The following is a 56261-nucleotide window of genomic DNA, read 5'->3' on the forward strand; positions in this document are numbered from 1 at the left end:
GATCGACGCCAGCATCAGGCTCATCCCGTGTGGTGCGACCCGGCCGAAGGCCGCCCAGAACGGCATGCGTTCGCCACGCACCACGGGCGCGGCAGGCGTATCGTGGATCATCCACAGCGCCAGCGCGCTCAATAGCATCAGGGCGATGCCCAAGGTCCAGAAGCCGGCGAACCCCACCATCAGCACGCCCAGGGGCGCGCCGATGGCGATTGCGCCATAGGAGGCGATGCCATTCCAGGAAATCACCTTGGCCATGTGCTCGGCGCCGACGCGGCTGATGCCCCAGCTGCTGGTGCCCACGCCGATCGCTCCCTGGGACAGGCCGAGGACCACACGCCCGGCGATCAACACCCCCAGGCTCCACTGCGGCGCGCTGTGCAGGAACACGGATACGAAGGTCAGCGCACCGCTGATACCGATACCGATCAAGCCGTAGACGATGGTGCGTTTGGTGCCCAGGGCATCGGCCATACGCCCGGCACTCGGGCGGCTGAGCAGGGTGGCCAGGTACTGCGCGCCGATCACCACGCCAGCCGCTACGGCGCTGAAGCCCAGCTCATCGTGAACGTAACCCGGCAACACGGCAATCGGCAGCCCGATGGAGATGAAGGCAATGAAGGTGTAGAAGACGATGGAGATGATTTGCAGGTTGATGGACGACGAAGGGGTAGGGTGGGCAGACTCGGTCATGGGCTCGTTCGCAGGCGTGCGCTTGAGGTCCCCTCGGACAGGGAACGTTGGTTAAAGCAAAGCAGGCTATCGATTATTTGCAACTCTTCGACACGACGCGACGCTGCTACAACCACAACGCAAGCCGCGTCATCGCAGATGGCGCGGCCTGCACAAATCCCTGTAGCAGCGGCGCAAGCCGCGTCCGGTTCGCCGCGCTGCGTCAGGCACACCACAGTGGCCATGACGCGGCTCGCGCCGCTGCTACAGGGGCTGTTCCAGCAGCGCAACGGTTTTCTCGTCGGGCTCACCATTGAAGAACCGGTCGAGCACTTGCTGGAAGCACGCCTGCTCAGGTGCGACGCTGGCAAACAAGGTCATGCATGAACGCAGTTTCATATCATCGGGACTGCCGAACATGGCTGTCACGCTCTTGCCCGAATGCTCGAGCACGGTCCGTGTGCACTCCAGAAGCCGAGCGCCCAGTAACGGATCGTGCAGATAGGCCACTGCTTCGGCAGCGCCGCTGATCGCATAGAAACGCGCCGTCTCGCTCCGCCCCAGGCCCGCCAGTTGGGGAAAGACGAACCACATCCAGTGAGTGCGCTTGCGGCCGCTGCGCAATTCTTCGAGGACATCGGAGTACACCGCGCGTTGGGCGTCGATGAAGCGGTTCAGATCGAAGGTGTCGTTCATGGCAGGTACTTCCCGCAGGAATTGTGTGCAATTGTGGCCGCTGTCAGGCAGTGGAGTTCCATCTACCCGTATCGTCACTCTTGGGCCAACAGTACTTCCACGCCCAGCTTGCGGATCGCCTCGGCTGCCACGTCAGTCAACTCGCTGTCGCTGATGACCACATCGAACTGCTCGAGCCCGGCGATCTTGTACATCCCGAACGTACCGTATTTGGAACTGCTGGTGATGAGCACCCGCTGAGACGCCGACTGCATCGCCACCTGCTTGACCTCGACCTTGAGCGCCGAAGGCGTGGTGATGCCCCGTTGCAGGTCCCAGGAACTGGTGGACATGAATGCAATATCGGTCGCCAGCTGGCGCAATGTGGCCACTGCCAAACCACCCACGCACGAGCGGTTGGGATGGTCGAGCAGCCCGCCGGTGTGAATCACGTCCACATGCAGCGCTTCGGCCAGAGCATGAACGATGCCGAAGTCGTTGGTCACCACGGTCATGCCCGAGAGGGCCGCGATATGCGGAACAACCTCCAGTGTGCTGGTGCCAGCATCCAGATACACCGTCATGTCATCGTGTAACAAACCTGCGGCGAGCCTTGCCATCGCCTGTTTCTGCGGCTGCTCGGCGACCGCCTTGGACTGATGGCTGGGTTCGCTGTGCAACTGGCTGGCAATGCGCACGCCACCGGGCACCGAGTAGGCGCGGCCTTCCTGCTCCAACACACTGATATCGCGGCGCACGGTCATGTGCGAGCAATCGAACATTTCCGTCAGTTGGTGCACGCTGAGCACCTGGTGCTTGCGCAACTGGCGCAGGATCTGTTCCCGGCGCTGGTCGGGAATCATTGGTGCGGCGCCAGTGATGGCGAGGTCCTCGTCGGTGGGCATTCAGGCTCCGGGGCGTGCAGGCAGATGGTCAGGCGGCCATCTTAGCGAATCACCGCCTCGATCAATAGAACGCCGATCAAACCGATCACCGATTGCAGGCACAGCATCAGGGTCCAGGTGCGGAAGGTCTGAGCCACACTGAGTTGGAAGTACTCCTTGAACAGCCAGAAACCCGAGTCATTGACGTGGGAGAGCATCACGGCACCCGAGGCGGTGGCCAGTACCAACAGCTCCGGTGACAGGCCCGGATAGGCTAGTGCTAGGGGCGCGACGATCCCGGTGGCAGCGACGGTGGCGACTGTCGCAGAACCGACGCAGATGCGCAGCAGTGCCGCGATACCCCAGCTTAGAATCAGCGGATTGACCGCCCAGCCAGAAGCATGGTGAGTGATCAGTGCATCCAGTTGAATGGTAGTGAGCATTTCCTTGAAGCCACCGCCAGCGCCCAGAATCATCACGATCGCGCCCAGCGGTGCCAGGCCCTGGCTGGCCATCTTCTGCACCTGGCCCAGGTTGAACCCGGCACGCAGGCCCAAGGCGAAGAAGGCAAAGATGACCGCGATCAACAACGACAGGATCGGGTTGTTCAGGGCGTTGAATACCCCGTAGGCCATCGAGCCCTTGACGCTGAAGGCCAAGCCCAGGGTGCCGACCAGCATCAGGCCGGGCGGCAGCAGCACGGCGATGATCGATGACAGCAGCGACACCTGGTTTTGATCCGGGCTGACTTCCCGCGCGCCCACTGGGCCTGCGCTGAGGTCGGGCGCCGGGCCGAACCAGGGGCTGATCAGGCGGGTGAAGATCGGGCCGCAGATGATCGCCGTGGGCACGGCGATCAGCAGGCCATAAAAGATGGTCAGTCCGGTATTGGCATGGAACGCTGCGACCGCCAGCGTCGGGGCCGGGTGCGGCGGCAGCAGACCGTGAGACACGTACAGGCCGGCGGCCAGGGGCAGACCTATGTAAAGCAGATGGCTATTGGTGCGCTTTGCCACCGTATAGACCAGCGGGGCCAGCATGATGAAGCTGACGTCGAACAGGTGCGGCATGCCGATCAGCAAGGCGGCGGCGCAGATCGCCCAGGGCGCGTACTGCACCGGACGCTGGCCGATAAAGGCATTGGCGATGCGGTCGGCGCCACCCGAGCCCAGCAGGATACCGCCCAGCAGCGTACCCAGGCCGATCACCGGGCCGGTCTTGGCCAGCGCCGAGCCGAAGCCCTTGGCGAAGCTGTCGATGGTCTCGCCGGCGCCCGCACCACTGAGCAGGCCAAGGCCGATCGCGGTAAGGGTCAGGGCCAGGAACGGGTTGAGCTTGAGCTTGGTGATGAGCAGGATCAACACCACGATGGCGCCGGCGGCCATCGCGAAAATCAGCAGTTCGCTATTCATGTTTTTATGGAACCTGTGAAGTGGACGTCGGTGCCCGTGTCGGGCACCGGTATCGGCTGAAAGCCGCTGTGCGATCAGGCCGATTGCAGGCCGGTCTGCCAGGCGCGGTGCAGTTCATCGTTGTACTGCCCGATGTCACTCATCAGCAGCAACTCGCCGGCTTTGATGTCCCGCGCGGCGGTGGCGTGGGCTGCCAGGTACAACGGAGCGATATCGTCGGGGGCATCCGAACGCCCGATCAGCACGGCCTGCACACCGGTGACGTCGTGGTGGTGGCCACCCATTTTCAGCACGGTGCCTGCGGCGATATCGATCGTGGCGCGTCCGGCCAGAATGGTCGACTGGCTCGGTTTGTCGGTGCCCGACGCACGTTTGTGCAGCACAGCGTTGAGCAGGGTGATCGGCGTTTCCACACCCATGAAGTGGTAGGGCAGGTACAGGCAGGCGTAGCGTCCGTTGCGGCTGACCACGTGGCCTTTCTGCGCGAGCAATTCCCAGGTCGGTTTGTCGTGGGTGCGGATGATCACGAACACACCCCCGGCAAAGCTCGCCTCGTCGGGTAGACGCAGCACGTTGAACACCTCGATCACGCCGCTGCGACCCAGCACACCACCGTCTTCGCGCAAGGCGTAGATGTCGGCCAGTTCGCTGGTACGAGCAATCGGGTAGTGCAGCAGTTCCACGTCCGGCACCAGGCCGGTGTTGGTAGCCACCACCGACATTTCGCAATAGTCGGCGGTGGCGGACGTCTTCAGGCCATTCAAGGCGGCGCGGCGTGCTGCAAGGGTGGCTGGAATGTCATCGCCCAGGCGCAGCAATTCGCCCATGGCTGGCGTGGAAATGGTGGTATCAAGCTGGGTGATGCTGCCGTCCTCGGGGTTGAACACCAGATCGTATTCACTGGACTTGCCCGCTGCGACGATGTCCAGCTTGAGCACACGCGCCCAGCTGACCCAGCCGATCAGGTTGGCCGGCTGATCGCCGTCGGCGGTGGTGTAGACCACATCGTGTTGTGCGGCAAGGCGGGACAGGGCGATACCCGCAACCGAGTCCACTTCCTTGCTGACCATGGCGACGTGACGACCGTCCTCGATGGCGCGCCGGGCGACCTGGTAGCCAATCGCGGGGTTGCCGGTGGCTTCCACCAGGATGTCGTAGCGGGCAGCCTGCAGCAGGGCGACGTCGGCGACCAGCACAATGGCATCGGACGGTGCGCTGGCAACCGCCGCCGCATCCTTGCAGATGTACAGCTGTTCTGCGGCAAAGCCTAGTTCGACGCACAACCCATGCAGGCCGGGCACGTCCAGGTCGCACAGAACGGCGGGGACCAGGTTGGGCATCAGTTGCGTCTGGGCCAGCAAGGTGCGCGAGAAACCACCCTTGGCGCCGGTGAGTGCGTAACGTACGGCCTGGCCGGCTTGTGCAGCGAACAGCAATTCGAAATTCATGGTTCGTCCTCGGTGAAGGGAAAATCGGCAGCGACCACCGGATGAACAATATTTGTTATGGATTCGTAGCTCCCGAGTGACAGCACGATAGTGCGGTTTTCACATTAAGGTCAATTTATTTAACATGGATTAACACTAAGCTTGCTTTCGCTTGTAGTATTGGGTCATTGAATCGCTCAGATGAACCAATAATTAACATGCGCCGTGCCCGCCACGGTGACCTGTGCAGGAGATGCCACTCATGACCGCTGTCCATCGCCCGCTGCTCGGCTGCATTGCCGACGACTTCACCGGTGCTACCGATCTCGCCAACATCCTGGTGCGCGGCGGCATGCGCACGGTGCAATCGATTGGCGTTCCAGACAGTGATCTGGCCGAGTTCGCCGAGGCGGATGCCATCGTCATTGCTCTAAAATCCCGTACCACGTCGGCGGCCAGCGCCGTAGCCGAATCGTTGCGGGCGCTGGCGTGGCTGCGCGAGCGTGGCTGCCAACAGTTCTTCTTCAAATACTGCTCGACGTTCGATTCGACCGCAGCGGGCAACATTGGCCCGGTCACCGAGGCACTCCTGGAAGCCCTCGGCAGCGATTTCACCATCGCCTGTCCGGCGTTCCCGGAGACCGGCCGCACCCTGTTCCGCGGTCATCTGTTCGTTCAGGACAGCCTGCTCAATGAATGCGGCATGCAGCACCACCCGCTCACACCGATGAAAGATGCCAACCTGGTCCGCGTGCTGGACGAGCAGACCACCGGCGCGGTGGGTCTGCTGCGCTACGACGTGGTTGGGCAGGGCGCCTCTGCGGTGGCCATGCGTATGGACGAACTGCGAGCCGAAGGCGTGCGCGTGGCCATTGCCGATGCCGTGAGTGACGACGATCTACAGACGCTGGGGCGTGCCTGCGCCGGGCTGGCGTTGATCACCGGCGGCTCGGGCGTCGCTCAGGGCCTGCCGGAGAACTTCCGCCGCCAGGGCCTGTTGCGCACAGGCGACGCATCCGCCATGCCGGTCATCGAAGGCCGTGCCGTGGTGTTGGCAGGCAGTACCTCCAAGGCTACCAACGGGCAGGTCGCTGCCTGGCTGGAAGCAGGTCGCCCGGCCTTTCGCATCGACCCACTTGCAATCGCACGAGGCGAACCGGTCGTAGCCCAGGCTGTAGCGTTCGCCGACCGTGACCAAGCGGTGCTGATCTACGCCACCAGCAGCCCCGAGCGAGTGGCTGCCGTGCAACGGGAGTTGGGTGCCGAACACGCAGGCGCCATGATCGAAGCGGCGCTGGGCGAGGTCGCGACACAACTGCAAGGCAAGGGCTGGCGCCGGTTCGTCATCGCGGGCGGGGAAACTTCCGGTTCGGTGGTGCAGGCGTTGCGCGTCAAAGGCTTGCGTATCGGCCGGCAGATCGATCCTGGCGTGCCGGCTACCGTAGCCTTTGGCGGCTCCAATGCGCTTGCGCTGACGCTCAAGTCAGGCAACTTTGGCAGCGTGGACTTTTTTGCCAAGGCGCTGGCTTGCCTGGCGGGAGATTTTTCGTGAGAAATGAAAACGACCTGCGCGAAGAAATCTGTGAAGTCGGCCTGAGCCTGTTCGGGCGTGGGTATACCGTCGGCAGCGCCGGCAACATCAGTGCACGCCTTGACGACGGTTGGCTGATCACTCCTACCGATGCTTGTCTCGGAAGGCTGCAGCCCCACGCCATTGCCAAGGTCACCACGGCGGGTGAATGGGTCAGCGGTGACAAACCTTCCAAGACCCTGGCCCTGCACCGGCAAGTTTACGACCGAAACCCAGGAGTCAACGGCGTGGTCCACACCCACTCCACTCATCTGGTGGCCCTCACTTTGGCTGGGGTGTGGAGCGCGCAGGACATCTTACCGCCGCTCACGCCTTATCAGGTCATGAAGGTGGGCCGCATCCCGTTGATCCAGTACCAGCGTCCAGGCTCGCCCGACGTGGCGACGCAAGTTGCCGCACTGGCTGATCAGGTAAGGGGGGTCATGCTGGAACGGCTGGGCCCGGTTGTCTGGGAAAGCTCGGTGTCAAAGGCCAGCCATGCATTGGAAGAGCTGGAGGAAACCGCCCGGCTGTGGCTGATGACCGAGCCACGACCTGCGCCCTTGAGCCAGGCAGCCGTCGAAGAACTCAGGAGGGTGTTCGGTTGCGCCTGGTGAGGCATTGACCCTACTTGTGAAAAGGCCATCATTGGGCTTTACTGGAACCAGCGTCCTACAAAAATCACAAGAGACGAAGCTGATGAGCAATTCCGTGAAGATTCGCAAAAGCGACAGCCATGTCGATGCCTGGGCCATAGGCTTCATGATCGTTGTGATCGTGGCGACGGCGGTGTACTGGTTCAGTCGCGGCTGAACCCGTACCCGCCACGGAATCTGCGTTAGTTGTCATAACCCAGGTTCGGCGCCAGCCAGCGTTCGCTGACTGCCAGCTCCTGTTTCTTGCGTTCGGTGTAGGCCTGCACCTGATCGCGATCGACCTTGCCCACGGCAAAGTACTGCGCCTGTGGGTGGGCGAAGTACCAGCCACTGACCGCAGCCGCGGGGAACATCGCGTAGTGCTCGGTCAGGGTCACGCCGCTTTGCCCGTTGTCATCGAGCAGGTCGAACAGCGTGCCTTTCTCGGTATGGTCCGGGCACGCGGGGTAGCCAGGGGCAGGGCGGATGCCTTTGTACTGCTCCTTGATCAACGCCTCGTTGTCCAGTGTCTCTTCGGGGTCGTAGCCCCAATGCTCCTTGCGCACCTGCTGGTGCAACCACTCGGCGCAGGCCTCGGCCAGGCGGTCGGCCAAGGCCTTGACCATGATCGAGTTGTAGTCGTCGCCGTTGTCCTGATAGGCCTTGGCGACTTCTTCGGCGCCGATGCCAGCGGTGGTGATGAAGCCGCCCACGTAGTCGGTCACGCCACTGTCCCTGGGTGCGACGAAGTCGGCCAGGGAAAAGTTCGGCTTGCCATCGGTCTTGATGGTCTGTTGGCGCAGGTGATGCAGGCGCGCCAGCGGCTGGCCATCGTCGCCATACACTTCGATATCGTCGTGTTCCACCTGGTTGGCGGGCCAGAAACCGAACACCGCGCGGGCGCGGATGAGTTTCTCGTCGATCAGCTTGCGCAGCATCACCTTCGCGTCCTCGAACAACGCGGTGGCCGCTTCACCCACCACCTCGTCGGTGAGAATGCGCGGGTACTTGCCGGCCAGGTCCCAGGATATGAAAAACGGTGTCCAGTCGATGTACTCGGCCAGTACGTTGAGGTCGATGTCATCCAGTACCCTGGCGCCGGTAAAGGTCGGCTGCACGGGGTGGTAGGTACTCCAGTCGAAGGTGGCCTTGGCCGCGATGGCGTTGGTATAGCTCAAGCGCTCGGTGCGCGCACTGCGGTTGGCCGTACGCTCGCGAACCTCGATGTATTCCAGGCGAGTCTTCTCGACGAACGCCGGCTTGAGTTCCTTGGACAGCAACTGGGTGGCAACCCCCACCGCCCGCGAGGCGTCGGTCACATAGATGACCGCGTCGTTGCTGTACTTGGGCTCGATCTTCACCGCCGTGTGCGCCTTGGAGGTGGTGGCCCCACCGATCATCAGCGGCAGGTGGAAGTCCTGGCGCTGCATTTCCCGCGCGACGTGAACCATCTCGTCGAGCGAAGGGGTGATCAGGCCGGACAGGCCGATGATGTCGCACTTCTGCTCGCGCGCGACCTGCAGGATCTTGTCGGCGGGCACCATGACGCCCAGGTCGACGATGTCGTAGCCATTGCAGCCCAGCACCACGCCAACGATGTTCTTGCCGATATCGTGGACGTCGCCTTTCACCGTGGCCATCAGGATCTTGCCCTTGGCTTCGGGCTTGTCGCCTTTCTCCAGCTCGATGAACGGAATCAGGTGGGCCACGGCCTGCTTCATCACGCGCGCCGACTTGACCACCTGGGGCAGGAACATCTTGCCCGAGCCGAACAGGTCGCCAACGATGTTCATGCCCGACATCAACGGGCCTTCGATGACCTCGATCGGGCGCTTGAACGACTGTCGCGACTCCTCGGTGTCTTCGACGATGTGCGTGGTGATGCCCTTGACCAACGCATGTTCCAGACGCTGGTTGACCGGCCAGCCGCGCCATTCTTCGGTCTCGGCTTCCTTGACGCTGCCGTCGCCCTTGAACTTGTCGGCGATGGCCAGCAGGGCGTCGGTGCCTTCCGGGGTGCGGTTGAGCACCACGTCCTCGACACGGTCACGCAGCTCGGCCGGGATCTGGTCATAGATCTCCAACTGGCCGGCGTTGACGATCCCCATGGTCAGGCCGTTACGGATGGCATGCAGCAAGAACACCGAATGGATCGCCTCGCGCACCGGATTGTTGCCACGGAACGAGAACGACACGTTGGACACGCCGCCGCTGGTCAATGCATGGGGTAACTCGTCGCGGATGTAGGCGCAGGCATTGATGAAGTCGACGGCATAGTTGTTGTGTTCTTCGATGCCGGTGGCCACGGCAAAGATGTTCGGGTCGAAGATGATGTCTTCCGGGGGGAAGCCGACCTGGTCGACCAGAATGTCGTAGGAGCGCTTGCAGATTTCCTTCTTGCGCGCCTCGGTGTCGGCCTGGCCAGCCTCGTCGAAGGCCATGACCACCACCGCCGCGCCGTAGCGCTTGCACAGCTTGGCGTGATGGATGAAGGCCTCCACGCCTTCCTTCATGCTGATCGAGTTGACGATGCCCTTGCCCTGGATGCACTTGAGCCCGGCTTCGATCACTTCCCACTTGGAGGAGTCGATCATGATCGGCACCCGCGAGATGTCCGGCTCGCCAGCGATCAGGTTGAGGAAGGTGACCATCGCCTTCTGCGAGTCGAGCATGCCCTCGTCCATGTTGATGTCGATCACCTGCGCGCCGGCTTCCACCTGCTGCAGGGCGACTTCCAGGGCCTCGGTGTAGTTGTCCTCGCGGATCAGCCGCGCGAAGCGCGCGGAGCCGGTGATGTTGGTGCGCTCGCCGACGTTGACGAACAACGACTGACGGTCGATGGTGAACGGCTCCAGACCCGACAACCGGCAGGCTTTGGGAATGTCCGGGATCGCCCGCGGCTCATAGCCGGCCACTGCCTTGGCGATGGCTTCGATATGCCCCGGGGTGGTGCCGCAGCAGCCACCGACGATGTTGAGAAAGCCGCTCTGGGCAAACTCTTCGATGATCTTCGCGGTTTCCGAAGGCAGCTCGTCGTATTCACCGAAGGCGTTCGGCAAGCCCGCGTTGGGGTGCGCCGAAACGTAGGTCCCGGCCTTGTTCGACAGCTCTTCCAGGTAGGGGCGCAGCTCGCTGGCACCCAGCGCGCAGTTCAGGCCTACCGAGATCGGCCTGGCATGGCTTACCGAGTTCCAGAAGGCCTCGGTGGTCTGCCCGGACAGGGTGCGACCGGACGCATCGGTGATGGTCCCGGAAATCATGATCGGCAATTCGAAGCCCAGTTCCTCGTACACCCCCTGCACGGCGAAGATCGCCGCCTTGGCGTTGAGGGTGTCGAAGATGGTCTCGATCAGGATCAGGTCGGCGCCGCCCTCGATCAGGCCTTTGGTGGCTTCGGTGTAGTTTTCCACCAGCTCGTCGAAGGTGACGTTGCGGTAGCCGGGGTTGTTGACATCGGGGGACAGCGAGCAGGTGCGACTGGTCGGGCCCAGCACGCCGGCGACGAAGCGCGGTTTGTCCGGGGTTTCCAGGGTCTTGGCGTCGGCGACGCGACGGGCCACCCGCGCACCTTCAACGTTGAGCTCGTACACCAGCGACTCCATGCCGTAGTCGGCCTGGGACACCTGGGTGGCATTGAAGGTATTGGTTTCCAGAATGTCGGCGCCCGCGTCCAGGTAGGCCTTCTCGATGGCGGCGATCACATCCGGGCGGCTGAGCAGCAACAGGTCGTTGTTGCCCTTGACGTCGCTTGGCCAATCGGCGAAGCGCTCACCCCGATAATCCTCTTCCTCGAGCTTGTAGCTCTGGATCATCGTGCCCATGCCGCCGTCGAGAATCAGGATGCGCTCTTTGAGGGCTTGCTGGAGGGCTTGAAGGCGAGCACTGCGGTCGGACATGGGAACCACTCTTTCAGAAAATTCGGACACTGTGACAGGTGGCGGATGATAGCAAACCTGTGCGCTATTTGATCATCACGAGGATTGCCATGAATTTCACTCATGTTCGGAACGCCGGGCTCGTGCCTTCCCAGTCCCTTGCACAAGGCCCCGGAAGAAACTTGCAGCCGGTCAGTCATTAACGCGTGTCGCGACCTTTTCGAGATTTTTGCAGTCCCACCCCTCGGAATGCCCTGAAAAGGGGCGCGAATTCTCGTTTCAAAAGGCGGTACGCATGCTGATTTCGCTTCAAGCTCTAAGGGCCCTGGCTGCCTGGATCGTAGTCTGCCATCACTTCATGCAGATTTTCTTCGACTTCCATGCCGCAGGCCCCATCGGTCAGTTCTTCACTGACCGGGGCGCGGTGGGCGTTGATATCTTTTTCGTCATCAGTGGGTTGGTCATCTACCTGTCGACCCAGGACAAGCAGATGCCCGCGGGGCGCTTCCTGCTCAACCGCGTCATTCGCATCGTCCCGGCCTATTGGCTGTACACCGCCCTGATGGGGCTGATGCTGGTCAGTCTGGGCCAATGGCTGCCCCATGCCGCGATAGACCTGCCGCATTTCATCCTCTCGCTGCTGTTCATTCCTTCGGAAAATCCCGGTGGCTACGGCCTGTACCCGACGCTGAACGTGGGCTGGACACTCAACTACGAGATGTTCTTCTACCTGCTGTTCTCGCTGGTGTTCACCGTGCCGCAGCGTTACCGCCCGCTGATCGTCGCCGCCGCCCTGGTCGCGGTCAGCGAAGTGCTCGGCCGCTATGGGGTGGTCAGCCGCTTCTATCAGAACAACATCATCTACGGGTTCCTGCTGGGCATCGGCATCGGCATGCTCTATCGCCGCGGCTGGATCGCCCAGGGGTTGTGGCTACCCCTGGCCGTGATCATCGTGTCGGCGGTGCTGATCTATCACCTGGATTCCAGCGACCGGCTGCTGCACTGGGGCTTGCCCAGCGCCTTGATCGTCCTGGCCTGCGTGGCCATGGAGCCGCACTTCCGTGGCAGCCGCCTGCTCAAGACCCTGGGCGACTGTTCGTATTCGGTGTACCTGGTGCACGTGCTGGTGCTCTACGCCGGTTGGCTGGCCAGCGTCCACTGGCATCTGAACCCCTACTGGGTGTTTGCGTTCTGCGTGCCCACCATCGCCCTGGTGTCGTGGGCCAGCTACGTGTGGATCGAAAAGCGTCTGTACCAACGGGTCAAGCACTGGACCGACGCTCGCCTGGATTCGACCTCGATGGCCCGTACGGGGTGATTCCCGACCAAAACAGTCAGGCTTTGTCAGCGTCGCCGGATTCGCGTAAACTGCTGGCAAGTCTGTGAGGAACCACTATGAGCGCTATAACGATTACCGACGCTGCGCACGATTACCTGGCCGATCTGCTGAGCAAGCAGAACACGCCCGGAATCGGCATTCGCGTGTTCATCACCCAGCCAGGCACCCAGTACGCAGAGACGTGCATTGCCTACTGCAAACCGGGTGAAGAAAAGCCGGAAGACACCGCCCTGGGCTTGAAAAGCTTCACCGCCTGGATCGACGCCGTCAGCGAAGCCTTCCTCGACGACGCCGTGGTCGACTACGCTACCGACCGCATGGGCGGGCAGCTCACCATCAAGGCGCCCAACGCCAAGGTGCCGATGGTCAACGCCGACAGCCCCGTCAACGAGCGCATCAACTACTATCTGCAAACCGAGATCAACCCCGGCCTGGCCAGCCACGGCGGGCAGGTCAGCCTGATCGACGTGGTCGAAGACGGCATTGCCGTGCTGCAGTTCGGCGGTGGTTGCCAGGGTTGTGGCCAGGCCGACGTCACCCTCAAGGACGGTATCGAGCGCACCCTGCTCGAGCGCATCCCGGAGCTCAAGGGCGTTCGCGATGTCACCGACCACACCCAGAAAGAAAACGCCTACTACTAGCTAGGCAGGCTGCCCCCGCGCCACGGCGCGAGGCCCGCACCCGGTTCGCTGCGCCCAAGCAGCCCGGTGCGGGCGGCTACTGGCCGAAGCGCTGGGCGTAACCTTGCGGACTCACTCCAAGCACCTTCTGAAAACTGCGCCGCAGGTTTTCCGCGTGGCCATAGCCGCACAGGCGCGCCACGCTCTGCAACGACAATTGCCCGCCCTGAATCATCGCCCGGGCCGCTTCCAGGCGGACCCGCTCGATATGCCGCGCCGGCGTGATATTCAGTTCGGCGAAGAAAACCCGGTACAACGTCCGCGGCGTCATGTTGGCCTTGTGTGCCAGCGCTTCCAGGGACAGATCGGCGCTCAGGTTCAGTGCGATCCATTCCAGCAACTCGGTCAGCCTCGACGTCGTTCCGTTGCAGCGCGCCAGGTGTGGACTGAATTGCGTCTGTCCACCCGAACGCTTGAGAAACAGCACCAGGCGGCGAGCGACGGCGAGGGCCAGGGGGCGGCCCAGGTCGGCCTCGATCAACGCCAGCGCCAGGTCGATCCCGGCGGTGACGCCTGCCGAGGTGAAAATGTGGCTGTGCCCGTCCTTGTCCGAGGGATCGTAGGTGTGCAGCCGATCGCCTTGCACCTGCACATTGGCAAAGGCCTGCAAGGCCTCGACATCGTCCCAGTGAGTGGTGGCGATCAAGCCGTCCAGCAAGCCCGCGCTGGCGAGCATCAGCGCTCCCGAGCATACCGAACCCAAGCGTCGGACCGTGGGCGCGGCCTCGCGCAACCAGGCGAGCAGGGCAGTGTTCGCGCACTGTTCGGCATCGCTGCTGCCGCCGGGCAGCAGCACCGTGTCCAGGGTGCTGCAGTCCACCGACAGCCAGCTGGCGTCGGCATGCAGTTTCAACCCGGCGGAGGTCGCCACGGCGCCCGCTGCCTCCCCCAACAGCTGCAATTGGTAGAGTGGCGCCAGGCCCTGGCGGGCCAGCTCGACGTTGGCCGAGGCGAACACCTGCATCGGGCCGGTCACATCCAGGCTCATCACCCCGGGATAGATCAGGCAAGCGATCACTTTGGTGGAATCAGCCATGCAGTCCATGTCGTTCAAGAACGGTACAGGTGGGCATGGCCCGCACGGTACAGCGCCGAGTCGGCGAAACTGTCCGTGTGCAGCACGTGCCCCACGAGAATCAGCGCACTACGCCGGAAGTCCTTGGCTGCGACCTTGAGCTGGATATCCGCCAAGGTGCCCAGCACGAAGTCCTGATCCGGCCAGCTGGCCTTGTGAATCACGGCAACCGGGCAATCCGCGCCATAGCTGGGCAGCAGTTCGGCGACGATTCGATCCAGATTCTTCACTCCCAGGTGAATGGCCAACGTCGCGCCGTGCCGGGCCAGGCTGCCCAGGCTTTCACCCGGCGGCATCGGCGACTTGTCGCCATAGCGGGTGAGAATCACCGTTTGCGCCACATCGGGCAGGGTCAGCTCCACGCCCAGCAGCGCTGCGCAAGCGGCCGTAGCGGTCACGCCAGGAATGATCTGGTAGTCGATACCGTGCTCGCGCAGGCAGCGAATCTGCTCACCGATCGCGCCATACAGGCCGGGATCGCCGCTGTGCACCCGCGCCACGTCTTCGCCCCGGTCATGGGCCTGGCGCATCAGCTCGATGATCTGTTGCAGGTGCAGCTCGGCGCTGTTGTGCACCTGGTGCGCGGTGTGCCCTTCGAGCACCGCGTCGGGCACCAGCGAGCCGGCATAGATGATCACCGGGCAACGACGGATCAGGCGCTGGCCCTTGACGGTGATCAGATCCGGATCGCCCGGTCCGGCGCCGATGAAATAAACGGTCATGGGGATTCCTGACAGGCGGAGGGGTGAATGATATTCAAGTTCGCGCCACAGTGCAGCCGGTCCGATCCCGCGTACCGGCTATGGCAAGGGTAGCCATAGTCGTTTGCCGCCGGTTGACACGCAGTATCGACGCAGACGCCGTGCAGTGCTCGGCCATGGCCAGGGCGGCGCTTTCAGCAACACCCTGGCAACCAGTCGCTGCGAATGAGCGCGCGGAACGATGGCTGAGTCGATCCTCAAAGGGCGCCAGCGCCTGCGCGCTGTAGGTGGAGAAGGGCAGGGCAAGACGCTCGGCCAGCAGGAGCAGCCCTGGCTCGTGTGCCTTGAGGTCGATGCTGGCCAGGCCCTGCACATCCGCCCAGTCAAGCCGGTGTTCAAGCAGGGTCTGTTGCAGCAGCTCGTGCAGCGCCTGCGCGCTGCAACCTCGGCGACACCCGAACCCTACCCACAGCGCCGTCATCGGATTCAGCTACGGGCTCGGCGAAACAACCAAGTACTGATCAGGCCCAGGGCCAGCCAGAACACCGCATTGGTTACCAGTGAAGCAATCACGAACTGCTGTTCCAGCGCTTCGGGCGCCAGGCTCGCATGCTGTTCGGGTTGGGGCGCGCCAATGAGGTGCGGTACCAGCACGATGGCCAGGCCCAGCGCCTTGAGCAGCATGCCGCGGCCGAACACCAGCAGCGCCAGGCCCGCAGCTGTCGACGCGGCTGTGCCGATCCACCAAGTTTGCCGCGATGCCAGGTCTGCCGCCTGCGTGCCGGGCAGTTCCGGCGGCAGGCCCAGGTTCGGCGCCAGGCAGAACACCGCGAATCCACCCAACCCCCACAACAGTCCCTGGGCATTGCGACCAGGTGCCCGCAGCGTATAGAGCGCGACCAGCATCAGGGCGAAGCCGACAGCCACTACCAGATTGCCCCCGGCCGTGGACAGCACGCGCTGCCAGCCGTTTTCAGGTTCCCAGGCCTCGTCGTGCTCGTGCTCGTGCTCGGCGCCTGCGGCATCGGCATGCTCATGCTGCGCGGCAGGGGTTTCATAGGTTTCACCCTCAAGGATCAGCGGGGCGACCCAGAGGGCTTGCAGAAGCGTCAACAACAAAGCGGCCAGCAGCCCGCTGAACCCGGCGGTACGTACGATGTGCCTGATCATCTCGGTATTCCTCAATGGCACGGAAAGGCGGCGCTGTGCCGGGTGTCGTGAGCGGCGTTGTGCACGGCTTCGATATGCGAGAAACCGGCGAAGCCGACCAGGCAGCAGCCCAGCAGGAACGTACCAGTCGCCAGCGCAATGCGCTGGGCGAGGGTGGCGGTATGCGTTTGGGCGTGTTCAGGGCTGGTTGAGACGGTGCTGGACATGGCGTTCCCTCTGGTGGTCCCGACGGTGGCGGCTCCACGGTATGTGGTTCCGACAATCGGGCACGCGCACGCAGAAAGCCTGGCGCAGGCGCGCCATGCTCGCAACAGCGCCCGCCCACCGCGGGTTTGTCGATCACAGACAGTCTGGGCCGGTCTCCGGGCTTGCGAGGGGCGGTATGAGCCAGCCTTGAAAGCGTCGCCTTCCCACACCCATGACAGGCGCAGTGGATCTGACACTTCTCTCGCTTACCGTTGCGGGGGCAGCACCGGACTTGCGCCAGCATCCAATCGAAGCTGGCACTCACCGGTTTCCCGTTTCACCCTGTGAAGGGCACCCAAACGAAGCGCCTAGCAAATCATGTCGACGCGGGGCCGTCAATCCGTGCCCATGCCAGCGAGCGCCGGCGCCTGTAGAATGCTGCCGCGGTCCGCACTTTCCCATCCGACAAGGAGTTCCCCATGCCCGAAGAAGGCAACATGCTACAAGCCGCCGTGGTGTTCCTGCTGGCCGCGGTGATTGCCGTGCCGTTGGCCAAACGCCTGCAATTGGGTGCGGTGCTGGGCTATCTGTTCGCCGGGGTGGTCATCGGCCCGCAAGTGCTGGGCTGGGTCGGCGACCCACAGAGCGTCAGCCACATCTCGGAACTGGGGGTAGTCCTGCTGCTGTTCATCATTGGCCTGGAGCTGTCGCCCAAGCGGCTGTGGGTCATGCGCAAGGCCGTGTTCGGGGTTGGCCTGGCACAGGTGCTGTTGACCGCAGTGGTGATCGGCGCGGTGGCATTGCTCGGCTTCGGCCAGCCGTTGAACAGTGCTGTGGTGCTGGGTCTGGGCCTGGCCTTGTCGTCCACTGCATTCGGCCTGCAAAGCCTGGCCGAACGCAAGGAGCTGAACGCTCCCCACGGTCGCCTGGCCTTTGCCATCCTGCTGTTCCAGGACATTGCCGCGATTCCACTGATCGCCATGGTGCCGCTGCTGGCTGGCAGTGGCGGCGATGCGGGCGAGGGCAGTACGCTGGATCACGGCTTGCGGGTGCTGGGCAGCATCGCCGTGGTGGTGGTCGGTGGGCGCTACCTGTTGCGTCCGGTGTTTCGCGTCGTCGCCCGCACTGGCCTGCAGGAGGTGTCCACCGCCACGGCCTTGCTGGTGGTGATCGGCACCGCCTGGCTGATGGAACTGGCCGGTGTCTCCATGGCCCTGGGCGCCTTTCTCGCTGGCTTGCTGCTGGCCGATTCGGAATACCGGCACGAGTTGGAATCGCAGATCGAGCCGTTCAAGGGGCTGCTGCTGGGGCTGTTTTTCATCAGTGTCGGCATGGGCGCCAATCTGGGCCTGCTGCTCGAAAGCCCGGCACTGGTGCTGGGGCTGACGCTGCTGTTGATCGGCATCAAGCTGCCATTGCTGGTGTTGATCGGGCGTCTGGCCGGCGGCTTGGGCCGGCTCAGCGCCGTGCGCCTGGGTATCGTGCTGGCCGCCGGCGGCGAGTTCGCCTTCGTGGTGTTCAAGATAGGCCGCGAGCAGGGCCTGTTCGACGCGCGCCTGTACGACACCTTGCTGCTGACCATCACCCTGTCGATGGCGCTCAAGCCATTGCTGTTGCTGCTGTGCGCACGCCTGCTGCGGGTCAAGACCCCGCCGGTGGAAGTGCCGGACGCCTACCGCGAGATCGAAAGCGACGCGCCGCGCGTGGTGATTGCCGGCATGGGCCGGATGGGGCAGATCGTTGCGCGGATCCTGCGGGCGCAGAAGATCAGCTTCGTAGCCTTGGACACCTCGGTGGAGTCCATCGAGTTCTCGCGCAGCTTCGGCCATTTGCCGGTGTTCTATGGCGACCCGCTGCGGCCGGAGATCCTGCGCGCAGCCAAGGTCGAGCAGGCCGAGTATTTCGTCATCGCCACCGACGATCCGGAAATCAACATCAAGACCGCCGAACTGGTCAACCGCCTGTACCCGCACGTGAAGATCATCGCCCGCGCGCGCAACCGCCAGCATGTGCACCGGCTGGTCGACCATGGCGCCCAGGCGGTTCGCGAAACCTACTACTCGAGCCTGGAAATCACCCGCCGAACCCTGGTCGGCCTGGGCCTGAGCCAGTCCCAGGCCGATGCGCGGATCAGCCGCTTCAAGCGCCATGACGAACAGGTGCTGCAGGCCCAGCATGCGATCTACGACGATGAAGCCAAGGTCATGCAGACCGCCCAGGAAGCACGCGCCGAGCTGGCCCGGCTGTTCGAATCCGATCGCCAGGACGAGAAGGCTGCCGCCAAGGGCGCGCCGCGGCGCTGAGAATCAAACCGGCGGCTGGCGGGCGACGTCGGCCGGCCCGTCTTCGTTGGCCGGATGCGGCGTGCGGGTCGACATTTCGGCGCGCAGCTGCGGCAGGCACTCGGGGTAGCGGTTGTTGACGAAAGTGATCAGCCGCTCGCGCACATGGCAGCGCGCATCCCAGTTGCGCGACGAATCCAGCGAGCTGAGCAGGATGCGCAACTGCATCGCCTTGTCGCTGGTATCGGTGACCTGCAGAACCACCACACGGCCGTCCCACAGGTGCGGAATTTCCTCGCACAGACGCTTGGTCTCGACGCGCAACGCTTCCAGCGGCACCGAGTAGTCGACCCAGAGAAACACCGAGCCGATGATGCTGGACGTACTGCGGGTCCAGTTCTGGAACGGCTTCTCGATGAAGTACTGCAGAGGCACGACCATGCGCCGCTCATCCCAGATCTTCACCACCACGTAGGTGCCGGTGATCTCTTCGATACGCCCCCATTCGCCCTCGACGATGACCACGTCGTCGATGCGGATCGGCTGTGAAATGGCGATCTGCAAACCGGCGATGAGGTTGCCCAGCACCGGTTTGGCAGCAAAGCCGGCAGCCAGTCCCGCCAGGCCCGCCGACGCCAGCAGGCTGGTGCCGATCTGGCGCACCGCTGGAAACGTCATCAGGATCAGGGCGATGCCGAAAATCAGCACCAGCACGTTGAGGCACTGCACCAGCACCCGCACCTGGGTCTGGATGCGCCGGGCGGCAAGGTTGTCCTCGATGTCCAGCGGGTGTTTGAGGGTCATGGTCGTAGCCACGGCCTTGACACAGCGCAGGCCGAGCCAGGTCAGGCAGGCGGTGACCAGCATGCCGTTGAGGTGGCGCACGGTATTGATCATCAGCAGGTCGTCGGGCGCCGAGGTCCACACCGCCTGCAGGGCCATCAACGGCATCAGCCACAGGGTCGGCTGCTCGGCACGGGCGACCAGTTGCTGCGCCAGTACGAAGGACTTGGAGACGCGTCGCAGGATGATCAGGCCGACCCAGCGGATCAGCAGAATGACGCATACGGCCAGCGCGGCAGCGATCAGCGTACTGAGCCAGGGCATCGACACGCGGGCCAGCAAGGAATCGGGAAGGGCGTATTCCATGGGTCGGGTGCTCGCTTGAGGCATGAACTGGAGTCGACCGGCAAAGCTCGACACGGTTCCCCGTCATCCGCAGCCGATCAGTCTGCCAAGCGGGTTTCACGCGAGGGCGAGTGGCCAAAATAGCCGCTGTAGCACTTGCTGAAATGGCTCACCGAGACAAAGCCGCAGGCAATCGCCACGTCCATGATCGACAGCGTCGAATGCTGCAACAGACGACGTGCTTCGGTGACCCGCAGTTCCATATAGTAACGGTGCGGCGAAGTGCCAAGCTGGTCCTGGAACAGCCGGTCGATCTGGCGCCGCGAGCGGCCGACGAACTCGGCCAGTTGGTCCAGCGACAGCGGTTCCTCCAGATTGCTCTCCATCAGGTCGATGATGTTGCGCAGCGGCTGGCTGAGCTTGCCGGTCGCCTGGCCACCGGTGCGCTTGAAGCGCAGCCCTTCGAAGGCAAGAATGTGTTCCACCCCATTGGCCAGGGTCTCGCCGCGCTGCTGGCGGATCATTTCCATCATCATGCCGAAACCGCCGTTGGGGCTCGCGGCGGTGGCGCGGTCGCGGTCGATAACCTGGCTGGCGGGGGTGACGGTGATCTGCGGGCTGAGTTCTGCCAGCGAAGCGCGGTTTTCCGGATGCACCGCGCAGCGATAGCCATCGAGCAGGCCTGCCTGGCCGAGAAACCAGGCGCCGTTCCACAGCCCACCCAGGGCAATGCCGCGACGGGCGCAGTCCGCCAGTATTCGACTGAGCAGCAGGGAAGGCCGCAGCGGCGTGCGAAAGCCGCCACAGATGATCAACAGGTCCACTTCGTCGTGCATGCCTGGCATCAGTGGCGCATCCGGCTGCAGCAGTATGCCCAGATCACTGATCACCTGGCCGGGCGCCAGCCCATAGGAGCGAATGGCGTAGGCCGCCGGACTGATCAGATTGGCAGTGACCAAGGTGTCGAGGCTGGCAGTGAAGGCGGCCAGGGAAAAATGCTCCAGCAGCACGAACCCCACGCGCAGGCTTGCCTGGTCGGTGTTGCGCAGGCGTCCGTTGGCCGAGGCAAGGTACAGCAGGTTCTTGCTTTGCCCGGCACCGCTGAAAACCCGTTGCGTCATTGCTGCCTGCTCCCTGGATTGCCACTGATCACAGCGGATATTAGCGTAGTGCTGCGGCCATGGGTCTGCGAGACTGACGGCCCTTTTGCCTTGGAGCAAGCCCCATGCCCTACCTGCGCCACGCCCACTGCCTGCTGCTGTGCTGTTTGATCGGCACACCGGTGTGGGCCGACGACAGCGTGATCGTCTGGCCCGCCGACTGGGACGTGCAGATCCTGCCCGACTCGGCCGATGCGCAGGGCCAGCCCAGCGGCAGCCGCCAGCGTGCCACCAAGACCGATGCCAATGGCGATCCGTTGATGATCGTCGAGATGACCCGTGGCGCACTGGCCCAGGACCATTCGGTCAACCTGGAAGCGGTGTTGCTGGAGATGCGCAAGGCCATCCAGATCAACTTTTCCCGCTCCGGCTACCAGAGCGTGTGCACCAAGGTCAAAGCGACCCGGCTGGGCAACCTGCCAGCTGCGCAGACCACCTGCAAGGTCACCCGCAACGGAACTCTCGCCATTACCCAGACCCTGGTCGCAGCGGTACAGCCCGGCATGGCCTACGGGTTCAGCTATGCAGGTTCTGCCGTGGGTTATCCGCAACTGGAGGCCGAGGTCATGGGCATACGCCAGGCACTGCGATTTGCCGAGCCCGAATAGCGAGGCGGGCCAGGTTGATGCTGCATATTCCCTGAAGGCATATAAAAAGCATTATTCATTCTTTTTAAATATCCGGTTGTAGGTGCAATCTCTACCTCACGCACTGCGGTGCGACCGAATGTCTAACGAGGATGACTGCATGACCATCAAAGCGATCAACGTACGCAACCAGTTCAAGGGCACCGTCAAGGAAATCATCGAAGGGCCGGTGGTGTCTGAAATCGACGTGCAGACTCCCGCCGGTATCGTCACCTCGGTGATCACCACGCGCTCGGTGCACGAGCTGGAATTGCAGATCGGCAGCGAAGTCATCGCTTTCGTGAAATCGACTGAAGTGTCCATCGCCAAACTGTAACAAACGCCTCGCATACTGATCACGCATTCACGTCTTATACCGTGGTGTCTTGTCAAGTTTGAAGCCGGAAAGATCTTGAGGGTCGTGCTCTTGCAGGGGAGCACGGCCCTTTTTTTGTCTGCGCCAGGGATGGCTCAAGTCAGCGGCGTAGGCGCCAGGGTGCCGAGCAAAGCCACTGCAGCCACGGCGCCCAGCCCGCACGCCCATTCAAGTGTAACGGTACGCTTGAGCCCATGGATGTCCAGCGGGCCCCGGGCCAATTGACGCCGGTGCCACAGGGCCAGGCCGAGCATGGCCAACACCAGCGCCAGCTTGATCGCCAGTACTGTGGCGAACCCGGACTGGCCAGGCAGCGGGAGGAACGTCCCGGTCAGCGCCCGGGTGTTGATGAGTCCGGTTATCAGCATCCCGGCCACCAGCACACACCCCACGCCACTGAAGCGACCGAGCACCACGCGCAAGTCCTGGTCGCCGGGTCGAGCCAGTACGAACATCAGCAACATCAGACCGCCCAGCCAGGCACCGACGCACAGCAGGTGGATCAACTGATTGATCACCAGCCAGGTGCCAGCGGCGCCTTCGAGCATGGCTGCGTGGCCTACCGGCGCGAGCGTTGCCAGCGCCAGTGCACTCAAGGGCCTAGCCACTACTTGCAGTTTCGGATGGGGAAGGCGCAGACACACCAGGACCGCCACGCAGGCAAACAGATGCAGCGTCCAGACCTTGCCGAAAAAGGTTTCCGCCAGCACCCGTCGAACCAGCGCCATGTCCAGCGAGCCGCCCAGCTCATAAGCCACGGCGAACAGCCAGGCCACGCCGCTGATCAGGGCCAGTGCAGCCAGCAGGCACACCAACGGATCGATCAGGTTACGCAACCGACCCATCTGGCTGGGGTGCACGAGCAGCAACGGGCGAAACATGCACGCACCGAACACCAGCATCAGGCTGGTGAAATGCAGGAAACGCAGAGCGATCAATACACTCATGGTCACGGACTCACGGTGAAGCTGTATTCACCCGCACTTTTGTGGGTATCCACCGACACGACCTGCCAGTGCACCGTGTACTGACCCGCTGCCAGGGGCGCCGCAGGTTTGATCACAAGGGTCTTGCGATCGTCCGTGGCACTGGCCAAGGGCTGCAAGGCTACCGCGTCGCCGTCCGCCGCAGTCACGCTCACCTGGCTGAAACCCAGTTCAATTGCTTCGGAAAAACCCAGGCTCAATTGCGCCGGGGCAACGACGGTGGTATCCGCAGCGGGCACAGGGTGGGTCAGATGGGCGTGGGCCATGGCCAGGGGCGATACGAGAACGAGCAGGGCGGTGCTGAGCAACTTGCGAGCAGACATGGCAATGGCCTTGAACACTGAAAAAGGCCGCCAATAAAGCATGATCCTGCGCGCCGGGCAACGTCGTCGACCGGTCATGCGGTTGCGGCTCGGCGGCACCAGCCGGGCTGAACTCCCTGCGCGAGCTCAAGCCTAAGCAGCATGACTCTCTGACCAGGAGGCCTCCATGGCCAGCAAGAAAGTAGCCGACATCGTGATCCAGACCCTGCAGCAGGCCGGGGTTCGCAACTGCTACGGCATCGTCGGCGACACGCTCAACCACGTCACCGACGCGATCAAGCGCAGCGAGATCGAATGGGTCCACGTGCGCCATGAAGAAGCTGCGGCATTCGCCGCGGGCGCCGAGTCGTTCATCAGCGGTCGACTGACGGCCTGCGCCGGTTCCTGCGGCCCCGGTGGCCTGCATTTCATCAACGGTATCTTCGAAGCCCAGCGCAACAAGGCGCCCATGGTGCTGATTGCCAGCCAGATCGTGACCAGCGAGCTGGGCATGGACTTTCCCCAGGAAGTGGACTTCAAGGCCATCTACGGCAGTTGCACGGTGTTCTGCGAACAGGTGTACACGCCGGAGCAGGCGCGCCGAGTGACCACCCTGGCCGCGCAAACCGCCTTGAACGAAGGGGGAGTGGCGGTGATCATCCTGCCATCGGACATCAGTGCTGCGGAGGTCAAGAATGACCGCCCGTTCAGCGTTCACCAGCCTCGTCCGGTACTGCAACCCAGCCCCGACGAACTGGCTGGGATCGCCGCCATTCTTGCCGAAGGCAAGAAGATCGCAATCTACGCCGGGGTCGGCTGTGAAGGTGCCCACGACGAGCTGATCGAGCTGGCTCACCGACTCAAGGCGCCCATTGCCCACACCTCACGGGCCAAGGACTTCGTCGAATACGACAACCCATACAACATGGGCATGACCGGCGTGTTCGGGGTCGAATCCGGCTACCACGCGATGATGGAGTGCGACACCCTGCTGCTGCTGGGCGCCGACTTCGCCTGGGGCCAGTTCTACCCGCAGAATGCGCGGATCGTTCAGGTCGACCGCAAAGGCGCTCACTTGGGTCGTCGCCACCCGATCGAACTGGGGGTGGTGGGCGACGTCCTGCCGACCTTGCAGGCGTTGTTGCCACTGCTGGCCGAGCGTAGCGAACACAGCTTTCTGGAAGACTGCCTGAAGGTGCGGCAGAAAACCTTGAAGACCCTGGCCCATGACCAGCGCCATACCGACGGGCATCTGATTCACCCGCAATACCTGACCCACCTGTTGGACAAACACGCCAGCGAAGACGCGCTGTTCACCGCCGACGGTGGCTCACCCATGGTCTGGGTGCTGCGTCACATCAACACCAACGGTCAGCGCCGTACGCTCACCAGCCTGCGCCACGGCACCATGGCCAATGCCATGCCCCAGGCACTGGGCCTGCAGAAAGCCTACCCGCAACGCCAGGTCATTTCGCTGTCGGGCGACGGTGGCTTGGCCATGCTGCTGGGTGATCTGCTCACAGCCGTTCAGGAAAAGCTGCCGATCAAGGTGGTAGTGTTCAACAACAGTTCATTGAACTTCGTCCAGATCGAACAGAAGGTTGAAGGCTTGCTGGATAACTTCACCGACCTGCACAACCCGGACTTCGCCAAGTTGGCTGAAGTCATGGGCTTCTACGGTGAGCAGGTGTCCGATGGCGCCAGCCTCGAAGCGGCGGTGCAGCGCTTCCTGAACCATCCTGGCCCGGCGCTGCTGGATGTAAAGGTCAATCCCGAAGAACTGGTGATGCCACCGAAGATCGAGTTCTCGCAGGTGTCCAACATGGCCCTGTATTCGGCCAAGGCCATGCTCAGCGGTCGCGCCGACGATGTGGCGCACATGCTGGTCGACAACTTCATCAAGTAGATGCTCGCGAGCGAGTGTGACCAGGCCGCCGAGTCAAACTCGGCGGCCTATTTGTTTTCCTTGCTCTCTTTATGGATCAGGTACATGACGTAACCGAACGAACCCAGGGTCGCGGTTATGATGGTCAACATGATCACACCGTCCATGACACACCTCCAGAAAATGAAATTTCGTTCAGGTGACTATGAGCGTTGGAGGCAAGTAAAAACAGATTCAGAAAGCGGTAAAAAAACCGGATCAGATGGCCGTCTTGCCGCCGAGCAGTTTGCCTAAGTGGGCAATGGCCAGCTTGTAGCCGTGGGTACCGAAGCCGGCAATGACGCCCACCGCTACCTTCGATACGAATGATTGATGGCGGAATTCCTCGCGCCGATGAACGTTGGAAATATGCACTTCCAGCACTGGCACTTCGCAGGCAATCAGGGCGTCATGAATGGCGATCGAGGTATGGGTCCAGGCGCCCGGGTTGATGACGATGCCGGCAACGCGCTGGCGGGCCTGATGGATCCAGTCGATCATCTGTCCTTCATGATTGGTCTGGCGGCATTCGACCGCAAAGCCCAGTTCCTGTCCGCTCTGCACGGCCATGGCCTCGACATCGGCCAGGGTTTCATGGCCGTAGACCGCAGGTTCGCGCAAACCCAGCATGTTGAGATTGGGGCCGTTGAGTACGAGGATGATCTGGGACATGAGGCTTCCTGGTCAGATGGGATCGAGCCGTGCGGGCAGGGCGCCGCACTGGGGCGATGGGACCGGAAGAATACCGAAAAAGACGCTGTATGTGAGGGATGTGAAAACGGGTGGCATGTCCTGATGCGGTTCTACGCACCTTCTGACACCCACCCGCCTTCGATTTCGGTAACGCTGACGGCAGGGGCGGCTAATGCCCGTCTGCCTCAGGATCAGTTACCGCTGGTGCCGCCTGCGCCGCTGCCTGCACCTTTGCCCGAGCTTGCGCCGTTACCGGAACCCGAACCCATCGAGCCACTGTTGGCGCCGCTGCTGTTGCCGGTGCCGTTGCTGAATGTGCCCTGGCCGTTCGGGGTACCCGACGTGGTGCTGCCGCTGCTGCTGTTGGCATCGTTTGCGCGGCCGTTGCCCATCTGGTTGCCAGTGCGGGTGTCGGTGCTGGTGCTTGGAGTCGAAGGGGTGGGTTCCTTGCCTGGAGGCACCGAACCGGCCAACGCATACATACTGGTGGCAGACAGCAGGCCAACAAGGGCAAAGCGAGTGATCGTGCGAGTGACCATGGTATTTCTCCGTTATAGGAATCGGTACGAAGATTTGGGCATCGGATTGCCATCGTCGGTGCCCTGAAGCCGACGAACGGTAGTTTGGAGATTTTCTGATGCTCTCAGGGCGGGTTATGGCTACGAACCTTTCACCGTGGGTCGTTAGTCACTGCGTGGCGCCCTTTTCGCGGCCACGGACCGCTCCTACGGGACACTCATGCCGTAGGAGCGGTCCGTGGCCGCGAAAAGAACGACGCTGTTACCAGGTCTTCGATTTCACCAGAATGGCGCGGGGGCACGCATGGCGTCGGCGATCACGGCAATGGCCTGGTCGACATCCTCCTGGGTGCTGTAGCGGCCCAGACTCACTCGCAAGCTGTTCACAGCCTGAGCCTGGCTCAAGCCCAGTGCCAGCAACACGTGGGATGCCGTGGCACTTGCCGAATTGCAGGCGGAGGTCGACGACACCGCGATACGGCCAGCAACGGCCTGCATTGAAAAAGACGGGCTGGCGATGCAGACGTTCAAGGTATGGGGAATCCGCTGCTCCGCGCAGCCATGGAGCGTTACACCGGTCAACGCCAGCAACCCTTCGCGCAAGCCCTGGGCCAGTTGCGCGATGTGCGCGTTATCGGCGTGCATCTGCGCCGAGGCCTGGGCAAATGCCGCACCCATGCCAACGATCTGGTGGGTGGGCAAGGTGCCCGAGCGCAGGCCCTGCTCATGGCCACCGCCATGCATCTGGGCGCGCAACGAAGGTCGCGCTCGCGGTCCGACGTACAGGGCGCCGATGCCCTTGGGGCCGTAAAGCTTGTGCGCCGACAGGGACAGCAGGTCGATGGCCATGCCGGACAAATCGATGTCGACCTTGCCGGCCGCCTGGGCGGCGTCCACATGGAGCAGTGCGCCGTGGTCCTTCACCAGCTGCGCGACTCGGGCGATATCGGTCAGGGTGCCCAGTTCGTTGTTGACCCACATCAGCGACACCACCCGGGTATTGGCTCGCAGCGCTCGAGCAACGGCCTCCGGTTGGATGAGGCCGTTGGCGTCCGGAGTGAGCCAGGTGACTTCGCAGCCAGCGGCGTGTTGCTCGCGCACGGTGTCGATGACGGCCTTGTGCTCCAGCACGCTGGTGACGATATGGTCACCCGGACGGGTGCAGCCCTTGATCGCCAGGTTGTTCGACTCGGTCGCGCCTGAAGTCCAGACGATGTCTTCGGCGGGAGCATTCAGCAGTTCCGCCACTTGCCGCCTGGCCAATTCGACGGCTTGGCGTGCCTGCTGGCCGTAGGCGTGGGCACTCGATGCAGGGTTGCCGAACAGCGCATCGCGCCCCATGCAGGCGAGCATGGCTTTGACCACGTGATCGTCGATGGGCGTGGTGGCGGCGTAATCCAGGTATACGGGGAGGGTGGGCATGGCGTGTCGACCAGGTCTGATTCGGTGCTGCCTATGTTAGCCATGCATGGAGGGAAAAAAATTGACTTCTACGCTAGCCCAACCTGATTTGGAGCAAAGAATTTGCCTAGAGTGGCCGTAAAAGAGAATAACATTGCATCCCGTGCTTACCCCTATCAACCACTCAAGCAGGCCTGACCTACCGTGGACAAGTTCGACATGGCAATCCTCGAGATACTTCAGGCCGATTGCACCCGCCCGCTGGCAGACATTGCCGAGCAGATTGGTCTGGGTGGTACCGCCTGCTGGCGCCGCATACAGAAGATGGAACAGCAGGGCGTGATCACCCAGCGGGTCGCACTGCTCGATGCCAGTGCGTTGAATGTGGCCGTGACGGTGTTCGCCGAGCTGCGCACGCAGCGACATAATGCCCAGTGGCTGGCTGACTTCCACACCGTTATCGGCGAACTGCCCGAGGTCGTGGAATGCTATCGAATGGCAGGGGATACGGACTATATGCTGCGCATCGTGGTGCCTGATATCGCCGGGTACGACGCTGTGTACAAGCGACTGATCCAGGTAGAGGGCATCACCGACATCAGCTCGACCTTTGCCATGGAGCGCATCAAGTCGACCACGGTGTTGCCCTTGCACTACGCCAGACGCACCTAGCGCGTAGCGCCTGGCAGACCGCGGCGCCTGGTTCGAGGCCGGTGACCTCTCCTACCTGTAGGAGCGGTCACCGGCCGCGATGAAACAACGCGTTATTACCGGCCCAGACATCCTGGAATACCCGGACTAGAGCGCAAATCTCATTTCTTGACCGAAGACTTGTCGATCATTTCCACGATGGTGCCGTTCGGGATGTTCACGCGTACGTACTTGTCCTTGATCTCGACCCACTGTTCATTCTCTTCAGGCTGCACCAGGCCGTGCTTGGCCGGGTCGATCGCCAGTTCCTTGCGCTTGTAGGAATCCGGCACCTTGTCGCCTTCCTTGATTTCGTGCATGCCATTGCCCGGACGATCCAGGGTCACGCTTTCTTCCTTGGTGTCGGTCTGGGCTGCGAAGGCAGGCACACTCAGCGCGCACAGGGCAGCAAGAGCGAGGCGGGGCAGCAGCTTGGAAGTGGTCATGATAATTATCCTTGATGGTCGAATAAGGCTCTGGTTCAGCCAAAATGTCAGCGTTGACATGCTATTGACCGGCGCCGGAGCCGATGTTTCCGCAGAAGTTTCAACATCCGGTTGCGACATCCTTGTCTTGGCCCGGAGCTAGTCGTCGCCCTTGATCAGGTCCGCCGCCTTGCTCCCCAGCAGCGACCCGGCCTGGAAGTAACCCATCACCGTCGCCACGCTGCGGTGCTCGGTCATCGCCATCACGTCTCCTAACGGCACGCCCTGGCGACCGGCCTCGGTGACGAAGCCCGAGCGCAAGCTGTGTGCGCCCCAATCCCCCTCCAGGCCTGCGAGTTGGGCCCGTCGCTTGACGATGCGGGCCACCTGGTCGCCGCCAAGCCCCTGGCTGGCCACCTTGTCGCCACGGTACAGACGTCGGAACAGCGGACCTGTAGTCGCCGGCGCGGCGGCCAGCCATGCGGTCAGTGCATGGGCGGCAGGGCCGCGCAAGGGTTTCTCGCGCCGTGCGCCGGCTGTATCGGTCTTGGTAGCGCCCAGGCTATAAACCCACGTGTCTACATCCAGCCGACGCACATCGCCCACCTGCAGCGCGACCACTTCGGAGCGGCGTCTGCCGCCGCCACTCCAGGCCAGCAGGAGCAGGGCGCGGTCACGTATGCCGCGCACGCCGTCCGTGCAGGTGGCCAGCATGGCCTGCAGGGGCTCCAGGGCCATGGCGGTTTTCTTGCGCACGGTCACGCCCTGGCGTACCTGGGCCTTCTGCGCGCTGCGCAGCAGCGTTTTCAGCGCAGGCGTATCGGTCGGGCTGTCCCAGCCCTTGACCCGGTGCCACTTGCCCAGCACCGCCAGCCGATGCTGAACGGTGCTGTAGGCCAGAGGACCCAGGCGGGACTTGGCCCTCCCATCGACCAGTGCCTGGTCGATGGCAACCGGCAGCAAGTGACTCCAGCTGCCGTCCTCGACGGGTCGCGCCAGATGATCGAGGACGAACTGAATCGCCACGGCCGCAGGCAGCGGCGCATCTCCCAACACTTGTCCATAGCGCAACTTCAACCACGCCGACCAATAACCCAGTGCGCTGCGATAGCTGCGGACCGTGTTGGCAGCGGTTCCTGCTGCGATGAACGCTTGAGCCGCGTGTGCAGTGTTTTCTGCCAGAAAGTGCAGATCCAGGGGCTGGGTTTCGATTAGCGCAACATCAAATGTATTTTTCATTACGTTCAACGTATTATATTTTAGGAATTCGTTATTTAGAGTCGGATAATCTTTTATTATCATACCTAATCCTGTGGGGTGTGTGGCATGGCAGTGGGCGTACCGGAAACCGACGTATTTGCCGCAGCGGACGCCGTGCTGGCCCGCGGCGAGCGGCCGACAGTCGAGCGCGTGCGCCTCGAGCTGGGCCGGGGTAGCCCGGCGCGAGTAGGCGCCTTGCTCGATCAGTGGTGGGAGCAACTGGCGCAACGGCTGCGGGGCGAGACCCGCCTGCCGGGGCTGCCTGCCGAGGTGGCGCAGGCATTCGTGGCCGTCTGGCAACAGGCAAGCGTGCTCGCCCAAGGGGTGGTCGAACACTCGGTCGCGGCCCAGCGCGAAGTATTGGCGGCCGAATACGAGCGGGTTGCAGGGGTGGAAGAACAGGCCCGCCGCGATATCGCACTGGCCCGGCGGCAGGTGAGCGAGGCTGAAACGGCCCGGGAAAACGCCGCAACCCGGCTGGCCGACCTGGACAAGCTGTTGGCGCAGCGTCAGGTGCAGATCGAAGACTTGCAGCAGCAGCGTGTCGAACTGCAAGGCGCGCGAAGCGAGCTGCAAGCCGATGTTGCGGCCTTGCAACAGGCCTTGCGCGATCAGCAGCAGCAGGCCGAGCACAATCGCCTGGCCCAGGAGGCCTACGTGCGCGGCGTCGAGGAGCGCTCGCACCGTGAGGTGGACCGCGTCCGTGAAGACCTGAAAGCGCGCCAGCTCGAAGCTCGCGAGCAACAGAAACAGCTCGAAGCCTTGCAAAAGCGTCTGGAGGAAACCCGCAGCGCGCTCGGTGATTCGCAACTTCAGGCAGCCGCCAGAGAAGCACGGTCGGCGCTGGCCGCCGAGCAAGGGCAACACGCGCTGCAGCAGCTCGAAACCCAGCTGCGAAGTGCCCGCGAGGCGCAGGAGGCGGCGTTGCAGGCCGCCACCGCGCAGCAAGCGCGCGCCGACACCCTGGAACAACAGCTGATCCAGCAACACGCGCTCAAGCCAAGGCGCAGCAGAGTCAGGAAAGCTGATCCGGCCCCTGGTGGCTAAACCGCTCACTCAGCCTGAGCGCTGACAACATTGTCGCGAAGCCTTCCGCGGATCACTATCGAGCGGTGCCCTTGAGGTCGCAACGAGCCCAGATCAACAAGATCCCATAACAACAAGCAGGGACATGTGATGCGCGATTATTCCAGTACCGCCCAGGCTTTCGATTACCTGGACACCGCCGCGCAGGATCTGCACGGCACCCTCGATCAGCTCAACGCCTGCGTCGAATGCTGCGACCGCCACCTTGGCCAGCAGGCCGTGGCCCTGTATTGCGAGTCGCAGCACGGCGTTGCCACCCAGTACACCTTCGAACAACTCCAGGCCCATGCAGCGCAGTTCGGCAACTTTCTGCGCAACCAGGGCGTCAAGCCCGGGGATCGCATTGCCGGGCTGATGCCTCGCACCGTCGAATTGCTGATCGCCATCCTGGGTACCTGGCGCATCGGCGCCGTCTACCAGCCCTTGTTCACCGCCTTCGGCCCCAAGGCCATCGAACAGCGCCTGCAGTGCTCGCAGGCGCGCTGGGTGGTCACCGACCTGCACAATCGGCCCAAGCTCGATGAGGTCGAATGCCGTCCCAGTGTGTTGACCGTGGGCTGCGCTTCGCCAACTGCGGATGAACAGGATTTCTGGACCGCCCTCAAGCAGCAGAGCGACGAGTGCCCGCCGACGCTGCTCGATGGCAATGCGCCGTTCATGCTGATGTGCACCTCGGGTACCACCGGCCCGGCCAAACCCCTGGAAGTGCCGCTGCGGGCGCTGCTGGCCTTCAAGGGTTACCTGCGCGACGCCGTGCAATTGCGCGCCGAAGATCGCTTCTGGAACCTGGCCGATCCTGGCTGGGCCTACGGGCTTTACTATGCGGTCGCCGGTCCGCTGGCTTTGGGGCATGCCACGCTGTTCTACGACGGCGGCTTCACCGTGGACAGCACCTGCCGGGTGATCGACAAGTACGCGATCACCAACCTCGCCGGGTCGCCCACCGCGTACCGCATGCTGATTGCGGCCGGCGAACGTTTCGCGGCCGGTGTGCGCGGCCGTCTGCGCATCGCCAGCAGTGCCGGCGAGCCGCTCAATCCGCAGGTGATCCGCTGGTTCGCCGAGCAGCTGGGTGTGGTGGTGCATGACCACTATGGCCAGACCGAGCTGGGCATGGTCCTGTGCAACCATCACGGTCTCGACCATCCCGTTCGCGAGGGCTCTGCCGGCTTTGCCGTGCCCGGCCATCGCATCGTGGTGCTCGACGCTCGGTTGCAGGAGTTGGAAGCCGGACAACCGGGCGTGCTCGCCGTGGATCGCGAACGCTCGCCGCTGTGCTGGTTCGGCGGCTACCTGGGCATGCCGACCAAGGCGTTCAAAGGCAAGTATTACCTGAGCGGTGACACGGTAGAGCTCAATGCGGACGGCAGCATCAGTTTTGTTGGCCGCAATGACGATGTCATCACCACTTCAGGCTATCGGGTGGGGCCGTTCGACGTGGAAAGCGCGTTGATCGAACACCCTGCCGTGGTCGAGGCCGCCGTCGTCGGCAAACCGGATGCCGAGCGTACCGAAGTGATCAAGGCGTTCGTGGTGTTGCAGGCAGGTTTCGAAGCCGGCCCCGAGTTGGCCGAGACCCTGCGCCTGCACGTCCGCCAGCGGCTGGCGGCCCATGCCTATCCGCGGGAAATCGAATTCGTCGAGCAGCTGCCGAAAACGCCGAGTGGCAAATTGCAGCGCTTCATCCTGCGCAACCAGGAAATCGCCAAGCAGCAGGCGCCCAGCGCCTGACAGGGAGACAGCTTCATGCACATTCAAGACAAGGTATTCATGGTCAGCGGCGCCGCCTCCGGCCTGGGCGCCGCCACCGCGCGGATGCTTGCCCGGGCTGGCGCCCGTTTGCTGCTGGTCGACCTCAACGCCGAGGCACTGCAGGCCCAGGCGAGCGAACTGGAGGCAGCGTTCGCGGTAGCCGACATCACCCAGGCCGACGCCGCCCAGGCGGCCGTGGACATGGCCCTGCACAGCTTTGGCGAACTGCACGGCCTGGTCAATTGCGCCGGCGTGGTCGCCGGCGAGAAGATCCTCGGCAAGCAGGGCGCCCATTCGCTGGAGAGCTTCAGTCGCATCATCAACATCAACCTGATCGGTACCTTCAACCTGCTGCGCCTGGCCGCCGAGGCCATTGCCAAGAGCACTGCAAACGCCGAGGGCGAACGCGGGGTGATCATCAACACCGCCTCGGTGGCTGCCTTCGATGGGCAGGTCGGCCAGGCAGCGTACGCCGCTTCCAAGGGCGCGGTGGCGAGCATGACCTTGCCGGCGGCGCGCGAGCTGGCCCGCTATGGCATTCGCGTGATGACCATCGCGCCAGGCATTTTCGAGACGCCGATGATGGCCGGCATGAGCGACGACGTGCGCGCCGCGCTGAGCGCCGACGTGCCGTTTCCGCCGCGCCTGGGCAAGCCGGACGAATACGCGGCACTGGTGTGCCACATCATAGAAAACAGCATGCTCAACGGCGAGGTGATCCGTCTCGACGGCGCGCTGCGCATGGCGGCCAAGTGAGCCGGGGCAGGGCAGATCGAGGGAGAACACCCATGCATGAAGATCCGATCGTTATCGTCAGTGCCGTACGCACGCCCATGGGCGGGTTCCAGGGCGATTTGCGCAGCCTGACCGCACCGCAACTGGGCGCCGCCGCCATCGCCGCCGCCGTCGAGCGTGCCGGTGTCGATGCCAACGCCGTCGACCAGGTGCTGTTCGGCTGCGTGCTGCCGGCCGGGCTCGGCCAGGCACCGGCGCGGCAGGCGGCACTGGGCGCCGGGCTGTCCCACGCTACCACCTGCACCACCTTGAACAAGATGTGCGGGTCGGGCATGCAGGCCATGATCATGGGGCATGACGCATTGTTGGCGGGCAGTGCCCGCGTGGTCGTGGCCGGTGGCATGGAAAGCATGTCCAACGCGCCGTATCTGCTGGACCGCGCGCGCGACGGCTATCGCATGGGGCATGGCCGGGTACTCGACCACATGTTCCTCGATGGCCTGGAAGACGCCTACGAGCCCGGACGACTGATGGGCACCTTCGCCGAAGACTGCGCCCAGGCCCACGGTTTCGGTCGTCAGGTGCAGGATGAATTCGCCCTGGCGTCGTTGACCCGCGCGCGCCAGGCCATCGCCGATGGCAGCTTTGCTTCGCAGATCGTGCCGGTGCAGGTGATGCGCAACAAACAGCCGCTGCTGATCAGCGACGACGAGCAACCGCCCAAGGCCAATCCGGAGAAGATCGCCTCGCTCAGGCCTGCGTTTCGCGAGGGCGGCACGGTAACGGCGGCCAATTCCAGCTCCATTTCCGATGGCGCCGCCGCGCTGGTGCTGATGCGTCGCAGCCAGGCGCAGGCACGTGGCCTCGAACCGCTGGCGATCATCCACGGGCACGCGGCCTTCGCCGACGCCCCGCACCTGTTTCCGGTCGCGCCCATCGGCGCCATCCGCAAGCTGGTGGACAGCACCGGGTGGGCGTTGCACGAGGTCGACCTGTTCGAGATCAACGAGGCCTTCGCCGTGGTCACCCTGGCCGCCATGCAGGCCTTGGAACTGCCGGCGCACAAGGTCAACGTCAATGGCGGCGCCTGCGCACTCGGCCATCCCATTGGTGCATCGGGTGCCCGTATCGTCGTCACGCTGCTGGCGGCACTGCGCCAACGCAACCTGCGCCGCGGCATCGCCGCGATCTGTATTGGCGGCGGTGAAGCAACGGCCATTGCCGTCGAATGCGTCTACTAGGGGTTTGGGGAGCAACGGAACAGAAAGTGCACTTAAGCCCTACCAGCGTCGTTCAGTACCTTCCTCCCAGGCATCCGCCTCGATAAAGCAGTTGCGCATCTTGGCTTCCTGGCTGATCTCGCCGAGCAAGTCATGCACCGCCTTATCCAATTCCTCGTCGCTCTGATAGGGAGCTGTCAGTTCATAGTTTCCGGACTCCAGGCGCTTCACGCCCAATGGCTCTAGGCAATAGCGCTCAATGTTCTCCTTGGCCCTCTTTCGACCGCGCACGAACTTGCTGTTGTTCTCCACCGCCAAACGCAACCAGATCACCAGGGCATCGCCCGCTCGTGCGTTGGCCAGTAACTTGTCGAGTTCCGGTCGAGCACTTTTCGCTCCGCTGGCGATGTCTTGATAGATTCGTTCGCATCCGGCCTTCTGCAGAGCATCGACCTGAAGGTCGGCTTTCTGATCCCGAGTGCTCACCCGCGCGTAACCGATCTTCATGAAAAGTACCGTTTACTCGACTGTGTTAGTAATAGTTGAACTTTGATTAAGCATACCAGTTACTTGAACTGTAACGAGGCTGGATTATCATGGTGCCCGGCACCTTGCGCGACAGCCTGGTACTGCTAGCGGTTGTGCTGGAACAACAGATCGAATTACAGCCAACACAAATCATGACCGATACCGGTGCCTACAGCGATGTGGTATTCGGGTTGTCCCGCCTGCTCGGTTATCACTTCTGCCCGCGCCTGGCCGATGTTGGCGGTACCCGCTTCTGGCGCACGCGCCCAGACGCGGATTACGGCAAACTCAACGGACTGGCTCGTCAGTCGGTCAAACTCGACCTGATCGCCGAGCACTGGGATGACCTGCTGCGTCTGGCAGGTTCACTCAAACTCGGTCGAGTACCTGCTACCGGTATTATGCCCACTTGCAAACGGGTGATCGTCCGACCCGCTTGGCCCAAGCGATGGCAGAGTTTGGGCGGATAGAGAAAACCTTGCACACGCTGACCTACATGGATGACGAATCCAAGCGTCGTGCCACCCTGACCCAGCTGAATCGCGGTGAAGGCCGGCACAGCCTGGCCCGAGCTGTGTTCCATGGCAAACGCGGTGAACTTCGCCAGCGCTACCGCGAAGGCCAGGAGGATCAACTCGGTGCCTTGGGCCAGGTGGTGAACATCATCGTGCTGTGGAACACTCTCTAAATGAGAGCAGCTGTGGAACGGCTAAAGCAGCACGGCTACACAGTGCTGGAAGAGGATCTGGCTCGGCTGTCGCCGCTGATCTTCGAGCACATCAATATGTTAGGACGGTACTCCTTCGCGGTACCGGAAGAGGTCGCCCGGGGTGAGCTGCGGCCACTGCGCAATCCAGACGATGACCTGTGAGGATAACCAGGACGCGTCTTTGAAACACCCTTCTGGATGGGTATTGATTTGGTGTTAGTTTACTTTCGTAAAAACCAGCGTTTTCGTTCCCAATTAGCGGGAAGGGTACACACATGGGCAAATATCATAACAAGGGATAGCCAACCCATTACGGAGTTGTCTACGTACCCCATAAACGGTAACGTGCTATCTCGCAAAAAAAAACCGTGAATAGAAGCGCACAGTACGTTATAGATCCCAACCCCCCAAAACTTCAAAGCGGAAAAGCGACGACCTGAAAATGCGAAGTATGCCCAATAGGAAGGACAGTACAGAAGTACCGTTATCAACACGAAGACGGGATAATAAATAAAGTTACTCATTAGAAGGGTGGCACACGTCATACATGGTTTTTGCAGTCATGCCGTCCATAAATCTATCGAAGAAAAATCCCCCTCGCGTAGCTTGTTGATACCCTCTAACATAGTCCGTATTCACATATCTAAACAAGCGCCAAGCATCGGGTTTTAATACCATCCTACCTATGCCGTAGGCTGACGAACTCAAGTCAACCATTCCATAGGCCACATCGGCTTCACAATTACCTTTTCCCAGCATTCCAGAAACGGCGCGATAGCCCGTTCTTAGTGGTCCTACGGTATCGGAACGATTCTCGAAAAGATTGCGCCCGCTTTCATAGGTGTTATTAGCACCGTTGAGCATCATGGGCGCACCCGCGAAAAGGCAAAGTGTGCCCACGGAGGCGTAGCATATCCCAGCGCCCGCAGCAAACTGAAGCGCTCCCGAGATAACGCTTGCTCCTCGCAAGGCAATGTCTCGTGCCTGGCTGAGCAGACTGTTTTGCTCATCCTTTAGTTCTTTTAATCCTTGTTCAGCGCTTTTATTACCCTGAGAAACTTCATTAACGATGCCTCTGGCGTAATAAGAAACCTCTCTGTTGAATTGCAGGCGCAGCGTTCCATCATTAATATATCTAGCCCCTAGTGTGCTGGCTTGACTACCCAATTGTGCGGCGGCTTGGCTAACCATCCAATAATCACAGCTACCAGGCATGCAACTTTCGACTGTTGGTTTCATTCGTTATTTCCCCATGTGCTATATCCGCTGGTGCCAGCAGCGTGGTGAGTCCACGTGATATCTCGGTAACGAATAGCAATATGCTCTTGAGGTTCTGCGTCGCTTTGCAAAATGGCATGAGGCATTTCAAGTGTCAGATCAGCGATAATTCCGCCATTGATTGAGACTGAATAAAACTTTTCCTGCATACCAAAAGAAGATACTCGATAAAAACTTATTGTGCAGTTTATTTCTTCTCTAGTTGAGAGTGCTTGGGCGAGTAGCGGCGAGGCTTTGTCAACGTTTTTGGTGATAATGATTGGGCTATGTGTTGGCTTATTAATATTTCCGATGTTGACCATATTGTGGGTGTAAGACAGCACCATGATTTCGTCGGTATGCCCGGCCTGGCACTTATTGCCAATAGAGTCTTGGGTTGAACAACCCGCTGAAATCAGTCCTTGAGCCTTGCCGGTGATGGTCATATAACCGTGGTTAGCCATACGTGACACTCCTTTTAGTCAGCCGAACATCCTATTACAAGGGTTTCAGGTGTGCTGTAGGACATTTCTGAAAAGCCATGCGAAATATTTCGAACCCGGACCACCGTCGGCTCCGTGAAAAATCTGGTCTGGTAAGTTTGTGGGTAGGTTGTGAAACCACGGGTATCCGAGCTTAAGTGCACTTTCTGTTCCGTTGCTCCCCAAACCCCTACTAGGCAGGTCTTTGGTCAGGATGCTTGCTCGGCGCCAACGGATGGATTAGAACTGACGGCCGCAAGGGTAGGGCAATGAGTGCCCTACAGGCCGTTCGGTCCGTTTCGCCCAGAAGCGGTTAGCGAGGATGAGTGAACCTGACCCGAAACCCGCTCGACGCTCCATCGCTGCGCGATACGATCTCGATTCACCTGGTGCGTGAAGCCGTGCGTGACTGTCATCTGCCCCTGCAGCCGTTGCTGCAGTCGGCGGGTATCGACCCCATGCTGCTGGGCAATGACCAGGCTCGGATCCCGGTGCACAGCTACGCTCGGCTCTGGCGACAACTGGCCAGGGCGCTCGACGACGAATTCTTCGGCATGGACGCGCGGCCCTTGCGGCGCGGCAGCTTCGCGTTTCTGTGCCGAGCCTGCATGCATCAGCCCACGGTAGGCGCCGCGCTGCAGCGCGCCCTGGAGTTCCTCGCACTGATGCTGGCCGCCTACGATGGGCGTCTGGCGACCCAGCAGTCGCTGGCGGAGATCGTCATCCACGAGCGCAGCGCCGAACCCAAACGGGCGTTTTCCTGCTTCACCTATTGGATGATCGTGCATGGCATCGCCTGCTGGCTGGCGGGACGGCGCATTCCGATTCTGGCCATGGAACTGCGCGGGCCGGCGCCTCGCTACGTGGGCGATTATCAGGTGATGTTCTCGCCCAACCTGCGCTTCGAACGACCCCGCACCCGGCTCATCTTCGCCGCCGAGCACCTGGACATTTCCGTGCGGCGCAGTGCGACGGAGTTGAGGCGTTTTCTTGCCCGTGCCCCGGCCAACATCCTGGTGCGCTACCGCGATCCGGACAGCCTCGGCTGGCGCATCCGCCAGAGGCTGCGCAATCTGCCGGCCGCAGAGTTTCCAGCCATCGAGACCATGGCCAGCCAGTGCGGCGCTTCGGTGGCCACGCTGCGTCGGCGCCTGGCCGAGGAGGGTGCTGGCTACCAGGCGCTCAAGGACAGCGTGCGCCGGGAACGCGCGGTGCTCTGGCTGGCCGAGCCGCAAGCCACCTTCGAAGACATCGCCGAGCGCCTGGGCTTCGCCGACGCCAGTTCCTTCTACAAAGCGTTTCGCAAGTGGACCGGCGCAAGCCCCGGCCACTATCGCAGCCTCATCCTCGATGGGATTGGCCCAGACGGCGCCTAGCCAGGCCGTACCAGTGACGTGGAAAACGCCACCGTAGCGGCGAATCGTTCGCGCTTTACTGCGTTTGTCAGGGCCTGTCCGCCAAATCTGCCGGATCCACCATCGAATCAATGCAAAGCGCAGGGTGCTCGCCAGCGTTTTGCGCGCCCATAATGAAAACACAACAACAAAGGTGTCCATGCCATGTTCAAGGACCACATCGTCAAGCCCCGCGCCACCGACAACCTGACGTTCATGGGTACCGTGGCTGCCGTCACCTTCGCCGTCACGCTGTTCGCCGGCCTCGGCGAGAGCGGCCTCGGCCGCCTGATGGCGCCGATCCTGCTGGACCTGCACGCACCGCTGGCCCGTGACCTGGCCGTGGCAGTCACCTTCACCTTGACGCTGGTGCTGAACCTGTTCGTGTTGGGACGGTTCCCCTTGCGGGCGCAGATCATCACGGTGTGGTGCGAGCTGTTGCTGATGTTCCTGCTGTTCTTCGACACCTTCGACCTTTCCTACGCGTTCATCGCCACCAAAGTCGGTTTCATGATTACCCAAGGGGTATTCACGACGGTTTACGTGTCTGCAATTTCCATTGCCATCGCGTTCGTACTCGCTTTGCTGGGCGCCACCGCGCGTCTGTCGTCCAACGGTTTCGCCATCGCGATCGCCAGCTTCTACACCTCGTTCTTCCGTGGGGTGCCGCTGCTCATCCAGATTTACCTCATCTACCTGGGCATCCCGCAGCTGGGTTATGTGGTCGGCGCCGTGCCGGCCGGCATCCTGGCGCTGTCGCTGTGCTACGGCGCGTACATGACCGAAATCTTCCGCGCCGGCATCAGCAGCATTCCGCGCGGGCAGTGGGAGGCGTCCAGGGCCATTGGCCTGTCGCCACTGCAAACCATGTTGCGGGTGATTCTGCCGCAGTCCATGCGCCTGATCATCCCGCCCACCGGCAACCAGTTCATCTCCATGCTCAAGGACAGCTCGCTGGTGTCGGTGATCGGCGTCTGGGAGTTGATGTTTCTGGCACGCACCCAGGGCCGCGCGGAGTTTCGCCATCTGGAGATGCTGATCACCGCCGCGGTGCTGTACTGGTTGCTGTCGATCGTTCTGGAAACGGTCCAGGCCCGCCTGGAAAAACACTTCAACCGCGCGCACCGCTGAGCCGTCCAGGAGCTTGAGATGAATCGATCGAACGTTGCCCACGATCTTCCCCAGCAGGCCGGTGTTCGCGTGCGCAAGCTGAACAAATGGTATGGCGAGTTCCATGTGCTCAAGGACATCGACCTGCACATTGCCAGCGGCGAGATCGTGGTCATCTGCGGGCCCTCGGGGTCGGGCAAGTCGACGCTGATCCGCTGCCTGAACCTGCTGGAAGACTTCCAGCAGGGCGAGGTGATCATCGGCGACACCCCGCTCACCCGCAGTGCCGCCTGCGTGGCCGGCATACGCCGCCAGGTCGGCATGGTCTTTCAGCAATTCAACCTGTTTCCGCACCTGACCGTGCTCGACAACCTGATGCTGGGGCCGCGGCTGGTCAGCCGACTGAGCGATGCCGACGCCCGTGCCCTGGCCCATGAATACCTGGAACGGGTGCGCATCGGCAACCAGGCCGACAAATACCCGGGCCAGTTGTCCGGTGGCCAGCAACAGCGCGTGGCCATTGCCCGGGCGCTGTGCATGCGCCCGCGCATCATGCTTTTCGACGAACCCACCTCGGCGCTCGATCCGGAGATGGTCAAGGAGGTGCTCGACGTAATGGGCGAGCTGGCCCAGGACGGCATCACCATGCTCTGCGTGACTCATGAAATGGGCTTCGCCCGCCGCGTGGCCGACCGGATCATCTTCATGGACCAGGGGTGCATCATCGAAGAGGCCAAACCGCAGGATTTCTTCGATAACCCAAGGCACGAACGTGCACGCGAGTTCCTTTCGCAGATTCTCAGCCACTGAGCGCGTGAGCTGCGCGCCGGAACCGGTCACGGATTCACCCATGCTGCACACGCCACAAGAACGATAACCGCGTACCGCTGCTTTCTGGAGGTTCACCATGACGTCGCTGACCCGCTTGTTCACCGCCGCCGCACTGGCCGGCGTCTTCACGGCCGGAGCCGGGGTTGCCTGGGCAGGCACCACCCTGGACCGCATCAACTCGACCAAGGTCATGAAAGTGGCCACGGCGGCCAACTGGCCACCGCAATCGTTCCTGGGGCCGGACAATGCCCTGCAGGGCTTCGACATCGACGTGGCCACCGAGATCGGCAAGCGCCTGGGCAGCAAGGTGGCGTTCGTCACACCCGAGTACGGCATCATCACCGCCGGACGCTGGTCGAACCGCTGGGACATTTCGGTCGGTTCGATGACGCCGACCCGTGAACGGGGCAGGGTGCTCGACTTCCCTGCGGTCTACTACTACACCCCGTACGTGTTCGCCGTGCACAAGGCCGCCGCCGGCACCAAAACCGCCGACCTCAACGGCAAGATCATCGGCGTCGAGGCCGGCACCACGTCCGAGGACTACATCAACCGCCGGCTGACCATCGATGCGGCCGACGTGCCGTCGTTCACCTACGACGTCGAGCCGGGCGAGGTGAAAACCTACGGCGACAGCATGGGCCCGCTGGACGACCTGCGCATGGGCAACGGGGTGCGCCTCAACGCTACCTTGTCCGCACTGCCGACTATCAGTGCCGCCATCAAGAATGGCTACCCGATCGTCCAGGTCGAGGGCAAGCCGGCCTATTACGAACCCCTGGCCATCGCCGTCGACAAGGGCGACGACGCCTTCAACGGTGCGCTGACCAAGATCGTCGATGAGATGAAAGCCGACGGCACTCTCAAGCAGCTTTCCGAAAAATGGTACGGCGCCGACCTCACCAAGGTGCAGTGACCTGCCGGCGTGCCGTGTGCCGGGAGCACACGGCACGCACCCGCCCGATGAAGGATGACGGACCTCATGTTCAGCTATATCGACAACTATTACACCGCGACCATGCGCGATGCACCCGTGCGGCCGCCGCTCGCCGGCAAGGTCTGCGTCGATGTATGCATCGTCGGCGGCGGCCTGGCAGGGCTGAGCACCGCCTGGGAGTTGGTGTCGCGCGGCAAGTCCGTGGTGGTACTGGAGGCGGCGAGGGTGGCCTGGGGCGCTTCCGGGCGCAATGGCGGGTTCGTCTTGCAAGGCTGGTCCGAAGGCCTCTCGGCCATCGAGCAGCGCTGCGGCAAGGACACGGCTGCCGACCTGTTCAAGCTGTCCCTGGAAGGCGTGGACAGCGTGCGCGAGACCATCGAGCGGCATTCACTGCCGGGTTGCGCACCTAGCCGGGGCAAGCTGAGCGTCAGCCGCTTCGACAATGCGGACAGCCTCCAGCGATTCAGCGAGCGCATGGACCGAGATTTCGGCTTCACCCTCGGTTACCTCGACCGCGACACCCTGCGCACCCTGCTCGATACCGATCGCTACCACCAGGGGCTGCGCGACACCCATGGTTTCCATTTCCACCCACTGAACTATTGCCTGGGCCTGGCCGACCTGATCGAACAAAAAGGGGGTGTGATCCATGAGCAGTGTGCCATGCTCCAGGTCGACAGCCGAGCCGGGCGCTCCCAAGTGTCAACGGCCCACGGCAGCGTCGATTGCGTCGATGTGGTGTACTGCTGCGGCGGCTACGGCGGCCCGGAATTCGGCAAGTTGCACCGTGCCTTCCTGCCCATCGCCACCTACGTAGTGCTCACCGAACCGCTGGGCGTACGCCTGCAGCAGGCAGTGCGTACCACTGAAGCCGTCGGCGATTCTCGGCGAGCCTCGGATTACTACCGTATCGTGGATGGCGATCGGCTGCTGTGGGGCGGCCACATCACCACCCACAACCTGCAAGACGAGCAGCGTCTGGCGCAACTGCTCAGCGCCGATATCCTCGATGTCTACCCACAGCTGCAAGGCCTGAAAATCGACAAGGCCTGGTCTGGACTGATGGGCTACGCGAGGCACAAAATGCCCCACATCGGCCCCTTGGGCCCCGGACTGTGGTCCTGCGCATCGTTCGGCGGGCACGGCATGAACACCGCGCCGGCCGGGGGGAGAGTGATTGCCGAGGCCATCTGCGGCGAATCGGACCGCTACCGCTTGTTCGACCGCTACGGGCTGCAGTGGAACGGGGGCCCATTCGGCCCCCCGGCGGCGCAATTGGTGTATACCGGGTTGAAGATCATGGACAAGTTCCAGGAACGAAACGCCGGCGCAGGGCCGCGCTAACACTTTTACAGGCAAGGTCGACACGGCATGGACGCACACCCACCCGGCACATTGTTCAACCTCACCGAGAACGACCGGCAACTGCTGGCGTTGCTGCAAGCCAACGCCCGCGAGCCGACCGCTTCACTGGCGCGCAAGCTCGGAGTGTCGCGCTCCTCGGTGCAGGAGCGTATCCAGCGGCTGGAGAAGGCCGGCGTCATCACCGGCTACAGCGTGCGCATCGACCACGACCGGATACAGCCCACCATCAACTGCTTCACCATGACCTCCTGCACCAACAAGAGCTACACCGACGTCATGACCACCTTGCGCAAGATCGAGGCAGTGCAGGCTGTGTACGCGGTGTCTGGGGAGTCGGACTTCATCATTCACCTGGCCACCGGGACACTGGGCGAACTCAACGCCGAGCTGACCCGGATCAACATGATCAAGGGCGTGGCGCACACGGCGTCGCACATCGTGATGGAGACCAAGTTCAGCCGGAAGCTGAGCGTGTAGGAGGGCGGATGCCCGGTGAATGATTCACCGGGCAGGATGGATAACGTAAGCGCGCATTGGCGCCTGGCCATTTTTCACACAGGTAGCTAGTTCTCGGCATTATCAGCGAGCAAAACGATTATTCGTTGTCCCTTTGACACTGTCGACGAACCAAAACCATCGTTCATCGGCTTTGACAATGTTGCATTCTTGGCCATACGCCGAATAGGTCACGCAAATCACATCGCCCGTGATCTTCCAACTCCCTTTAGCTTCAGGCATTCCAGTCATATTGATTTTGGCTGCTCCATCGGCTGTGAGAATCTCGGAAAAAGATTGACCATTTGACGTTACACTTTGATGTGAGCGTCCTACGAATTGGCTGGCAATGTCGTTACCGCTGAGTTTTGCGGCACCAGGGGGCGCCAGCGAGTGCGCGTCCATTGCCGGGTTGCCTCCGCTAGTGGCGCAGCCCAGCAATAATGCAGTGAGTGCAGCGGTACAGATCGCTTTCATGAGTCATTCCTCTCTTCAAAAAAGGTATGAGCCATTTGCACTGGAGAGAACATTATCAACAACGCACCACTGACATGCCCAGAAAATCGGCTGAGCAGATATCCATACAACTGACTCGGGGTGAGTCTAGCACCCCATGTCGCACCTGCAATTTTGGGGGTAGGAGTACATCCAAGAGGCCACAGCGCAAACTCAGCCTAACAGCATAACTCTACTAAATGAATATTTAGTAGAGTTAGCGTGTTTTACCCGATTTTAGCATCATGATAGGGTGCTTTCCACTCTATTGATGTCGCTGACGCCGCATGGCTGATCCACGCCAAGCCGCTAGCATTCAGGCGGTTAGCCATCCAAGCGGCAGAATCAGAAAACCGCCCAGTATCTCGGCGTCAAATTTCCCCTGGCCTGACCAGCACGGTTGGTGAAGGGTTGTTTGCGTTGTATGGAACGAACACTCCACAGCGTTCGTGCAGCTGGCTGATCAACGCATAGGGCTCGTGTTGTGAGCGATTGCGCATGGCTTAGGCTCATCCGGTTCAGGTGTCTGATAACGCATCCTGTAGCCTGGCGGCCATCGCTGGACGAAGCTGAACAGACGGTACGTAGTATGGAGGACTGCATGTCCTGGCGGACAAGCGATGATCCCAGATCGCGCATGCCAAGCTTGTTGATTACCACGCAAGGCATGGATTGATCTGCAGCTACGTATTGTGAATGTGGGCATAGAACGCTTGCACAGGTGAAAAGCCTTCAGGCAACCAGGAGGGTTCAGCCCAACAGCGTCTAGTGAGCGTAGTTTCCGCAAGCCAAGGGATGGACGTAGCTGGACCGCACGAATGGCAGGTTCATGGCAAAGGCCGATCCCTGGCTTGCAGAGCCAACCCTGCTGTGGGGATTGCAAGATACCGTATTACGCATAATGTATATTATGTTAAATCGCATAAGTGTAGGCTTTCTATGAGGAACTGGCTTACCGTTCAGCGCCCACTCGTCATGAGTCTCCTGTGACGGTCGCGCTTTGCTGAGACTTTCCCATCCGAAGAGCTCTTCACCCCCGTAAACACTGGGCCTTGGACGCTGATCCTATTCGGGCATGGGCCTATTTTTGACGAAATGATGAGCCTGGAATATTAAGCTCGCTCGCCTATCTCTCTGATTTCATTGGGTTTTTATTCAGGTGGCGTCGTAGGGAGTGCTAACGAAACTTTGAGACTTCCCGGTTCCGCTTCCTGGCCTGCATTCTGGGCGAGAGCACTCACAGCGGGGGTTGCAGAGGCATTTGCAGCATTTGTGCGACTTGGTAAGCATCTCGGATTTTGCGCGATTGGAGAGACTTGGTGCTGATCATTCACGGTTCTCCTACGAAAAAATCACGAAAATCGTCTAAATAATTTCAAGAAATTGTCTGGATTTGCAAAAAATGTGAGATGTCGGAAATCGCTGGTGTGCCCATCCCCCCCGATTTCGGGCAGGTCGTGCGTTTATAAAAATTCAGAGACTTTGTCACACCAAGTATACTTTTCAATTAAAACGAGACTGTGTCACAAAGGCTGATCGCACCGTCAATATCAAGATATTAATGCAGTATTAGAAAGGTTTGGCACTCTACCAATTACCATTAAATTAAAATTTGGCAATATTTGGTTAATGACTGTCAATATAATCTTATTTATTTTTATTGGGGCTGCGTATAGCCCTGCGCAGTATAAGTCAATGTTTTTCGCATTATAATTCGTGCTTGCTTGGGTGTTGCCACAGCTGCTTTCCAGCTATACCATCGTTGACCTCCCTATCACTTTATCCTTGAGCAGGGCTCAAACTTCCAGTAACTATCAGAACTGGAAGTCTCAATTCCTGGCGTCGGTGATTGAAAATGGCTTTTGACCCAAATCCACTATTTGAAACGTTTGAAGCTTTTTTAGATCAGGATTTTTCGAGTGAAAGTTCATCTATCAATTTTGTGAGTGATTATATCGAAAGTTTCCCCGTTGCACTGTGTGCATCTGCAGGCTACAGAGCCGTGCGCTCGTTCTTGCGCGCATACGAAGGTAGCGAGCAGACTTTCAACTCTTATAGAACCCACGTTGAGCGATTACTTCTTTGGGCCCTTATTGTTAGGCATAAATCAATCTTTACCTTAAAGCGTCAAGACGCTGAAGCCTACTTGCAGTTTTGTAGGAATCCACCGACAAATTGGATTGGGTCAGTTACACGGGGTCGCTTCATCGCTAATAAAGATGCCGAAACCGCTGTGGTTTATCCCGTAGTCCCAAATCCAAAATGGAAACCCTTCAGCCAAAAGCTTAGTGCCTTAAACGCCCAGGCTGATGCTGTACAGGTGTATGCGGCTTCCAAAGGAACGATGAATCAAATCTTCTCGGTATGTAGCAGTTTTTATGAGTTTCTCGCCGAAGATAACTTGGTGAGCCTAAACCCGTTCAGACTTGTAAAAAATAAGCGGGATTTCACCGGGAATCTTACTGCCGAAGCTCAAAATCGGGCCTTAACGCCATTGCAATGGGACTACGTACTGGAGACTGCGGAGTCAATGGCTTCGGCTGAGCCGCTTCGACATGAACGTACCCTCTTCATCCTGGCTACACTTTTCGCCATGTATCTTCGGATCTCAGATCTGGTTGGCCGGTCGAACTGGGAGCCTTGCATGGGAGATTTCCGCCAAGACCCTGAAGGCAACTGGTGGTATCACGTGATCGGAAAAGGCAACAAACCAGGAAAAATTGCGGTGCGGGACGAGTATGTTGATCGGTACCTCAGACGCTATCGCACTTTTCTCGGCTTGCCGAACCTACCGGCGGAAAAAGAACGAACTCCTCTACTCACGACGCTGGAAGGCCGAGCGGGCTTGTCTGGACGACAAGTGCGCACCCTCCTCCAGTCCGTTTTCGACAACGCTCTAGCTAAGATGAAGGCTGAGGGACGCGAGGCGTACGAAATGAACAGTCTACGGTCAGCATCAGCCCACTGGCTCAGACATACATCGGCAACATTTGACGCGCCTTTTCGCAAGGCCAAAGACCTGCAGTTAGATCTTCGTCATAGCAACCTCAGCACCACCCAAGACACCTATTACCACTCTCACGATCAAGAGCGTATGCATTCCATCAAGCGCCTGGGTATGAGGGAGCGCGATTGATTTCGTTCCAAGAAACGCCAGCAGCTATGTCGACCACACGCGTCTTTCGTGTAACGATCGGGCACTAAACAGCTGTGAGGAAACGTGATGGCTTTCAGCAATGACAACGGCGGTTTCGACTTCGCGTGCTCGGACGCGAAAATGTCAATTGGCGCATCCACTTGGGGCACTCGATTGAGTCAACTTAGCAGCGCCACCGGAGAAATCCTGATCTTGACCCGAGACCTAGCCGATATTGGATACGTAACAAAGATTCTGGATAAGCGTCCTCATAATATCTGGATAGTGGCACACACTGACTGCATCGAAGCTGCCAAAGCCCTGAAGGCGGCCAGACCCTGGCTCAGGATCGCGGTGCATCGCGACATTGGGGCTAAAGCCGTTCTGGTTGCCCCTGATACCGTTTGGATCTCCAGTAGCGATTTTGGAAAGACTGGAAAGCTTGGGTCAGCGGTGGGCTTCCATTCACCCAGTCTGTATTCGCAAACCCGTTCGCAGCTCTTCGACAAAGCTTGGCGTGAAGCTCAGGAGCTCATGGATCATCCTGAGATTACGAAAGGTTGATCATAAGGTTACGGCTGTTTTTTCATCGCCGGCGTTGGAGGTTATCGGTGCCCCGCCGTCACCACTCACGCATGGTGATCAGACGTTCCTTAAGCTCCGGTACCAAGAATGCGAATAGACGGTTGTATTGCCGATCAGGCCGATAAGCATCATCCCGAGCTTGCAGCGCAGTGCGGATGATCTGGCGCCGCTTAGCCCAAGTCCCCTTCTTGTCTTGTTCGGCCAATAGCTCGTTCTGTTCAAAGATTTCCAGCGTCCAGCCGAATTGCAGCAGAAAGGGCTTGTAGGAGTCGAAGGCTTGGTTGCTGACATTGAGCAGTCGCTCGAATCGATACCCTATCGGTCGACCATAGCGGGCGCTCAGCACTATGGAGACGGCCCCTTGGAATGGATCTGTCCAATGAGAGTTCGGAAGCTTTATATCTGGGTACGTAACTGCCATCCGCTCGCGCAGATCGACCCACCGTTCCCGGGATTGTGGTGTGTCCTCCCTGCCCAACTCCATCCAGAAAGAATGGAAGTCACGGCGCAGCACATCGGCATTTACCGAGCTTTCTAATGCCTCTGTCTGTGACAGGTAATCGTTATAGAACACGAGTTGCTTTTCCGGACTGAACGTCAGGTCATCCAGAAATACTTCAGCCCTCCTCCATTCGTTTACGATTGTACGACCGGTCAATTCCGGCACCGCGTACCAGCATTCAAACGCCATTCTCCCAGTGGCTCTGGAACGCGCCAGCGTCTGATCGTTCACGATGAAAACGTTTAGGTTGTTCAGGAAGAAAATGTCTTCTTCAGCTGTCTTGGTTGCGCTGGGATCAAAACTCTGGAATACCCAGATCATTGCCCCGCCATTAGCTCTGTAAAACTCCCGGCGTCCGACGATCTCAGTTAAAAAAGTGGTCGACAGCTGGACTTCGAACGCGATGCGCTCATTCCCCCTTACGACCTGGACATCCGGCTTGCGCCAAGTGGCACGATCGGCGACTGGTTGGCCTTTCCAGACCTTCTCCACCAGGGGCTCGCCGCACGATCGATCAGCAATCAGACTGTCGCGAATGATCCCTTTGAGTCGGATGTGGGCCTGGCTTTCCTTCTGCGCGTTGTACTTGATCGCTGTAATCTGAGCGGAGCTGAGCTCACCCTTTGTTGAAATGTCGCATTGAATGAGCCCTTCAATGACTGGGTGATGGCGGAAGTGAAAAAAACGATGTTGTGTACGAACCAGCAACAGAGCGGCCCCGCACAGTTGGCAAACCAACCAAGGCTTGTCTCGATCCAGAATGAACCGAGAAGCTAGCTCCGCCCTATCCTGTATGACCAAGGACAATTCACGGCTTAGGAAACTGCTGATTTCGATGGGCGTTGCGCTGTCCAGATCCATTACATCTGTCAGCTTCATCTGTTCGGTAGGCTGAGCGTATTCTAAGGTGCGCACGAACTCCCTCCCTAAGCACTGTACATGTTGCCGTGCAGACCATGACCTGTGCCCCGCTCGTACTTCAAGAACAGCTTCCCGGTTGCAGCTTGTAGCATGGAAACTCCTTTCTGAATGAACCGACATTCCTTGGCTTCACAGCGTCTTAACTTTTCTGGCTGCGCCGAGACCCACTGCCATAAATGGCCTCGGCTTGAAATCAAACAGCTTCCTTGATTGCCCCATCCTTTGCGTCGTCAGAACTGCATGCGACCAAGTCGAGGTTGACCTGCTCCTGCGTCGACAACACCTTAGACAGGAGCGCGTCCGTGGTGAGATTGTCGTACCTATCCTCCAGAGTTTTCCGTAAACGCATCAGGCGAAGGTTGGCGGTGCTCACCAAAGCGCCATAAGTGGTGGCTCTCACTTGGCCATAGTTACGAGATTCATCACCCACTGTTTTGGACGTACTCACTCCGGCGGCGATCGACTGGCCAACGACCCAAGCCGTGATGAACGGAGAACCGTTGACGTATCCGGATGCGGCAATGTCCTGCACATACCCATCGGCCTGGTTAACCTCCTTTCGATTCAGTTTGAAGCCCCCTTTCTTTAGCTCGATAAGTAGGATGTTCTGCATTTGGGCGACTGTGGCGTCCTGGGGATCAAACTGTTCAATACCCACCAGTTGGGCAGTAGATCGGTCTGGCAGCACTACGATGTCAGGCCGTTTGCGTTCGTTAATGAACGAGGCGTCGCCCTCCCCCCAGAGCTGCTTCGCCACGCTTTTCAATGTCATGTTCGAGCAATACTCCATGGACTCGAACTCTGGCCCGAACAACCAGCGCGATCGTAGGATCAGCGGGTGCAGTGTATGGAGCTCATCGGTCTCTGGATCTTCGGCCAACCTGGTGATGGCTTCGATGACGCTGAGCCGGCCATCAATCTCATCGAGCACACGCAAGGCGTCCTTGACCGACCAGTCCGCCAAGAGAGAGTCCAGGCCCTCAATATCCGTCGCAGGCAGATTGGCCAATTTTTGAAGCAAGGATGCCCCGCTCTTGGATTTCTCCAGGTTGATCACTGCTTTTACGGCCGTGGCGAGAAACTCCGGAGAGACCATCGGGTGCGCTTGTGCCACAGCCTTTGTGAAGGCTGTGACCTCAAGTTGAGCGCCGTGCCCTAGTGATTTGAGCTCTGACCGGTTCTGTACCAAGGCGTCTTCTGAAGTGGCTTCAACCACCTCGGCCGCCAATTCGTCTGCTACCTTGCCGATGCAATCCGCAGCGGCCTTGAACAGCTCCTCAACGACAGGCGTCGATTGAAATCCTGTCCAATCCTGGATCACTTGGTCTTCAAACCCCTGGGTGTCGACGATGACCTTATAGCGCTTAGCGAATCGTGTGCGGCCATCAAAGTTTGCGACCTGGCCGATGACCCACGAGGGGTTGCCTACGAGTCGGTGCTCAACCCAAAAGGCCACGCCTTGGTGGATGGACGAGTGGTTCTGCTGTGTGGAGTCGATGACAATGACTTTTGCTGTCCGGCCATCACTCAGTTGCAGGTTGTGCGTACGAGCATGCTGCTCAAGCTTTGCCAAGGTCAGAGGTGTGCCATTAACTCGAATCTGAAAGCCTGGGTCATGGATGAATCTTGCTGCAAGGACTGTAATGATTTCATTCGCGTCCGGCAGCTTTCGGGTGACTGACACCGACAAGCGCGTACCGGAGCCTTCACGTTGGCCAAACTCCTCGGAGCGCACCACGAAAGGACTGGGCCCTGACTCCGTTCCTACAGTGAACGTACTTAGTTTGCCGTCGCGCCAAGTTTCCACCTGGTATTCATCACCGAAGCAAAGAAGCCCATGCCGGCCAACTCCATTGCGGCCATAGGCTTTCCTGAATCTGGCGCTCTTGCCCTTGGGAAATTCGACCTTGAAACTTTGATGCTTGAGGCGATTGTACCGAAGCGTCATCCATCGCTTGCTGAACTGCTGGGCCGACATTCCGTGACCGTCGTCGACCACCGTCAGCGTTCCGCCAGGCTCAGAGGGGAGAAACAAGTCAACTTTGCTTGCGCCGGCATCCCACGCGTTAGCCACTAACTCAGTAAGAGCCACCTGTGGCACATGCGCGACGGGGCCCAACTCGCGGAGAAGATAGTCCTCCTCAAACAACGACAGGTGACGGGTTTGGTCGGACATCAATTTCCTCCATGGATTGGTGCTTCCAGGCCATTGGCTCAGCACTACGTAGTTCAGGAATCCTACCCTATTGGCATGCTAAGCAGAATCTGGACAAGGCAATCTTTCGAATCCTTCATCGCGATGTCTACAGCCGCAGGCGATCAAGCCCACACGGCGGTTCTCGAAGGTTTCAAGGCGGCCTCACGAGTGTTATGCACCCATGAGCCTACCGATCTCAAAAACTGCGGCGCGCCTTACGTCGGTAACAGCCTCGACCTTCTCTCCATTGTCCGTTTCGTAGAAATACGCCCCGTCGCAGTGAAGGCTGTCCAAGAGGTGACTCATGTCGTACACCTTTTCAGGGATGACCTCACCCTCTCCAGCCAGAATCCCTGCAGCGATCGAGTGATTCCCTCCATATACAAAACCGATACCCCAAGGTAACCAAAGATGCACACTATGATTATCGTCCTGAACCCACGGCCCTTGATAGTTACGGCTGTAGGGCCTTGTAGATGTCTGGCTCATGGCGACGAGTGCTTTGCGGAGCCAATAGTCGCCAGAGCTGAAACGTAACCTCGGAGGCTCCATGGCCATGGAAGCACGATATCCCGGGAAAGCTTGAGGACGTACTGGTTTGGGGGAAGTGGTCGGCCAAGCCAGCGAGATCCGGAGGCGGAGAATAATCTGTCGCGCACGGCTGATCCAAAGAACCAAGCACCATCAAGGTTTGGCAGCGCGTCTTGGCCACGTTCAGCTACCGCCAGCAGATGTTCTGACTGAAGCGGCCTGAGGATTGCGCGGATCAAATCAGGAAGACCTTTTGGATTGGTCAGCGCAATCTCCTTAGCGACCTTCATGAGGTGGTTGTATACCGCAATATTGGTGCTGTCGGTTGTGTACATGGAGCCCTCTTTTGGAGTGATACCTCCTATTCAACGGTAAGCGGCCCACAAGCGCGCACCGTCTAACGGATCAATCACACCCACTGCTATTTTCGATTGTCCATTGATTTTTCTGAGATACACGATTTCAGTGTCAATCCCAGCCTCAGCAACCACCATTGCCCATTCTGATCACCGGCTAAGCCCTCAAGCCAAGGTGGTAACAGTAAAGTGCTTGGCAATCCACCCACAAAAATTTACGAGCGCTTACTAGCAACCAGCTTTTCTCGAATCAAATTGAACAGCTCTGCCTGATACACGGCATCGTCCAACGCATCGTGATTGCCAGACGTTTCAGGGCTTACGACCTTCTCAATCTCGCTCGACCGAGTCGATTTCCAAGTGCACTGGGCGGTACCGAAGAACATCGATTTGATGTCCAACGCGGCAATGCCAAATGGGTTCTCACCGAGGTACTGGTGGAAGTAGTAATTCACGAAGCTCCAATCGAAGGATGCATTGAAGCCCACGAAAACTACCGACTGGTCTGCGCCGGCAAGAGACTCAACCCAAGCCTTGAACTGTGACATTGCCTCAGCGGGCTCCAATCCCTCTTTACGCAGCTTATCTAGGGACAAGCCCGTCACCTCTAGAGCTGCAGGAACGAACTCTTCAGAGATCGGTTTCAGGTAGCAAGAGAACTGCTCCTCCGGGTTTGAGGTCAAGCACGCGCCGATTGACAGCATGCTGTACTTCCCGGGAATTGGGCCTGAAGCCTCAACATCTACGGAAACGAAAATTTCTTTGTCGGCGTTCATAGTCACCCCGTTTGAGCAGTTGCCAGGCTGGCAACCACAGCGTCCATTACCAGACACCAAAATGCTGGAAATGATCGGCAGGCAAATTCGATGGGAGAAAGGCAAGTCGCCCCGCCCTAGCCCCATCGAACCCTTTCACCGACCATCGTCTTGGTCGATTACTTATCTTCCATCACTGGAGACGGCCGCATAGACAGAATCGAGTCGGTCAGATCTTGGAAGGTCAGCGCCCTATTCGGGAATGCCTTTGCCATCGCAGTTGGATACAAACGAGTCCGGATATCTGAGTAAGTCCATACGGGCTGATTGTTGCGCTCACCAGTGACAGCGGCCAGCTCAGCCAGCTGCTTGTCAGAAAGGCCCATGCCTGCCAAGTCCATGCTGAACAGCTCCTTCCGTGCAGCGACATCGGGCCGAGTAAACTCTTCAACGATAGCTGCACGACGACGGAGCGCTGCGTCAAGAACTGAGAGCCGATTGGTGCACAAGATCACCACGATTCGGCCGCCATACTTGCGCAATTCATCTACGCCTTGGATCAAGGTGTTCACTGCCACCTTGTCTTCGTGGTGGCTATGGCTTTGCGATCGGGAGGCCGCGATCGAGTCACCTTCATCAATAATCAGGATTGCCCGGCGCTTCTTACCCGCTGCCTCGGCGACTTCCGCGAGAGCCTGGGTCAAGAGAGTGCCCATCTCGCCGACCTTACCAGAACCACGAACGCGGTTGCTCAGCTTGAACAGAACCGAGTCCTCAGCGCGCGAATCCAAGACTATACGGTTAGCAATGCACTCTGCTGTTGCAGTTTTCCCGGTACCGACATCGCCATGGAAGATCACCAGGGGATACTGATCGGCTACGAGGTTGCAGATCGGCAGCACACTTTTATGAAACTGCTTGCTCCACTCGGACAACTGGCCCTGGTTCAGTAGCAGCTGGAGCTGGTTCTGCACACGTTCATAGCGACCAGCAAACCCGAGCAATACTTTCTCGCGATCAGTCAGCTGGATGTCCGGCAACTCAATGGCCGAGTCAAAAACGGAGGTTGTGCTCATCGGGTGTAGTCCTTACGTTCCATGCCAAAGCCATTGCTGGAGTATTCACGCCCACCACTCTGGGTCAGTTGGGAGTGAGAAATATCCGCGTAGTTGGTCGACCAACTGCCTTTCATTTTGCCGGCCATGTTCTCTTGAGCTTTCGAGTCGTAGGCGTCAGTGGTGCCGAGAACGATCCGCAGTTTTGGGCTTGAGAGTTTTGGCCAGAGGGCATTTCCTGGTCGCTGGTTCGCAAGCGAGCCAGACTCATTGACGTAGAATCGTGCAGCCTTGTACTCGACTCCGTAGCTTAATAGGGTGACATCGACATACTCGAGGTAGCCGTACTTGGCCAGAACCTCAATGTCATGTCCCCACTCACGGGCCTCGGGCTCGGTGATCGCGCCGCTGCTGGAAGCGATCATCACGAGGTCAGCCGTGATACGCCGCATGACCGCTGCAATATCAGTCGTAGTGAAGGTGCTGGTTTGTGTGGAGGTAGAACTCATGCTGCGCCCTCCACCTTGAAGCCCTTGCCGAACAGCTCTTTCCACACCTCAAGATCGTCTTCAATCGACGCAAAGTGAGCGGTTTCCCAGGACTCCTGAGCGATCTGAACGATCTCCTTGCGCTCTTCCTCTGTAATACGGCTCGCGACATTGTTCGTATCGCAAACCGGGTCGATGATCACGACCGGTTCGGAAAATTGAGAAACCCATCCGTTCTCGGGGAACTTGATGACCTCCTTCAGCCCGGATTCTGCGATGTACAGAAGGAAGTCACGGAAGCGTTTCTCAAGCAAGCCGGCCTTCCCGTTCACTTCAAGCACGTGGGCCATGATCAGCTCGATGTGGAAAGACTTCAGAGGAGCACCCTTCCAGCTGCGCCACTGCTTGGCCATACGCACAAGGGTGCGGAAGTCCGGATCCTGATCCTTTCGATCCTTTACGAACTTCACTTGGCAAGGCGCGCAGGTCTCGGTTTTTGTGCCATCGATCCGGTCGAACTGCCAGCCGTAGCCCTCCTTGTTAGGGTTTTCGATGACCGGAACGATGTCGACCTCAAGCCCCGTACCTACGAAGGTGACCTTCGCTGCCTTACGCTGGATTTCGAAGTCTTCAACAGATTTGTTCGGGTAGAGCTTGATCAGCGCATCGTAGATTTTCTGGCTCAGTGTCGCGAAGGTTTCCTCATCGACCTTCTGCCCGCTGATGTAGAAGACCACGTCAACGTCGGCTGGAAACTGGGAGTTAGGGCGCAGGATGGTGTGCTTGGCAAAGGAGCCGGCCTTCACCACTTTCTTGATGATGATTTTGTCCTGCTTCTTCAGGCTGTCCTTCAGCGCTGCGATCAGGCGGTCGACCTGAGCGTTGTAGGTTTCCCGCTTGTCCTTGGGCAGGCGCAGCACGTTACTGTCGTAATACTTGATCTGAGTGTTGGTAAGTGGCATCTGCCGCCCCCTTCATGGATATGTGTTAATCGCAAAGCCTCCCTACCAGCGGCTCCAACACCTGCCGACGGACGAGATGGCGCACCAACTTGAGCGCTATGCCTAAATGCCCTTACAGCTCCCTGAGGCTTGAACGTCCTGCCCCCTCAAAAGATCCGGCCAGGAAAATTGCGAACTCCAGCTCGCTAGCGTATGATTACTATACGCATAGTTTTTATATGCAGTCTAGTTTTTATACGCTATTGAGTTTCGATCATGACAAACGAATCCAGACCCACGGACGACCAACCCAACAGCAAGGGACGGCA

General features: G+C 60.3%; 53 protein-coding genes, 1 pseudogene and 1 riboswitch (1 of these 55 cut by a window edge). Of the genes and pseudogenes, 22 read left to right on the plus strand and 32 right to left on the minus strand.

The window, feature by feature from the left end:
* The 5 genes from IFT80_RS04015 to IFT80_RS04035 form a co-directional block, all read right to left on the minus strand.
* Positions 1-690 carry the 5' portion of an MFS transporter gene (locus IFT80_RS04015; RefSeq protein ID WP_192136806.1) on the minus strand. Its footprint begins 492 nt before the window's first position, so 690 of the gene's 1182 nt are visible here — the first part of the coding sequence; its start codon is at positions 688-690; its stop codon lies beyond the left edge, outside the window.
* 243 nt (positions 691-933) lie between these two features.
* Complete coding sequence (locus tag IFT80_RS04020) at positions 934-1365, minus strand: DUF1810 domain-containing protein (protein ID WP_192102012.1); 432 nt, start codon at positions 1363-1365, stop codon at positions 934-936.
* 74 nt (positions 1366-1439) lie between these two features.
* Positions 1440-2249 (minus strand): DeoR/GlpR family DNA-binding transcription regulator, encoded by an 810-nt coding sequence (locus IFT80_RS04025; RefSeq protein WP_185793350.1) that lies wholly within the window; start codon positions 2247-2249, stop codon positions 1440-1442.
* Positions 2250-2290: 41 nt separating this feature from the next.
* The gene (locus tag IFT80_RS04030) at positions 2291-3640 is read right to left on the minus strand and encodes a GntT/GntP/DsdX family permease (protein WP_192136807.1); all 1350 of its coding nucleotides are present in this window, start codon (positions 3638-3640) and stop codon (positions 2291-2293) included.
* A 74-nt stretch (positions 3641-3714) separates the two neighbouring features.
* The gene (locus IFT80_RS04035; protein ID WP_192057092.1) at positions 3715-5088 is read right to left on the minus strand and encodes a homoserine dehydrogenase; all 1374 of its coding nucleotides are present in this window, start codon (positions 5086-5088) and stop codon (positions 3715-3717) included.
* A gap of 241 nt (positions 5089-5329) precedes the next feature.
* Between IFT80_RS04035 and otnK the strand changes: the two genes are divergently transcribed.
* Both otnK and otnC read left to right on the plus strand, forming a co-directional pair.
* Positions 5330-6619: a 3-oxo-tetronate kinase gene (gene otnK / locus IFT80_RS04040; protein ID WP_192102010.1), complete on the plus strand. Its 1290-nt coding sequence runs from the start codon at positions 5330-5332 to the stop codon at positions 6617-6619.
* Entirely contained in the window at positions 6616-7254 is a 639-nt protein-coding gene (otnC, locus tag IFT80_RS04045; RefSeq protein ID WP_192136808.1) for a 3-oxo-tetronate 4-phosphate decarboxylase, read from the plus strand. Before otnK ends, otnC begins: the two co-directional genes overlap by 4 nt.
* 221 nt (positions 7255-7475) lie before the next feature.
* Here otnC and metH read toward each other — a convergent pair whose 3' ends face one another.
* On the minus strand, positions 7476-11168 hold the full coding sequence (metH, locus tag IFT80_RS04050) for a methionine synthase (RefSeq protein ID WP_192136809.1): 3693 nt from the start codon (positions 11166-11168) through the stop codon (positions 7476-7478).
* A gap of 274 nt (positions 11169-11442) precedes the next feature.
* Between metH and IFT80_RS04055 the strand changes: the two genes are divergently transcribed.
* Both IFT80_RS04055 and nfuA read left to right on the plus strand, forming a co-directional pair.
* Positions 11443-12465 (plus strand): acyltransferase family protein, encoded by a 1023-nt coding sequence (locus IFT80_RS04055; protein ID WP_192136810.1) that lies wholly within the window; start codon positions 11443-11445, stop codon positions 12463-12465.
* A gap of 77 nt (positions 12466-12542) precedes the next feature.
* Positions 12543-13127, plus strand: a complete 585-nt coding sequence (gene nfuA, locus IFT80_RS04060) for a Fe-S biogenesis protein NfuA (RefSeq protein WP_049859622.1) — start codon at positions 12543-12545, stop codon at positions 13125-13127.
* Positions 13128-13203: 76 nt separating this feature from the next.
* Here nfuA and IFT80_RS04065 read toward each other — a convergent pair whose 3' ends face one another.
* From IFT80_RS04065 to IFT80_RS04085, 5 genes are read right to left on the minus strand one after another with little or no spacing between them, the layout of a single operon-like run.
* Complete coding sequence (locus IFT80_RS04065; protein ID WP_122478274.1) at positions 13204-14202, minus strand: GlxA family transcriptional regulator; 999 nt, start codon at positions 14200-14202, stop codon at positions 13204-13206.
* Positions 14203-14216: 14 nt separating this feature from the next.
* Entirely contained in the window at positions 14217-14963 is a 747-nt protein-coding gene (cobM, locus tag IFT80_RS04070; RefSeq protein ID WP_192136811.1) for a precorrin-4 C(11)-methyltransferase, read from the minus strand.
* A gap of 34 nt (positions 14964-14997) precedes the next feature.
* Positions 14998-15423, minus strand: a complete 426-nt coding sequence (locus IFT80_RS04075) for a cobalamin biosynthesis protein (protein WP_192102005.1) — start codon at positions 15421-15423, stop codon at positions 14998-15000.
* A gap of 5 nt (positions 15424-15428) precedes the next feature.
* Positions 15429-16112 carry a CbtA family protein gene (locus IFT80_RS04080; protein ID WP_192102004.1) on the minus strand — a complete coding sequence of 228 codons (684 nt, stop codon included), beginning with the start codon at positions 16110-16112 and terminating at the stop codon, positions 15429-15431.
* 11 nt (positions 16113-16123) lie between these two features.
* Positions 16124-16318 (minus strand): CbtB domain-containing protein, encoded by a 195-nt coding sequence (locus tag IFT80_RS04085; protein ID WP_122478101.1) that lies wholly within the window; start codon positions 16316-16318, stop codon positions 16124-16126.
* A 130-nt stretch (positions 16319-16448) separates the two neighbouring features.
* A riboswitch (cobalamin riboswitch) is annotated at positions 16449-16672 on the minus strand.
* 105 nt (positions 16673-16777) lie between these two features.
* Here IFT80_RS04085 and IFT80_RS04090 point away from each other — a divergent pair.
* Positions 16778-18601 carry a monovalent cation:proton antiporter-2 (CPA2) family protein gene (locus IFT80_RS04090; protein WP_192136812.1) on the plus strand — a complete coding sequence of 608 codons (1824 nt, stop codon included), beginning with the start codon at positions 16778-16780 and terminating at the stop codon, positions 18599-18601.
* A gap of 3 nt (positions 18602-18604) precedes the next feature.
* Here the strand turns inward: IFT80_RS04090 and IFT80_RS04095 are convergent, their stop codons facing one another.
* Positions 18605-19729, minus strand: coding sequence for a mechanosensitive ion channel family protein (locus IFT80_RS04095; RefSeq protein WP_192136813.1), 1125 nt, complete (start codon positions 19727-19729; stop codon positions 18605-18607).
* A 77-nt stretch (positions 19730-19806) separates the two neighbouring features.
* Positions 19807-20829 (minus strand): GlxA family transcriptional regulator, encoded by a 1023-nt coding sequence (locus tag IFT80_RS04100; protein WP_122478096.1) that lies wholly within the window; start codon positions 20827-20829, stop codon positions 19807-19809.
* A gap of 104 nt (positions 20830-20933) precedes the next feature.
* Here IFT80_RS04100 and IFT80_RS04105 point away from each other — a divergent pair, with 104 nt between their 5' ends.
* Both IFT80_RS04105 and IFT80_RS04110 read left to right on the plus strand, forming a co-directional pair.
* Complete coding sequence (locus IFT80_RS04105; RefSeq protein ID WP_192102002.1) at positions 20934-21476, plus strand: DUF4946 domain-containing protein; 543 nt, start codon at positions 20934-20936, stop codon at positions 21474-21476.
* 139 nt (positions 21477-21615) lie between these two features.
* On the plus strand, positions 21616-21831 hold the full coding sequence (locus IFT80_RS04110; protein ID WP_043189662.1) for a TOBE domain-containing protein: 216 nt from the start codon (positions 21616-21618) through the stop codon (positions 21829-21831).
* Between the two features lie 134 nt (positions 21832-21965).
* Here the strand turns inward: IFT80_RS04110 and copD are convergent, their stop codons facing one another.
* Both copD and copC read right to left on the minus strand, forming a co-directional pair.
* Positions 21966-22817, minus strand: coding sequence for a copper homeostasis membrane protein CopD (copD, locus tag IFT80_RS04115; protein WP_192057083.1), 852 nt, complete (start codon positions 22815-22817; stop codon positions 21966-21968).
* A gap of 2 nt (positions 22818-22819) precedes the next feature.
* Entirely contained in the window at positions 22820-23179 is a 360-nt protein-coding gene (gene copC, locus IFT80_RS04120) for a copper homeostasis periplasmic binding protein CopC (protein WP_192136814.1), read from the minus strand.
* Between the two features lie 166 nt (positions 23180-23345).
* Here copC and IFT80_RS04125 point away from each other — a divergent pair, with 166 nt between their 5' ends.
* A complete protein-coding gene (locus IFT80_RS04125; protein ID WP_122478091.1) occupies positions 23346-25064 on the plus strand; it encodes a thiamine pyrophosphate-dependent enzyme in 1719 nt (572 codons plus the stop codon).
* Between the two features lie 237 nt (positions 25065-25301).
* Here IFT80_RS04125 and aroQ read toward each other — a convergent pair whose 3' ends face one another.
* The 3 genes from aroQ to IFT80_RS04140 form a co-directional block, all read right to left on the minus strand.
* The gene (gene aroQ / locus IFT80_RS04130) at positions 25302-25754 is read right to left on the minus strand and encodes a type II 3-dehydroquinate dehydratase (protein WP_192136815.1); all 453 of its coding nucleotides are present in this window, start codon (positions 25752-25754) and stop codon (positions 25302-25304) included.
* A gap of 212 nt (positions 25755-25966) precedes the next feature.
* A complete protein-coding gene (locus IFT80_RS04135; RefSeq protein WP_122478087.1) occupies positions 25967-26314 on the minus strand; it encodes a hypothetical protein in 348 nt (115 codons plus the stop codon).
* A gap of 258 nt (positions 26315-26572) precedes the next feature.
* The gene (locus tag IFT80_RS04140; protein ID WP_192136816.1) at positions 26573-27715 is read right to left on the minus strand and encodes a cysteine desulfurase family protein; all 1143 of its coding nucleotides are present in this window, start codon (positions 27713-27715) and stop codon (positions 26573-26575) included.
* Positions 27716-27898: 183 nt separating this feature from the next.
* Between IFT80_RS04140 and IFT80_RS04145 the strand changes: the two genes are divergently transcribed.
* Positions 27899-28366: an Lrp/AsnC ligand binding domain-containing protein gene (locus IFT80_RS04145; protein ID WP_192136817.1), complete on the plus strand. Its 468-nt coding sequence runs from the start codon at positions 27899-27901 to the stop codon at positions 28364-28366.
* A 140-nt stretch (positions 28367-28506) separates the two neighbouring features.
* Here IFT80_RS04145 and IFT80_RS04150 read toward each other — a convergent pair whose 3' ends face one another.
* Both IFT80_RS04150 and IFT80_RS04155 read right to left on the minus strand, forming a co-directional pair.
* Complete coding sequence (locus IFT80_RS04150) at positions 28507-28830, minus strand: RcnB family protein (protein WP_192056013.1); 324 nt, start codon at positions 28828-28830, stop codon at positions 28507-28509.
* A 138-nt stretch (positions 28831-28968) separates the two neighbouring features.
* Positions 28969-30048, minus strand: a complete 1080-nt coding sequence (locus IFT80_RS04155) for a site-specific integrase (RefSeq protein WP_192136818.1) — start codon at positions 30046-30048, stop codon at positions 28969-28971.
* Positions 30049-30135: 87 nt separating this feature from the next.
* Here IFT80_RS04155 and IFT80_RS04160 point away from each other — a divergent pair, with 87 nt between their 5' ends.
* The 4 genes from IFT80_RS04160 to IFT80_RS04175 all read left to right on the plus strand — a co-directional run bounded on the left by IFT80_RS04160 (position 30136) and on the right by IFT80_RS04175 (position 34883).
* A complete protein-coding gene (locus IFT80_RS04160; protein WP_192136819.1) occupies positions 30136-31116 on the plus strand; it encodes a DNA-binding protein in 981 nt (326 codons plus the stop codon).
* Positions 31117-31245: 129 nt separating this feature from the next.
* On the plus strand, positions 31246-32886 hold the full coding sequence (locus IFT80_RS04165) for an AMP-binding protein (protein WP_192136820.1): 1641 nt from the start codon (positions 31246-31248) through the stop codon (positions 32884-32886).
* A gap of 15 nt (positions 32887-32901) precedes the next feature.
* On the plus strand, positions 32902-33663 hold the full coding sequence (locus tag IFT80_RS04170; protein WP_122478076.1) for an SDR family NAD(P)-dependent oxidoreductase: 762 nt from the start codon (positions 32902-32904) through the stop codon (positions 33661-33663).
* A gap of 32 nt (positions 33664-33695) precedes the next feature.
* Positions 33696-34883 carry an acetyl-CoA C-acyltransferase gene (locus IFT80_RS04175; RefSeq protein WP_192101992.1) on the plus strand — a complete coding sequence of 396 codons (1188 nt, stop codon included), beginning with the start codon at positions 33696-33698 and terminating at the stop codon, positions 34881-34883.
* Between the two features lie 39 nt (positions 34884-34922).
* Here IFT80_RS04175 and IFT80_RS04180 read toward each other — a convergent pair whose 3' ends face one another.
* Positions 34923-35369 carry a recombinase family protein gene (locus IFT80_RS04180; protein WP_192136821.1) on the minus strand — a complete coding sequence of 149 codons (447 nt, stop codon included), beginning with the start codon at positions 35367-35369 and terminating at the stop codon, positions 34923-34925.
* An 86-nt stretch (positions 35370-35455) separates the two neighbouring features.
* Here IFT80_RS04180 and IFT80_RS04185 point away from each other — a divergent pair.
* Positions 35456-36261, plus strand: a pseudogene (locus IFT80_RS04185) (Tn3 family transposase); the annotation flags it as partial.
* 354 nt (positions 36262-36615) lie between these two features.
* Here the strand turns inward: IFT80_RS04185 and IFT80_RS04190 are convergent.
* Together IFT80_RS04190 and IFT80_RS04195 are read right to left on the minus strand one after the other, a co-directional pair.
* Entirely contained in the window at positions 36616-37338 is a 723-nt protein-coding gene (locus tag IFT80_RS04190) for a DUF4225 domain-containing protein (RefSeq protein WP_244652285.1), read from the minus strand.
* Complete coding sequence (locus tag IFT80_RS04195; RefSeq protein WP_192136822.1) at positions 37335-37820, minus strand: Hcp family type VI secretion system effector; 486 nt, start codon at positions 37818-37820, stop codon at positions 37335-37337. The genes IFT80_RS04190 and IFT80_RS04195 overlap by 4 nt, the downstream gene beginning before the upstream one ends.
* 344 nt (positions 37821-38164) lie before the next feature.
* On the opposite strand from IFT80_RS04195, the gene IFT80_RS04200 reads away from it, so the two are divergent.
* The 6 genes from IFT80_RS04200 to IFT80_RS04225 all read left to right on the plus strand — a co-directional run bounded on the left by IFT80_RS04200 (position 38165) and on the right by IFT80_RS04225 (position 43952).
* Positions 38165-39214 carry an AraC family transcriptional regulator gene (locus IFT80_RS04200; protein ID WP_342214329.1) on the plus strand — a complete coding sequence of 350 codons (1050 nt, stop codon included), beginning with the start codon at positions 38165-38167 and terminating at the stop codon, positions 39212-39214.
* A 183-nt stretch (positions 39215-39397) separates the two neighbouring features.
* Positions 39398-40363, plus strand: a complete 966-nt coding sequence (locus IFT80_RS04205; protein WP_192136823.1) for an amino acid ABC transporter permease — start codon at positions 39398-39400, stop codon at positions 40361-40363.
* Between the two features lie 18 nt (positions 40364-40381).
* Positions 40382-41152 carry an amino acid ABC transporter ATP-binding protein gene (locus IFT80_RS04210; protein ID WP_122478071.1) on the plus strand — a complete coding sequence of 257 codons (771 nt, stop codon included), beginning with the start codon at positions 40382-40384 and terminating at the stop codon, positions 41150-41152.
* A 97-nt stretch (positions 41153-41249) separates the two neighbouring features.
* The gene (locus IFT80_RS04215) at positions 41250-42089 is read left to right on the plus strand and encodes a transporter substrate-binding domain-containing protein (protein ID WP_122715385.1); all 840 of its coding nucleotides are present in this window, start codon (positions 41250-41252) and stop codon (positions 42087-42089) included.
* A gap of 66 nt (positions 42090-42155) precedes the next feature.
* Complete coding sequence (locus tag IFT80_RS04220) at positions 42156-43454, plus strand: NAD(P)/FAD-dependent oxidoreductase (protein ID WP_192136824.1); 1299 nt, start codon at positions 42156-42158, stop codon at positions 43452-43454.
* A 27-nt stretch (positions 43455-43481) separates the two neighbouring features.
* A complete protein-coding gene (locus tag IFT80_RS04225) occupies positions 43482-43952 on the plus strand; it encodes an Lrp/AsnC family transcriptional regulator (protein WP_122478066.1) in 471 nt (156 codons plus the stop codon).
* Between the two features lie 102 nt (positions 43953-44054).
* Here IFT80_RS04225 and IFT80_RS04230 read toward each other — a convergent pair whose 3' ends face one another.
* Entirely contained in the window at positions 44055-44447 is a 393-nt protein-coding gene (locus IFT80_RS04230; RefSeq protein ID WP_192136825.1) for a hypothetical protein, read from the minus strand.
* Between the two features lie 1873 nt (positions 44448-46320).
* On the opposite strand from IFT80_RS04230, the gene IFT80_RS04235 reads away from it, so the two are divergent.
* A complete protein-coding gene (locus IFT80_RS04235) occupies positions 46321-47601 on the plus strand; it encodes a tyrosine-type recombinase/integrase (protein ID WP_078833759.1) in 1281 nt (426 codons plus the stop codon).
* An 87-nt stretch (positions 47602-47688) separates the two neighbouring features.
* Positions 47689-48165, plus strand: coding sequence for a hypothetical protein (locus tag IFT80_RS04240; RefSeq protein ID WP_192136826.1), 477 nt, complete (start codon positions 47689-47691; stop codon positions 48163-48165).
* Positions 48166-48223: 58 nt separating this feature from the next.
* On the opposite strand, the gene IFT80_RS04245 is transcribed toward IFT80_RS04240, so the two are convergent.
* The 8 genes from IFT80_RS04245 to IFT80_RS04275 all read right to left on the minus strand — a co-directional run bounded on the left by IFT80_RS04245 (position 48224) and on the right by IFT80_RS04275 (position 55953).
* Positions 48224-49603, minus strand: coding sequence for a DUF6035 family protein (locus IFT80_RS04245; protein WP_192136827.1), 1380 nt, complete (start codon positions 49601-49603; stop codon positions 48224-48226).
* A 199-nt stretch (positions 49604-49802) separates the two neighbouring features.
* On the minus strand, positions 49803-51785 hold the full coding sequence (locus tag IFT80_RS04250) for an ATP-binding protein (protein WP_192136828.1): 1983 nt from the start codon (positions 51783-51785) through the stop codon (positions 49803-49805).
* 192 nt (positions 51786-51977) lie between these two features.
* Positions 51978-52364 carry a DUF6710 family protein gene (locus IFT80_RS21830; RefSeq protein WP_446730975.1) on the minus strand — a complete coding sequence of 129 codons (387 nt, stop codon included), beginning with the start codon at positions 52362-52364 and terminating at the stop codon, positions 51978-51980.
* Positions 52292-52672 carry a DUF6710 family protein gene (locus tag IFT80_RS21560; protein ID WP_197975703.1) on the minus strand — a complete coding sequence of 127 codons (381 nt, stop codon included), beginning with the start codon at positions 52670-52672 and terminating at the stop codon, positions 52292-52294. Before IFT80_RS21560 ends, IFT80_RS21830 begins: the two co-directional genes overlap by 73 nt.
* Before the next feature lie 236 nt (positions 52673-52908).
* Positions 52909-53469, minus strand: a complete 561-nt coding sequence (locus IFT80_RS04260; protein WP_122589514.1) for a 3'-5' exonuclease — start codon at positions 53467-53469, stop codon at positions 52909-52911.
* A gap of 158 nt (positions 53470-53627) precedes the next feature.
* Positions 53628-54524: an AAA family ATPase gene (locus tag IFT80_RS04265; RefSeq protein ID WP_192136829.1), complete on the minus strand. Its 897-nt coding sequence runs from the start codon at positions 54522-54524 to the stop codon at positions 53628-53630.
* Positions 54521-55012 carry an HORMA-1 domain-containing protein gene (locus tag IFT80_RS04270; RefSeq protein ID WP_057456979.1) on the minus strand — a complete coding sequence of 164 codons (492 nt, stop codon included), beginning with the start codon at positions 55010-55012 and terminating at the stop codon, positions 54521-54523. The genes IFT80_RS04265 and IFT80_RS04270 overlap by 4 nt, the downstream gene beginning before the upstream one ends.
* Complete coding sequence (locus IFT80_RS04275) at positions 55009-55953, minus strand: CBASS oligonucleotide cyclase (RefSeq protein ID WP_122589516.1); 945 nt, start codon at positions 55951-55953, stop codon at positions 55009-55011. Before IFT80_RS04275 ends, IFT80_RS04270 begins: the two co-directional genes overlap by 4 nt.
* Positions 55954-56261: the final 308 nt, after the last annotated feature.

Origin of the sequence: Pseudomonas sp. CFBP 8771 (genome assembly GCF_014841695.1) — a bacterium.
In the GTDB taxonomy this organism is placed as follows: Bacteria; Pseudomonadota; Gammaproteobacteria; order Pseudomonadales; family Pseudomonadaceae; genus Aquipseudomonas; species Aquipseudomonas baltica.

Bases quoted from the DNA above. Each gene is read 5' to 3' on its own strand.
- IFT80_RS04020 (WP_192102012.1), bottom strand. From the start codon at position 1,365: ATGAACGACACCTTCGATCTGAACCGCTTCATCGACGCCCAACGCGCG.
- IFT80_RS04025 (WP_185793350.1), bottom strand. From the start codon at position 2,249: ATGCCCACCGACGAGGACCTCGCCATCACTGGCGCCGCACCAATGATT.
- IFT80_RS04030 (WP_192136807.1), bottom strand. From the start codon at position 3,640: ATGAATAGCGAACTGCTGATTTTCGCGATGGCCGCCGGCGCCATCGTG.
- IFT80_RS04035 (WP_192057092.1), bottom strand. From the start codon at position 5,088: ATGAATTTCGAATTGCTGTTCGCTGCACAAGCCGGCCAGGCCGTACGT.
- otnK (WP_192102010.1), top strand. From the start codon at position 5,330: ATGACCGCTGTCCATCGCCCGCTGCTCGGCTGCATTGCCGACGACTTC.
- metH (WP_192136809.1), bottom strand. From the start codon at position 11,168: ATGTCCGACCGCAGTGCTCGCCTTCAAGCCCTCCAGCAAGCCCTCAAA.
- IFT80_RS04055 (WP_192136810.1), top strand. From the start codon at position 11,443: ATGCTGATTTCGCTTCAAGCTCTAAGGGCCCTGGCTGCCTGGATCGTA.
- nfuA (WP_049859622.1), top strand. From the start codon at position 12,543: ATGAGCGCTATAACGATTACCGACGCTGCGCACGATTACCTGGCCGAT.
- IFT80_RS04065 (WP_122478274.1), bottom strand. From the start codon at position 14,202: ATGGCTGATTCCACCAAAGTGATCGCTTGCCTGATCTATCCCGGGGTG.
- cobM (WP_192136811.1), bottom strand. From the start codon at position 14,963: ATGACCGTTTATTTCATCGGCGCCGGACCGGGCGATCCGGATCTGATC.
- IFT80_RS04075 (WP_192102005.1), bottom strand. From the start codon at position 15,423: ATGACGGCGCTGTGGGTAGGGTTCGGGTGTCGCCGAGGTTGCAGCGCG.
- IFT80_RS04080 (WP_192102004.1), bottom strand. From the start codon at position 16,112: ATGATCAGGCACATCGTACGTACCGCCGGGTTCAGCGGGCTGCTGGCC.
- IFT80_RS04085 (WP_122478101.1), bottom strand. From the start codon at position 16,318: ATGTCCAGCACCGTCTCAACCAGCCCTGAACACGCCCAAACGCATACC.
- IFT80_RS04090 (WP_192136812.1), top strand. From the start codon at position 16,778: ATGCCCGAAGAAGGCAACATGCTACAAGCCGCCGTGGTGTTCCTGCTG.
- IFT80_RS04095 (WP_192136813.1), bottom strand. From the start codon at position 19,729: ATGGAATACGCCCTTCCCGATTCCTTGCTGGCCCGCGTGTCGATGCCC.
- IFT80_RS04100 (WP_122478096.1), bottom strand. From the start codon at position 20,829: ATGACGCAACGGGTTTTCAGCGGTGCCGGGCAAAGCAAGAACCTGCTG.
- IFT80_RS04105 (WP_192102002.1), top strand. From the start codon at position 20,934: ATGCCCTACCTGCGCCACGCCCACTGCCTGCTGCTGTGCTGTTTGATC.
- IFT80_RS04110 (WP_043189662.1), top strand. From the start codon at position 21,616: ATGACCATCAAAGCGATCAACGTACGCAACCAGTTCAAGGGCACCGTC.
- copD (WP_192057083.1), bottom strand. From the start codon at position 22,817: ATGAGTGTATTGATCGCTCTGCGTTTCCTGCATTTCACCAGCCTGATG.
- copC (WP_192136814.1), bottom strand. From the start codon at position 23,179: ATGTCTGCTCGCAAGTTGCTCAGCACCGCCCTGCTCGTTCTCGTATCG.
- IFT80_RS04125 (WP_122478091.1), top strand. From the start codon at position 23,346: ATGGCCAGCAAGAAAGTAGCCGACATCGTGATCCAGACCCTGCAGCAG.
- aroQ (WP_192136815.1), bottom strand. From the start codon at position 25,754: ATGTCCCAGATCATCCTCGTACTCAACGGCCCCAATCTCAACATGCTG.
- IFT80_RS04135 (WP_122478087.1), bottom strand. From the start codon at position 26,314: ATGGTCACTCGCACGATCACTCGCTTTGCCCTTGTTGGCCTGCTGTCT.
- IFT80_RS04140 (WP_192136816.1), bottom strand. From the start codon at position 27,715: ATGCCCACCCTCCCCGTATACCTGGATTACGCCGCCACCACGCCCATC.
- IFT80_RS04150 (WP_192056013.1), bottom strand. From the start codon at position 28,830: ATGACCACTTCCAAGCTGCTGCCCCGCCTCGCTCTTGCTGCCCTGTGC.
- IFT80_RS04155 (WP_192136818.1), bottom strand. From the start codon at position 30,048: ATGAAAAATACATTTGATGTTGCGCTAATCGAAACCCAGCCCCTGGAT.
- IFT80_RS04160 (WP_192136819.1), top strand. From the start codon at position 30,136: ATGGCAGTGGGCGTACCGGAAACCGACGTATTTGCCGCAGCGGACGCC.
- IFT80_RS04165 (WP_192136820.1), top strand. From the start codon at position 31,246: ATGCGCGATTATTCCAGTACCGCCCAGGCTTTCGATTACCTGGACACC.
- IFT80_RS04170 (WP_122478076.1), top strand. From the start codon at position 32,902: ATGCACATTCAAGACAAGGTATTCATGGTCAGCGGCGCCGCCTCCGGC.
- IFT80_RS04175 (WP_192101992.1), top strand. From the start codon at position 33,696: ATGCATGAAGATCCGATCGTTATCGTCAGTGCCGTACGCACGCCCATG.
- IFT80_RS04180 (WP_192136821.1), bottom strand. From the start codon at position 35,369: ATGAAGATCGGTTACGCGCGGGTGAGCACTCGGGATCAGAAAGCCGAC.
- IFT80_RS04190 (WP_244652285.1), bottom strand. From the start codon at position 37,338: ATGAAACCAACAGTCGAAAGTTGCATGCCTGGTAGCTGTGATTATTGG.
- IFT80_RS04195 (WP_192136822.1), bottom strand. From the start codon at position 37,820: ATGGCTAACCACGGTTATATGACCATCACCGGCAAGGCTCAAGGACTG.
- IFT80_RS04205 (WP_192136823.1), top strand. From the start codon at position 39,398: ATGTTCAAGGACCACATCGTCAAGCCCCGCGCCACCGACAACCTGACG.
- IFT80_RS04210 (WP_122478071.1), top strand. From the start codon at position 40,382: ATGAATCGATCGAACGTTGCCCACGATCTTCCCCAGCAGGCCGGTGTT.
- IFT80_RS04215 (WP_122715385.1), top strand. From the start codon at position 41,250: ATGACGTCGCTGACCCGCTTGTTCACCGCCGCCGCACTGGCCGGCGTC.
- IFT80_RS04220 (WP_192136824.1), top strand. From the start codon at position 42,156: ATGTTCAGCTATATCGACAACTATTACACCGCGACCATGCGCGATGCA.
- IFT80_RS04225 (WP_122478066.1), top strand. From the start codon at position 43,482: ATGGACGCACACCCACCCGGCACATTGTTCAACCTCACCGAGAACGAC.
- IFT80_RS04230 (WP_192136825.1), bottom strand. From the start codon at position 44,447: ATGAAAGCGATCTGTACCGCTGCACTCACTGCATTATTGCTGGGCTGC.
- IFT80_RS04235 (WP_078833759.1), top strand. From the start codon at position 46,321: ATGGCTTTTGACCCAAATCCACTATTTGAAACGTTTGAAGCTTTTTTA.
- IFT80_RS04240 (WP_192136826.1), top strand. From the start codon at position 47,689: ATGGCTTTCAGCAATGACAACGGCGGTTTCGACTTCGCGTGCTCGGAC.
- IFT80_RS04250 (WP_192136828.1), bottom strand. From the start codon at position 51,785: ATGTCCGACCAAACCCGTCACCTGTCGTTGTTTGAGGAGGACTATCTT.
- IFT80_RS21830 (WP_446730975.1), bottom strand. From the start codon at position 52,364: ATGGCCATGGAGCCTCCGAGGTTACGTTTCAGCTCTGGCGACTATTGG.
- IFT80_RS21560 (WP_197975703.1), bottom strand. From the start codon at position 52,672: ATGTACACAACCGACAGCACCAATATTGCGGTATACAACCACCTCATG.
- IFT80_RS04260 (WP_122589514.1), bottom strand. From the start codon at position 53,469: ATGAACGCCGACAAAGAAATTTTCGTTTCCGTAGATGTTGAGGCTTCA.
- IFT80_RS04265 (WP_192136829.1), bottom strand. From the start codon at position 54,524: ATGAGCACAACCTCCGTTTTTGACTCGGCCATTGAGTTGCCGGACATC.
- IFT80_RS04270 (WP_057456979.1), bottom strand. From the start codon at position 55,012: ATGAGTTCTACCTCCACACAAACCAGCACCTTCACTACGACTGATATT.
- IFT80_RS04275 (WP_122589516.1), bottom strand. From the start codon at position 55,953: ATGCCACTTACCAACACTCAGATCAAGTATTACGACAGTAACGTGCTG.